At 51.3% G+C, this 57113-nt stretch carries 56 protein-coding genes (2 of these 56 cut by a window edge); 22 read left to right on the top strand and 34 right to left on the bottom strand.

Annotated elements, in window-relative coordinates; translation table 11 throughout:
• The 5 genes from IMY23_RS13980 to rbfA form a co-directional block, all read right to left on the bottom strand.
• Positions 1-210: the 5' portion of an ABC transporter permease gene (locus IMY23_RS13980; protein ID WP_192822681.1), read on the bottom strand. Its footprint begins 1014 nt before the window's first position; the window shows 210 of its 1224 coding nt (coding positions 1-210); its start codon is at positions 208-210; the stop codon falls past the left edge of the window.
• Between the two features lie 247 nt (positions 211-457).
• The gene (locus IMY23_RS13975) at positions 458-982 is read right to left on the bottom strand and encodes a hypothetical protein (protein WP_192822680.1); all 525 of its coding nucleotides are present in this window, start codon (positions 980-982) and stop codon (positions 458-460) included.
• 136 nt (positions 983-1118) lie between these two features.
• Complete coding sequence (locus IMY23_RS13970) at positions 1119-1598, bottom strand: GNAT family N-acetyltransferase (protein ID WP_192822679.1); 480 nt, start codon at positions 1596-1598, stop codon at positions 1119-1121.
• A gap of 102 nt (positions 1599-1700) precedes the next feature.
• Positions 1701-2510, bottom strand: coding sequence for a bifunctional 2-polyprenyl-6-hydroxyphenol methylase/3-demethylubiquinol 3-O-methyltransferase UbiG (locus tag IMY23_RS13965; protein WP_192822678.1), 810 nt, complete (start codon positions 2508-2510; stop codon positions 1701-1703).
• Positions 2511-2535: 25 nt separating this feature from the next.
• Entirely contained in the window at positions 2536-3030 is a 495-nt protein-coding gene (gene rbfA / locus IMY23_RS13960) for a 30S ribosome-binding factor RbfA (RefSeq protein WP_192822677.1), read from the bottom strand.
• An 84-nt stretch (positions 3031-3114) separates the two neighbouring features.
• On the opposite strand from rbfA, the gene IMY23_RS13955 reads away from it, so the two are divergent.
• Entirely contained in the window at positions 3115-4524 is a 1410-nt protein-coding gene (locus IMY23_RS13955; protein ID WP_192822676.1) for a hypothetical protein, read from the top strand.
• 135 nt (positions 4525-4659) lie between these two features.
• On the opposite strand, the gene IMY23_RS13950 is transcribed toward IMY23_RS13955, so the two are convergent.
• From IMY23_RS13950 to IMY23_RS13940, 3 genes are all read right to left on the bottom strand, one after another.
• Positions 4660-5442 (bottom strand): YgcG family protein, encoded by a 783-nt coding sequence (locus IMY23_RS13950; RefSeq protein WP_192822675.1) that lies wholly within the window; start codon positions 5440-5442, stop codon positions 4660-4662.
• Positions 5439-5903 (bottom strand): TPM domain-containing protein, encoded by a 465-nt coding sequence (locus tag IMY23_RS13945; protein ID WP_192822674.1) that lies wholly within the window; start codon positions 5901-5903, stop codon positions 5439-5441. The genes IMY23_RS13950 and IMY23_RS13945 overlap by 4 nt, the downstream gene beginning before the upstream one ends.
• A gap of 165 nt (positions 5904-6068) precedes the next feature.
• Positions 6069-6647, bottom strand: a complete 579-nt coding sequence (locus IMY23_RS13940; protein ID WP_192822673.1) for a LemA family protein — start codon at positions 6645-6647, stop codon at positions 6069-6071.
• 302 nt (positions 6648-6949) lie between these two features.
• Here IMY23_RS13940 and IMY23_RS13935 point away from each other — a divergent pair, with 302 nt between their 5' ends.
• The 6 genes from IMY23_RS13935 (at position 6950) to ygiD (ending at position 12072) form a co-directional block, all read left to right on the top strand.
• Entirely contained in the window at positions 6950-7948 is a 999-nt protein-coding gene (locus IMY23_RS13935) for a sugar phosphate nucleotidyltransferase (RefSeq protein ID WP_192822672.1), read from the top strand.
• Between the two features lie 71 nt (positions 7949-8019).
• On the top strand, positions 8020-8550 hold the full coding sequence (locus IMY23_RS13930; protein WP_192822671.1) for a hypothetical protein: 531 nt from the start codon (positions 8020-8022) through the stop codon (positions 8548-8550).
• A gap of 2 nt (positions 8551-8552) precedes the next feature.
• On the top strand, positions 8553-8735 hold the full coding sequence (locus IMY23_RS13925; protein WP_192822670.1) for a hypothetical protein: 183 nt from the start codon (positions 8553-8555) through the stop codon (positions 8733-8735).
• A gap of 101 nt (positions 8736-8836) precedes the next feature.
• On the top strand, positions 8837-9784 hold the full coding sequence (locus IMY23_RS13920; RefSeq protein ID WP_192822669.1) for a nitronate monooxygenase family protein: 948 nt from the start codon (positions 8837-8839) through the stop codon (positions 9782-9784).
• Between the two features lie 389 nt (positions 9785-10173).
• Positions 10174-10764: a Crp/Fnr family transcriptional regulator gene (locus IMY23_RS13915; protein WP_192822668.1), complete on the top strand. Its 591-nt coding sequence runs from the start codon at positions 10174-10176 to the stop codon at positions 10762-10764.
• Between the two features lie 477 nt (positions 10765-11241).
• Positions 11242-12072 carry a 4,5-DOPA dioxygenase extradiol gene (gene ygiD / locus IMY23_RS13910; protein ID WP_192822667.1) on the top strand — a complete coding sequence of 277 codons (831 nt, stop codon included), beginning with the start codon at positions 11242-11244 and terminating at the stop codon, positions 12070-12072.
• Between the two features lie 117 nt (positions 12073-12189).
• Here the strand turns inward: ygiD and IMY23_RS13905 are convergent, their stop codons facing one another.
• Together IMY23_RS13905 and IMY23_RS13900 are read right to left on the bottom strand one after the other, a co-directional pair.
• On the bottom strand, positions 12190-12798 hold the full coding sequence (locus IMY23_RS13905; RefSeq protein ID WP_192822666.1) for a hypothetical protein: 609 nt from the start codon (positions 12796-12798) through the stop codon (positions 12190-12192).
• Between the two features lie 124 nt (positions 12799-12922).
• Positions 12923-14443 carry a hypothetical protein gene (locus IMY23_RS13900; RefSeq protein ID WP_192822665.1) on the bottom strand — a complete coding sequence of 507 codons (1521 nt, stop codon included), beginning with the start codon at positions 14441-14443 and terminating at the stop codon, positions 12923-12925.
• A 295-nt stretch (positions 14444-14738) separates the two neighbouring features.
• On the opposite strand from IMY23_RS13900, the gene IMY23_RS13895 reads away from it, so the two are divergent.
• A complete protein-coding gene (locus IMY23_RS13895; protein ID WP_192822664.1) occupies positions 14739-15536 on the top strand; it encodes a DoxX family protein in 798 nt (265 codons plus the stop codon).
• A gap of 203 nt (positions 15537-15739) precedes the next feature.
• Here the strand turns inward: IMY23_RS13895 and IMY23_RS13890 are convergent, their stop codons facing one another.
• Complete coding sequence (locus IMY23_RS13890) at positions 15740-17008, bottom strand: exo-beta-N-acetylmuramidase NamZ domain-containing protein (protein WP_192822663.1); 1269 nt, start codon at positions 17006-17008, stop codon at positions 15740-15742.
• Between the two features lie 156 nt (positions 17009-17164).
• On the opposite strand from IMY23_RS13890, the gene IMY23_RS13885 reads away from it, so the two are divergent.
• Positions 17165-18094, top strand: a complete 930-nt coding sequence (locus tag IMY23_RS13885) for a hypothetical protein (RefSeq protein ID WP_192822662.1) — start codon at positions 17165-17167, stop codon at positions 18092-18094.
• 185 nt (positions 18095-18279) lie between these two features.
• Here the strand turns inward: IMY23_RS13885 and htpG are convergent, their stop codons facing one another.
• Entirely contained in the window at positions 18280-20106 is a 1827-nt protein-coding gene (htpG, locus tag IMY23_RS13880; protein ID WP_192822661.1) for a molecular chaperone HtpG, read from the bottom strand.
• Between the two features lie 444 nt (positions 20107-20550).
• Here htpG and IMY23_RS13875 point away from each other — a divergent pair, with 444 nt between their 5' ends.
• The 3 genes from IMY23_RS13875 (at position 20551) to IMY23_RS13865 (ending at position 24025) form a co-directional block, all read left to right on the top strand.
• A complete protein-coding gene (locus tag IMY23_RS13875) occupies positions 20551-20880 on the top strand; it encodes a hypothetical protein (RefSeq protein WP_192822660.1) in 330 nt (109 codons plus the stop codon).
• Between the two features lie 149 nt (positions 20881-21029).
• A complete protein-coding gene (locus IMY23_RS13870) occupies positions 21030-23432 on the top strand; it encodes a TonB-dependent receptor (RefSeq protein ID WP_192822659.1) in 2403 nt (800 codons plus the stop codon).
• A gap of 32 nt (positions 23433-23464) precedes the next feature.
• Positions 23465-24025 (top strand): hypothetical protein, encoded by a 561-nt coding sequence (locus IMY23_RS13865; RefSeq protein WP_192822658.1) that lies wholly within the window; start codon positions 23465-23467, stop codon positions 24023-24025.
• 138 nt (positions 24026-24163) lie between these two features.
• Here IMY23_RS13865 and IMY23_RS13860 read toward each other — a convergent pair whose 3' ends face one another.
• On the bottom strand, positions 24164-25051 hold the full coding sequence (locus tag IMY23_RS13860) for a TraB/GumN family protein (protein ID WP_192822657.1): 888 nt from the start codon (positions 25049-25051) through the stop codon (positions 24164-24166).
• 208 nt (positions 25052-25259) lie between these two features.
• Between IMY23_RS13860 and IMY23_RS13855 the strand changes: the two genes are divergently transcribed.
• The gene (locus tag IMY23_RS13855; protein WP_192822656.1) at positions 25260-26501 is read left to right on the top strand and encodes an MFS transporter; all 1242 of its coding nucleotides are present in this window, start codon (positions 25260-25262) and stop codon (positions 26499-26501) included.
• Between the two features lie 82 nt (positions 26502-26583).
• Here IMY23_RS13855 and IMY23_RS13850 read toward each other — a convergent pair whose 3' ends face one another.
• Entirely contained in the window at positions 26584-27333 is a 750-nt protein-coding gene (locus IMY23_RS13850) for a hypothetical protein (protein WP_192822655.1), read from the bottom strand.
• Between the two features lie 129 nt (positions 27334-27462).
• Here IMY23_RS13850 and IMY23_RS13845 point away from each other — a divergent pair, with 129 nt between their 5' ends.
• On the top strand, positions 27463-27771 hold the full coding sequence (locus tag IMY23_RS13845; protein WP_192822654.1) for a DUF4286 family protein: 309 nt from the start codon (positions 27463-27465) through the stop codon (positions 27769-27771).
• A gap of 213 nt (positions 27772-27984) precedes the next feature.
• Here the strand turns inward: IMY23_RS13845 and IMY23_RS13840 are convergent, their stop codons facing one another.
• Positions 27985-28440: a DUF1569 domain-containing protein gene (locus IMY23_RS13840; RefSeq protein WP_192822653.1), complete on the bottom strand. Its 456-nt coding sequence runs from the start codon at positions 28438-28440 to the stop codon at positions 27985-27987.
• An 82-nt stretch (positions 28441-28522) separates the two neighbouring features.
• Positions 28523-29005, bottom strand: coding sequence for a GNAT family N-acetyltransferase (locus IMY23_RS13835; protein ID WP_192822652.1), 483 nt, complete (start codon positions 29003-29005; stop codon positions 28523-28525).
• Between the two features lie 246 nt (positions 29006-29251).
• Here IMY23_RS13835 and IMY23_RS13830 point away from each other — a divergent pair, with 246 nt between their 5' ends.
• The 3 genes from IMY23_RS13830 to IMY23_RS13820 all read left to right on the top strand — a co-directional run bounded on the left by IMY23_RS13830 (position 29252) and on the right by IMY23_RS13820 (position 34447).
• The gene (locus IMY23_RS13830; protein WP_192822651.1) at positions 29252-30490 is read left to right on the top strand and encodes an outer membrane beta-barrel protein; all 1239 of its coding nucleotides are present in this window, start codon (positions 29252-29254) and stop codon (positions 30488-30490) included.
• A 330-nt stretch (positions 30491-30820) separates the two neighbouring features.
• Positions 30821-32953: a T9SS type A sorting domain-containing protein gene (locus IMY23_RS13825; RefSeq protein WP_192822650.1), complete on the top strand. Its 2133-nt coding sequence runs from the start codon at positions 30821-30823 to the stop codon at positions 32951-32953.
• A 123-nt stretch (positions 32954-33076) separates the two neighbouring features.
• Complete coding sequence (locus tag IMY23_RS13820; RefSeq protein ID WP_192822649.1) at positions 33077-34447, top strand: deoxyguanosinetriphosphate triphosphohydrolase; 1371 nt, start codon at positions 33077-33079, stop codon at positions 34445-34447.
• 87 nt (positions 34448-34534) lie between these two features.
• On the opposite strand, the gene IMY23_RS13815 is transcribed toward IMY23_RS13820, so the two are convergent.
• From IMY23_RS13815 to IMY23_RS13775, 9 genes are all read right to left on the bottom strand, one after another.
• Complete coding sequence (locus IMY23_RS13815) at positions 34535-35128, bottom strand: TlpA disulfide reductase family protein (protein WP_192822648.1); 594 nt, start codon at positions 35126-35128, stop codon at positions 34535-34537.
• 47 nt (positions 35129-35175) lie between these two features.
• Positions 35176-35850: a DUF2939 domain-containing protein gene (locus tag IMY23_RS13810; protein ID WP_192822647.1), complete on the bottom strand. Its 675-nt coding sequence runs from the start codon at positions 35848-35850 to the stop codon at positions 35176-35178.
• 847 nt (positions 35851-36697) lie between these two features.
• Positions 36698-37492 carry a ZIP family metal transporter gene (locus IMY23_RS13805; protein ID WP_192822646.1) on the bottom strand — a complete coding sequence of 265 codons (795 nt, stop codon included), beginning with the start codon at positions 37490-37492 and terminating at the stop codon, positions 36698-36700.
• 8 nt (positions 37493-37500) lie between these two features.
• Positions 37501-38235 (bottom strand): cyclopropane-fatty-acyl-phospholipid synthase family protein, encoded by a 735-nt coding sequence (locus IMY23_RS13800; protein WP_192822645.1) that lies wholly within the window; start codon positions 38233-38235, stop codon positions 37501-37503.
• Positions 38236-38292: 57 nt separating this feature from the next.
• Positions 38293-38568: a heavy metal-binding domain-containing protein gene (locus IMY23_RS13795; RefSeq protein WP_192822644.1), complete on the bottom strand. Its 276-nt coding sequence runs from the start codon at positions 38566-38568 to the stop codon at positions 38293-38295.
• Between the two features lie 82 nt (positions 38569-38650).
• Positions 38651-38944 carry a hypothetical protein gene (locus IMY23_RS13790; RefSeq protein WP_192822643.1) on the bottom strand — a complete coding sequence of 98 codons (294 nt, stop codon included), beginning with the start codon at positions 38942-38944 and terminating at the stop codon, positions 38651-38653.
• A gap of 44 nt (positions 38945-38988) precedes the next feature.
• A complete protein-coding gene (locus IMY23_RS13785) occupies positions 38989-39588 on the bottom strand; it encodes a YcxB family protein (RefSeq protein ID WP_192822642.1) in 600 nt (199 codons plus the stop codon).
• A 149-nt stretch (positions 39589-39737) separates the two neighbouring features.
• Positions 39738-40595 (bottom strand): carboxylating nicotinate-nucleotide diphosphorylase, encoded by an 858-nt coding sequence (gene nadC, locus IMY23_RS13780; RefSeq protein WP_192822641.1) that lies wholly within the window; start codon positions 40593-40595, stop codon positions 39738-39740.
• Between the two features lie 123 nt (positions 40596-40718).
• Complete coding sequence (locus tag IMY23_RS13775) at positions 40719-41120, bottom strand: DUF4783 domain-containing protein (RefSeq protein WP_192822640.1); 402 nt, start codon at positions 41118-41120, stop codon at positions 40719-40721.
• Positions 41121-41262: 142 nt separating this feature from the next.
• On the opposite strand from IMY23_RS13775, the gene gpmI reads away from it, so the two are divergent.
• The 3 genes from gpmI (at position 41263) to IMY23_RS13760 (ending at position 44669) form a co-directional block, all read left to right on the top strand.
• Entirely contained in the window at positions 41263-42807 is a 1545-nt protein-coding gene (gene gpmI / locus IMY23_RS13770) for a 2,3-bisphosphoglycerate-independent phosphoglycerate mutase (protein WP_192822639.1), read from the top strand.
• Positions 42808-43150: 343 nt separating this feature from the next.
• Complete coding sequence (locus IMY23_RS13765) at positions 43151-43750, top strand: hypothetical protein (protein WP_192822638.1); 600 nt, start codon at positions 43151-43153, stop codon at positions 43748-43750.
• 34 nt (positions 43751-43784) lie between these two features.
• Positions 43785-44669, top strand: a complete 885-nt coding sequence (locus IMY23_RS13760) for a hypothetical protein (protein WP_192822637.1) — start codon at positions 43785-43787, stop codon at positions 44667-44669.
• A gap of 90 nt (positions 44670-44759) precedes the next feature.
• Here IMY23_RS13760 and IMY23_RS13755 read toward each other — a convergent pair whose 3' ends face one another.
• From IMY23_RS13755 to IMY23_RS13725, 7 genes are all read right to left on the bottom strand, one after another.
• Positions 44760-45182, bottom strand: a complete 423-nt coding sequence (locus tag IMY23_RS13755; RefSeq protein WP_192822636.1) for a secondary thiamine-phosphate synthase enzyme YjbQ — start codon at positions 45180-45182, stop codon at positions 44760-44762.
• A gap of 9 nt (positions 45183-45191) precedes the next feature.
• Positions 45192-46613, bottom strand: a complete 1422-nt coding sequence (locus IMY23_RS13750; protein WP_192822635.1) for a hypothetical protein — start codon at positions 46611-46613, stop codon at positions 45192-45194.
• Between the two features lie 36 nt (positions 46614-46649).
• Positions 46650-46943, bottom strand: coding sequence for a type II toxin-antitoxin system RelE/ParE family toxin (locus IMY23_RS13745; RefSeq protein ID WP_192822634.1), 294 nt, complete (start codon positions 46941-46943; stop codon positions 46650-46652).
• Positions 46940-47164: a hypothetical protein gene (locus IMY23_RS13740; RefSeq protein ID WP_192822633.1), complete on the bottom strand. Its 225-nt coding sequence runs from the start codon at positions 47162-47164 to the stop codon at positions 46940-46942. The genes IMY23_RS13745 and IMY23_RS13740 overlap by 4 nt, the downstream gene beginning before the upstream one ends.
• 179 nt (positions 47165-47343) lie before the next feature.
• Positions 47344-48417 (bottom strand): peptide chain release factor 1, encoded by a 1074-nt coding sequence (gene prfA, locus IMY23_RS13735; RefSeq protein WP_192822632.1) that lies wholly within the window; start codon positions 48415-48417, stop codon positions 47344-47346.
• Between the two features lie 206 nt (positions 48418-48623).
• Entirely contained in the window at positions 48624-51305 is a 2682-nt protein-coding gene (locus tag IMY23_RS13730; protein ID WP_192822631.1) for an MG2 domain-containing protein, read from the bottom strand.
• A gap of 196 nt (positions 51306-51501) precedes the next feature.
• Positions 51502-52485, bottom strand: a complete 984-nt coding sequence (locus IMY23_RS13725) for a dipeptidase (RefSeq protein ID WP_192822630.1) — start codon at positions 52483-52485, stop codon at positions 51502-51504.
• Positions 52486-52772: 287 nt separating this feature from the next.
• Here IMY23_RS13725 and IMY23_RS13720 point away from each other — a divergent pair, with 287 nt between their 5' ends.
• Both IMY23_RS13720 and IMY23_RS13715 read left to right on the top strand, forming a co-directional pair.
• On the top strand, positions 52773-53960 hold the full coding sequence (locus tag IMY23_RS13720) for a class I SAM-dependent rRNA methyltransferase (RefSeq protein ID WP_192822629.1): 1188 nt from the start codon (positions 52773-52775) through the stop codon (positions 53958-53960).
• 43 nt (positions 53961-54003) lie between these two features.
• On the top strand, positions 54004-54399 hold the full coding sequence (locus IMY23_RS13715; protein WP_192822628.1) for a hypothetical protein: 396 nt from the start codon (positions 54004-54006) through the stop codon (positions 54397-54399).
• A gap of 507 nt (positions 54400-54906) precedes the next feature.
• On the opposite strand, the gene IMY23_RS13710 is transcribed toward IMY23_RS13715, so the two are convergent.
• Both IMY23_RS13710 and IMY23_RS13705 read right to left on the bottom strand, forming a co-directional pair.
• On the bottom strand, positions 54907-56328 hold the full coding sequence (locus tag IMY23_RS13710) for an rRNA methyltransferase (RefSeq protein WP_192822627.1): 1422 nt from the start codon (positions 56326-56328) through the stop codon (positions 54907-54909).
• A 517-nt stretch (positions 56329-56845) separates the two neighbouring features.
• A protein-coding gene (locus tag IMY23_RS13705; RefSeq protein WP_192822626.1) for a hypothetical protein crosses the window boundary here: on the bottom strand, positions 56846-57113 show its 3' end. It continues 806 nt past the right edge of the window; only the last 268 of its 1074 coding nucleotides appear in the window; its start codon lies beyond the right edge, outside the window — the gene reads right to left on this strand; the stop codon is at positions 56846-56848.

Genomic DNA, 57113 nt, shown 5'->3' with positions numbered 1-57113 from the left:
CTGTAGCGCGGTGATTTTTATTTCGGGGTCAAACTTGCCGTAGAGGGACTTGATCAAATCTTCCAGCCCGTTGAACACCGACAGCACCACAATGAGCGCCATGGTACCCACGCCCACGCCAATCATGGCAATGATGGAGATGATGTTGATGATGTTGCGCTTCTTCTTGGAGAAGAAGTACCGCCGGGCGATCAGAAGGGCAACGTTCATCTTTGGGGTTTGGTGGGGTTGGTTGTGAGGTTAACGGCAAGCCGTTTAAAAGTGTTTTTACTACTTCTGAGGTGCGATTTGGCTTTTTAAAGTTACTGGCCGTGGATTAACTATAGCCTTGTTTTTCGCATTCTTGGCTTTAATTTTATTCATCTCCTTCCTGAAATCGGTCAATTCTTGCTCTGTCCAAGGTTCAGATTTAATGATGAAATCTATATTCTTCGGTTCCCTTATAAGTCCCATAAGCTTAGTCTCTAAAGTATTGGTTCACCAGTTTTGTGGCGGCAGTTGTTTCAAGGAACATTCTTTGCCCTCTGAAATGTGTTGCCCCCAAGGTACGCTGGTAATGTTCTATTAACGCTGTTTTTGAATCAAAAGCTACAAATCCTTGGTAACTTCGTTCAAAGGCCACTTTGCAGGCATACGCTACCAAGTTGCCCGGCACGCCCAGATAAACCTTATTTTGGCCCTTGTTAAAATTAGAGCTTTCAATAAGGTGCATGAAAATGTGGTCTTGCTTGTCTTCAATGCTTAGCAGCCCTTGTATAATGGCTGGGTTATTGGCAGAAGTCAGTTTATAAACCTCTTTTGTGGAATCTTTCAATTCTTTCTTCCAATCAAACAGCCACTCTGCTTTCTTAATACTCCTGTTGTCTTTCGCTGAAAGCCGCGTTATTTCTGTGTCAAAAACCTCTCCAGTTACTGCATTCTCAATAGAATTAGTCAGTTTGTCAACATCAAATTCAAGACCCGTTACTTTTACCTTACCCACGCGTTGTACAATAAATTCACTTAGTGCATTAAAAAGAGCCAGGCTTCTCTGGTTATGAAGTAGAACAATTCTGTGCCCTCTACTCCCGTTTTCGGGCTCATTTCCAGAATTGAGCCCGAAAACGGAAATTCTTGCCCTAGGCTTCCACGTTTTCCGGCAGCTTGTTCAGCTTCTTTTTCATGCAGACGCTGTTGTCAATGTTCTGGTACTGGCCGTAGTTGGGAATAATGTGGAAACCGCTTTTGGTGTAGAGCCTGATGGCTTCGGGTTGGGCTTTGCCGGTCTCCAGCACCAGTTCTTTGTAGCCCAGTTCAGCGGCCCAGCGTTCCAGTTCAATCAATAGTTTATGGGCCACGCCGCGGTTTCTAAATTCGGGCAAGACAAACATGCGCTTCACTTCCACCACGCTGTCGTCAGTAAATTCTTTAATGGCGCCGCAGCCCACCGGTTGGCCTTTCACGTAGGCCAGCACCACGTGCCTAATGGCGTGGAGTTTGTTGAACTGCGCGTAGAACGAGTGGTCGTCGCCGTCGCGCACGTGCAGGTCAGCGTCCAGGAGCATCACCAGTTCTGTGAAATCTGGGTGCGTGGCGTTGGTTCTGAGGAATTCTGTCATGTGGTAACAGTTTCGGTTAAACTAGGCACTTCCAAGGGTTTCCGTTTTTGGCTTCATTTCTGAAAACGAGCCCTAAAACGGAAATGCTATTTTCTTGCCTGTTTATTTCCAGGCTTTCACAATAAGGCCGGTGCCGGTGGCGTGCTTGCCGTGGGTGTCTAAGTAATTCAGCAAGAGGCAGAACGGATACACCAACAAATAATAAAACGGCAGCACCAGAAAGAACAGCTTTGAAAAACCCAACATCAGAATAGGGTATTTCATGCTCAGGCGCCACGAGATTTTGCCCGGTGCGCCGTACGAATAATGGGCTTCGGTACGACTGAAACCGGCGCTGCGCAATTTCTCCTGAATCTCCTGGATGTTGTAGCCATCGCGCACGTGTTCTTCAATGAACGAGCTTTCATCATCGCCGTGCACGTCTGAGCCGCCCTGGTCTGAGGGTGTGGAAATCAGCAGCATGCCGCCTTTCTTCATGGACGCATGGAAGTTCTTGAACACCTCCACGTCTTCCAGAATGTGCTCCATCACGTCAACGCTCAACACCAGATCAAAAGCCTCCGGGTCTTGGAACGTGACCAGATCCTCTACCCTGAACAGCACGTTGCGGCGCTTGATCTGCTGGAAAAAGTTATTGCAGTCTGCCACCTGCTCGTCTTTTACGTCTACGGCCAGCACGCGCCAGTTCTCGCTCATGCCAGAGAGATAATAACTGTATTGCCCGAAGCCGGAACCGGCGTCCAGAATCTGCACGGGCTGCTGGCGCTTGCCTTTCGCCCAGGCGCGCAATTCTTTGTGAATGTGCCAGGTGCGCAGCAGCAGCAAGTCCAGCAGGTTGTAGAATACTTTGCGCAGGAAAGGCGTTTGGTTGAACGCTTCGCCCAGGACGCGTTTAATGGGATCGTACTGCATTGGGTGGGTTTAGTAGCGGGTTGGCTTAGCGCTTGTCGTCTTCAGATTCTTCGTCTTCCTGGTCATCCACATCGTCGTCATCTTCTTCCAGGCCTTCCTCGTCATAAAGGTCATCTTCCTCTTCGTCGTCTGGGTTAGTGAACGGGTTGGTAGGGTCTTCTTTTGACTCAGACGGAATGTGGAGCTCGTTGATGATTTTGTCCATTTTGGCGGCGTACTCGGCGGTGTCATCCAGATAAAAAATCAGCTCTGGGATCACGCGCACCTGGTTTCTGATGCGCTTGGCCATCTCGTGCCGGATGGTCTTACTGTTTACTTTGATTTCATTGAGCAAATCGCGGCCGTTGGGGTTGAGCAGCAGGCTCAAATGCACTTTGGCCACGCCCAAATCTGGCGACACGCGCACGCCGCTCACTGATATATACGCCCCCGGAAACAGGTGCGAGCACTCACGCTGGAAGATTTCAGCGAGCTCTTTCTGGATCAGGCGGGCAAATTTTTGTTGGCGTTTACTTTCCATGGTTCCGCAAATATCGTATTAATTTCACATTTTTACCCCACAAACCGCCGCTCTCTTTCTGGAGTGGCTCAGCCGCGTCTACCCTTGATACGATTCTTTAGAAGTTTGTTCCCGTCTAGGTGGGTGGTGTTGGTGCTGCTTTTTCTCCTGATTAGGCTCCCACTGGTGCTGGTGGGCATGCCCGCCACTTTGTCTGAACTCCACCACATGCTCCTGGGCGAACGCCTGGCGGCCGGCTTCATGCATTACCAGGACGTTTATGACACCACCGCCCCGCTGAGCGCCGCCGTCTACTGGCTCCTGGATCTGGTGGCGGGCCGTTCTTATCTGGTGCATAGATTATTGGCCACGTTGCTGATAGGCTACCAAGCGTTTCTGCTCAACTACATCTTCAACCGCAACCAGGTACATCCGCAGAAATCTTACGTGCCGGCGCTGTTCTACATGTTGTTCGGGAGTATATTCTTTGAACTGGATGTACTTTCGCCGCTCTTACTGGGGCATACGTTTGTACTGCTGGCCGTTTCCAGCCTTACCTCTATTTCCAAAGATGCCGCCAACGCGGGCCGTCTATTTAAGGCCGGGTTCATGTTAGGGCTGGCCGCGCTCTGTTATTTGCCGCTGGTGTGGTTTCTGGTGCTGGGCTTTTTTGCGATTATCTACTTTGCGTCGGGCGCGTTCAGGAGCACGTTGTTGATGCTCACCGGCTTTGCGTTCCCCTTCAGTGTGGTGTTCACGTTCTTTCTGTACCAAGACGCGCTGGGGCCGTTTCTGGAGTTGGGCCTGGCCTGGAGCTGGCAGTTCAAGTTCACATTTGTGCTGCCCTTCTGGCAAGTGGTAAAAGTGGCGGCCGTGCCGATGCTGGTGCTGGTGCTGTCTTTCCTGAGTTTGCCCTTGGTGAATTTAGGCGCCAATTACCAAGCCCGTTTCCTGCAGTTCATGCTCATCTGGCTCATTGTGGTGGCGCTAGTGTTGGTCAGCGGGCACGACGGTTCGGCCAAAGGCCTGATCATGGTGTTGCCCTTGCTGGCGTATTTTGGCGTGTTCCTGTTCACCTGGAGCGGCAAGAAATTCTGGATTGCTGATATTCTGTTTCTGGTGATTGTGGCCAGCGTGGTGGCCATGCGCTACAACCCGCTGGGCCTGGTGTACTTGCCGCTGGGCATTGACCCAGAACTGGTACAAGTGCGCGAAGCCCCGCGTTACCGCAACATCCAAAACGAAGAAATCTTAGTCCTGGGCCCCGACTTAAATTACTACCAGCACAACCGCCTCGGCTCCCCATATTTGCGCTGGGATTTAGCGAAACCTTTTTTTGGACGACGAAATCATTATGACGCGCTGTTTACCATTTTCACTGATTTGCGCCACCGTCCGCCTGCTTATATCATTGACCAGAAAGGCTTGATGCCTGAGCTTCAGTACAAATTGCCAGCGGTTTTTGGGCGGTATGAACGGCAGGAGAACGGTCCGTTTTATAAGCGGACACGGTAAAAAATAGGGAGAAGAGTGTCTGGGTCAGAGCAGATGTACCTTAAACCAAAAAGCGTTTTCGGGCTCATTTCTGGAAATGAAGCCGAAAACGCTTTTTCAATTCAACCTTCCGCAGAGCGGAAACAAGGCAAAATCTTACCAACTAGACCCGGCGCCGCCGCCACCGAAGCTTCCGCCGCCAAAGCCGCCGAAACCACCGCCTCCTCCTCCAAAGTCGCCGCCGCCGCCCCCAAACATGCCGCGGCCGCCAGAGAAATCCCCGAAGATAACGGGTGGGAAGAACGGTCCGCCCAGGGTACGGCTACGACGGCCGCCTTTGCCGCCACCGCCTCTTCGGCTGATAATGAAGACCAGAATCATGACGCCAATGATGATCCAGAGAATGGGAATGCCACCTTCGCCCTCACTGCGTTGGGCTTTGGGGTCGGCTTTGTATTCGCCAGAGGCTACGTCAATGATAAAACTAGTGCCTTTGTCAAGGCCAGTATAATAATCGCCTTTCTGGTATTCGGGTTTGATGGTGTACTCCGTGATGCGCTTGGCAATGCCGTCTGGCACCGCGCCTTCCAAGCCGTAGCCTACCGCAATAAAGACTTTTCTCTCCTTTACGGCGGTCAAAATCAAGATGCCGTTGTTCTTGCCTTTCTCCCCCACGCCCCACGCCTCGGCCAGTTTCACCGCGTAGTCTGAGATGTCATAGCCGCCAATGGAGGTGATATTGACCACGGCAATCTGGGTAGAGGTGCTGTCATTGTAGTTGACCAGTTTCTGCTCCAGCGCCTGCTCCTGCTCGGGGCTCAGAATGTTGGCCAGGTCATTGACCAGCCGCGGCGGACTGGGCCTGGGCGGAAAATCCTGCGCCTGCAAAGACAGCGCAAAAAGCAACAGCGAACATAAAAGCCAAAAGTGTTTTCTCATGTCTGCTGGTCTTTGTTCAGATTGGAGCCGAAGGAAATATCATTAGGCAACTCATTGATGTCTTTGTGGTCGCCGGCGTACGGGAAATACGCCTTGAGCTGGTCGCCGGCCATGGTAATGCCTTTTTTCAGGCCGTCGGCGTAATGGCCCAGCTTGAAATCTGCAATAACCACCTGGTTGATCTCCTCCCAGAAATTCTTGGGCACCACGGCGTTGATTCCGCCATCGCCCAGCACGGCAAACTTGTGGCTTTTGAGCGCCACGTAGAACAGCACGCCGTTCCTTAGTTTGGTCTGGTGCATATGCAGATACGCGAAGACTTGCGTGGCGCGGTCCAGCACTTCGCCGTCACAGGTGTCTTCTATGTGCACCCGTATCTCGCCGGAGGTGTTGCGCTCGGCTTCCTCAATGGCCTTGGTGATGACGGCCTCGTCGGCCTCAGTGATGATATCGCGTGCCATTCTTGGGTTAATTAAGAATTAGGAATGGGGAATTAAGAATTGGCAGAAAATGCGTTTTCGGGCTCATTTCTGAAAACGAGCCCGAAAACGGAAATCTAGCCTTGAGGTAAATAGGCGCAAACTTTCACAAGTCTTGCTACCTGATACCTGCTACTTGATACTAACCTAAAACTGAACGGTAGGCGCCTTGTTGGCACCGGCTTCGGCTTCAAAGTAGCCTTTCTTCTCAAAGTCAAACATGCCAGCAAAGAGGTTGCGCGGGAAAGCCCTGATGTAGCCGTTGTAGTCTTGCACCGCGGTGTTGAACTTCTGGCGCTCCACGGTAATCCGGTTCTCGGTACCAGAAAGTTCGGCCTGCAGTTCCAGGAAGTTTTGGTTGGATTTAAGGTCTGGATAGGCTTCTACGGTGGCCATTAACCTTGACAGTGAACCGCTCAGCTGGCTTTGCGCGGCCTGGAACTTCTGCATGTTCTCGGGGGTCAAATCATCGGCGCTGAGGTTAATGCTGGTGGCTTTGGCGCGGGCTTCCATCACGGCGGTAAGGGTCTCTCTTTCGTTGGCGGCGGCGCCTTTCACGGTGTTCACCAGGTTGGGCACCAGGTCGGCGCGGCGTTGGTACACGTTCTGCACCTGCGCCCATTGGCTGGACACGGCTTCGTCTTTGGCCACCATGTCATTGTAACCGCAGGAACTCTGTGAGGCCAGAATCACCAGACCGAAGAAGTAAAGCAAGAATTTTTTCATAGCGTGGGTTGGTTTAAGGAATTGCGTTGTCATTTTTGGTTTGTGAGTGAAAGCACCTTCTATACGTACTATCCGCAGAAAATATGCGTTTTGGGGCTCATTTCTAGAAACGAGGCCAAAAACGCACGTGGGCAGCGCCGCTGTCTGTGCTTTCTAAAGGTAGCAAGGTTGCGCAGATATATTCAAAAATGCTAATAGAATATTTTGTCTTGTGGGCCCGGTGCCCGGTTAAGTGCACGCTGGAGTGCAGGTAAAATCAGCAAGATTGCGTAGCTTGGGTTGGCAAAGCTCCTTTGAGATTTATGAAAGCAATTATACCGGTGGCGGGCATGGGCGCCCGCCTGAGACCGCACACGCACACCCAACCCAAAGCCTTGGTGCCCATTGCGGGCAAAGCCATTCTGGGCCACATCATTGAAAACCTGCAGGCCGCGGGCATTACGCAGTTTGTGCTGGTGGTGGGTTACCTGGGCGAAAAAATCATGCATTACGTGCAGCGCAAATACCCAGACCTACAGGTGGAATTTGTGGTGCAGCAACCCCGCGAAGGCCTGGGCCACGCGCTCTGGGCCGCCCGCGACACGTTTCAGCACGAAGAAAGCGTCTTGATTCAGCTAGGCGACACCATTGTGGACGTGGACATGCAGAAAGTGCTCACCGGTGACCAAACCCTGCTGGCCGTCAAGCCCGTGAAAACGCCCAGCCTCTTCGGCATAGCTGAAATGGATAACCAGGGTTTTATCACGAAGGTGGTGGAAAAACCTAAAATCCCGAAGAGCAATTTCGCGCTGGTAGGCCTTTACAAGATTGCCAACCCCGCCAAACTGGTGCATTCGCTGGAGCACATCATCACCAATGACATAAGAACCCAGAACGAGTACCACCTCACCGATGCGCTCATGCACATGCTTCAGGAAGGCGAGAAAATGGTGTCGCTCACTGTGGACCACTGGTTTGACTGCGGCCGCAAAGACACGCTCCTGCAGGCCAACGCCACGCTCCTCAACCGCCCCGAGTTCAAACGCGCCCAGTACCCCGAGTTCCCCAACACCATCATCATTCCGCCGGTGAGCTTTGGCAAAGGCGTACAGATTTCCAACTCCATAGTGGGCCCCAACGTGGCCATTGGCGAGAGCGCCATTCTCAACTACACCATTGTCCGCAACTCCATCATTGGCGGCTACGCCGAACTGGGCTACGCCGTGCTGGAAGACTCACTGGTTGGTTCAGATTCTTCTTTGAAAGGACTTAGTCAGCGCTTGAATATTGGCGATAGCACGGAGATTGATTTTAGTAATTGAGGGGAAATCAAAGAAGATAAAATAGGCTTTGCAGATTAGTCACCTGCTTAGAATCTCCGTAAATTAGAGATGTGGGAAAGAGAAAAGAAACCGGCCTTGATTTTACCATAGACAAGCTGACCAACAGCATTGAGAATGTAGTCACTGGTGACAGTTTTGCTACTGATATTTCGGTTCTCACAACGTCAGATTTAAAAACCGTAAGCAAGAAGAATAGCTGGATTTTCAATTGGCGAAACGAATTCAAGGAACCCGCCCGGGATGTTTACAAGTTAACGATAGTAAATAATCCTACTATTATTCAAGGGCTTATTTGCCTTGAAGTAAAGGCAGATCATGTGTACATGCACTTAGTGGAGAGTGCTCCGTTCAACAAAGGCGCCTCTAAAATGTATGCTGGTGTTCCCGGGAACTTGGTAGCATTTGCGTGCAAACTTTCCTTTCAGCGAGGGCATGATGGCAACGTTTCTTTTATTTCTAAAACCCAGTTGATAGAGCATTATGAAAAGACGCTTGGTGCTTTTCATTTTGGCGGCCGTTTGATGATTATAGAAACCACAGCTGCCCTTAAACTTATTAATAAGTACTTTCAAAATTCATAGATATGAAAGCGAAGAAACAGGAATTAGATGTAGATTTTATTGGCGGTCAAACTCCATTGACTACCGAGGAAGAAAAAGCACTTAGCGATTTTTTTAAAAGCAAAAAACTTTCAACTAAGAAAGCTAGAAACACTAAAAAAGTATCAGGAGTAAAACAATCTATTCGGCCAACTTCTGGTCTCTGAAAAATGCCTTTCTAATAACGCTTTTCTGCCCTTTTTGGTGCTCTCACCCAAAAGGGCAGCTGTTATCTTGCTACCTGATACGCGATACTTGACACCAACCAATGACCAACAGAATCACACAACTTTTCAACATCCAATACCCCATCATACAAGCCGGCATGATTTGGTGCAGCGGCTGGAAACTGGCGTCGGCGGTGAGCAACGCGGGCGGACTGGGCCTGATTGGCGCGGGCTCCATGTACCCAGACACGCTGCGCGAACACATCCAGAAGTGCAAAAAAGCCACTGACAAACCCTTCGGTGTGAACGTGCCCTTGCTGTACCCCAACCTGGAAGAGCATTTCAAGATTATCATGGAAGAGAAAGTACCTGTGGTCGTCACCTCGGCAGGCAACCCGAAGACCTGGACGAAGCTACTCCAAGACAACGGTGCCAAAGTCATCCATGTGGTGAGCAACGTCAAGTTCGCGCGCAAATGCGAGGAAGCCGGGGTAGACGCCATCGTGGCGGAAGGGTTTGAAGCCGGTGGCCACAATGGCCGCGAAGAAACCACCACCTTCTGCTTAATTCCCATGGTGCGCCAAGCCGTAAACCTACCCTTAATTGCGGCGGGCGGAATTGCGAACGGAGCCGGTATCTTCGGGGCGTTGGCCTTGGGGGCCGAGGGCGTGCAAGTAGGCAGTAGGTTTGTGGCCAGTCTGGAAAGCAGCGCGCACCAAGCCTTCAAAGACCTTGTAGTCTCTGCCCAGGAAGGCGACACCGAACTTTCCCTAAAACAACTCACGCCCGTGCGCCTGCTCAAAAACAAATTCTACCAAGACGTGAAAGCCGCTGAACTGCGCGGAGCGTCTACCTTAGAATTAGCAGAACTCCTCGGCTCCCGGCGCTCCAAACGCGGCATGTATGAAGGTGACCTGGAAGAAGGTGAACTGGAAATTGGCCAGATTGCCGCCCTGGTGAAAGACATCAAACCCGCCGGGGAGATTGTGCAGGAGATGTGGCAGGAGTTCCTAGACGCTAAGCAGAAGTTCTGTGGAGAGTGGCAATAAAATCTGTTTTAGGCTTCATTTCAGAAACAAAGCCCAAAAACGGAAACCGAATCCCTAAAACCTTCGCCAAGATCGGATTCCCCCTTTGAAGGGGGCAGGGGGATGTTTACACCTGCTGATGGTACATTCCTGATTTGTAGGGGCGTATTGCATACGCCCTATGCGGTGGCCCTGGCAAACCTTTTCCTACAATGAAATGGCCGAATGCATTTATCTGGCATGTGTAGGGCGTATGCAATACGCCCCTACAATATCAACAACCTTAGACCACCTGATGTAAACACCCCTCTTATCTCCCCTCAAGGGGAGAATTTGCGACTTGCTTGCGTTCATGAACAACTCAATAGTTATTAATACTTTATTACCAACAACTTAACACTCACACCACCTTGCCACCCACCGCCATCATCACTGCCCTTGCCCAACATGCCGCACTTTCCCCAGAAGAGGAAGCGGCGTTTCTGGCTATTTGTGAGACCAAAGAGGCGAAGAAGAAAGAATTTCTGCTGCGTACCGGCGAGTTAAACCATGCTTTATATTTTGTGAACAGCGGCTGCCTTCGGTCTTTTATTGTAGACCAAAGTGGCAAGGAAGTAAACTTGGAATTTGCCGTGGAAAGTTACTGGATTAGTGATGTGGCGTTCAACAAACCGGCGCTGCTATCTATTCAAGCACTTGAATCCACGCAGTTTGTGCAGATTAACATTCAGGCCTTTGAAGCGCTCACGCAGGAATTCCCAGTATTCAATCTGTTCTTTAGAAAATTGCTGCAGAACGGGTACTTCGCGTTCAAGAAACGAATGCTGAGTGGCATGACCCAGACCGCCGCCCAAAATTACAGAGACTTCCTTCTTAAATTCCCCAGTTTGAGCCAGCGCATTCCGCAGTACCACATCGCCTCTTACTTGGGCATCACGCCAGAGTTTTTCAGCACTATCAAGTCTGATGGTCTGGATTTGTACCAGCAATCCATTTCGTAGCTTTAATTCTCCTCGAAGTAAAATTTATCTGCATTGGCACGCATTCCGTCCCCCCTTTGAATGGGGTAGGGGGATGATTTACTTTTGCTGATTTCCCATTCCCAACTCTATGGCGCGGAAGTTACTTCCGTGCCTTTTAGAAATGCAAGGCACGGAAGTAACTTCCGCGCCATATATCTTTTAACAGAAACTCTTCCTTCTGCCGCAAGTCTAGCGCTAGCCTAAATGTGGAAGGTCAGCTACTAGCAGAAGTCATCATTCCACCCCCCTTCAAAGGGGACGAAATGCGTGCAAATCCATTTCTTAAACTACCTTATTCTTTTCCGGCGGCGGGTGCCCGACCTTTGTATGGTGAATGGGAAGTTGCGCCAATCCTGTTTTAAAATGGACCGCACCTCCGTTCACGCTTCACTTAGTTTTTTGACTACCGTGGAAAGAAGGAAATTTATAAAACTGGCCGCTGGAGGGGCTATGGCTATGACTACGTTATCAGCATTCAAGAAATTTACAGATACTTTATCACCGCAAGACTATACCATGCCGATTCTGTTTGTGGGCCACGGCTCACCCATGAACGGTATTGAAGACAATGAATTCAGCCAGCATTGGAGCAGAATGGCGCAGGAAATACCAGTGCCCACCGCGGTTTTGGTGATTTCGGCGCACTGGTTCACGAAGGGTACTAAAATCACGGCCATGGATTTCCCGCAGACCATCCATGACTTCGGCGGCTTCCCGAAGGCCTTGTTTGACGTGCAGTACCCGGCGCCCGGAGATGCGGCATTGGCGAAAGAAACAGCGGCCTTGATTAAATCTACGGAAGTGGAACTAGACCATGACTGGGGCCTGGACCACGGCACCTGGACCATCGTTCGGCATATGTTTCCAGAGGCGAATGTGCCAGTCTTGCAGTTGAGCATTGATTATACCAAACGTCCGCAGTACCACTATGACCTAGCCCAAGAACTGCAGGCGCTGCGCAAGAAAGGCGTCTTGATTATGGGCAGCGGCAACATGGTGCACAACCTGCGCATGATGGACTGGAACCTGATTAACGGCGGCGGCTTTGACTGGACCCACACTATCAATGAAAAATTCAAGGACCTTATTCTAAACCGTGACCACCAGCCGTTGATCAATTACCAGACGCTGGGCCGTGAGGCGCAACTGGCCATCCCGACGGTAGAGCATTACCTACCGCTTTTATACACGCTAGGCTTGCAAGGCAAAGACGAACAGACGTCGTTTTTCAATGACAAGATGGTGGGCGGCTCCTTGACCATGACCTCCGTGAAGATTGGAGTGTAAATAAAAATTCCGTTTTGGGGCTCATTTCTGGAAATGAGCCCCAAAACAGAATTTCTGGTTTGACTACCAAATTACTCCTAATTTATCAAGTACTCCTGCAAAAGAGGTAGTTCCTCCTTAGAACGAAGTAAGAACGGTTAAACCAAACTCCCGGAGCTGGTGGGTAGGCGCAGGAATGGCTTCTTGCCGTGTTAGTTGTTGGTAGTCTTGGGTGTTTAGGGCGCCATACAGCCGTAACCAAACATTTTCTATTACTTTTACTTCTACCCCGGCCAAGCCGAAATGGGTTGAAAAATGGGAGTGCGAATACTTGTACCCCAGCAGCAAAGAAAAATCTACCGGCGTAGCGTAGTTCCGGTAGTAGGCAAATTGCGGAAAATCATACACCAAAACAGATTCTGAGTCTCCCTCAGGCTGCGGAACACCTTGCAGGCCAACCCCAACGCCAGTTTTAACTCCTACGCTCCAAGTGTCTGCGCGGTAAACCGGAACGGATAGCTCACCGCGGACTAAGGCGGTCACTACTTTGCTTGGTTTTTCCTCCACCTCATATTCCCCATCTTCGTTCTCATAGTAATTCTGCATTCTGAACGGCATAAACGCCACCGTACTGCCTATCCCAAACCGCACTTTGTCAACCTGCCAATTGTTTTTTTTCTTCTGCGCCAGGGCATTTCCCGTCACAGACATTACCAGCAAGGCTGCTAGCCAAACCATCTTTTTCATTTCTTCTGATTTAAAGGAGACCAATCCTCTGTAGAAAAGCGGTCTAGGTAGCGCCACCTGCACCCGGTTTCTCCGGCATGCGGCCAGGCCAGGCGCGGGTGGCGCCACCAGCAAAGACAGCAGATTATTGCAACGCTACTTTCTCAAGGGTGTACCCTTTGCCAAAAGCCACCTGGTTGCTTCTGAACAAGACTACTTTATTAGAATCTAACCAGCACGCAAAATTGGTGTAGGTGATAAAACTGCCTTCTTTAATGCGCTTGGGGCTGCTGATCTCACCAGTGGCTTTGTTCACAGACCTGGCATACAAGGAAATGTCTTTCTGTTCGCCTTTAGGCGATTCTGACGTGATAATATGAAGGGCTTGGGAGTTGTGGTTCACCATGGCCTTGAGCATGTCAGCGCCGCCCAGGTCTCTGAGCAGCATAGTACGACCTATAAGGCTGTTCCATTTGTTCTCGCCGTTCTCAAAGGAAGTGATGAGAATGTCTTCTGCATATTGCAAAGGAGTATACTTGGTAGTGGTCTTCATTTGGCCACTGACGCCTGCCACTGGTGTGGTAGAGGTTGAAACAGAAGTTTTATGCTTGATTCCCTCAGAAACCAGGTAGATGTTAGCGCCATCTATAATGATTTCCTGCACTGCCATAAACGTAATGTTTTTGGGCCGGTCAAACTTTTTACTGAAGGTCTTGCCACCGTTCAGCACATCTTTGTCATGTACCTTGCCATAAACCTGGGCCACATACTCAGTGTTAAACTCCTTGGTTTTGTAGAGCTTGGTGGTCTTGGCCGAAAAATCGGCGTCAAACAAATGGATGGCCATGAGTTCGCTTTTGTTGAAGACTTTCTCCGCGGCAATAAGGGCTCGGTCACCTACCAGTTTAAGGGTGTAATGGTCTATTGCCTCGCGGTTCTGCAGGCTGTGCTTTACCGCCAGGCGGGCCACTTCTTTGCCTTTGGTGTCTAGCTTGATAAATTTAGCGGTGGTCTTGGCATCAGAGAGCACGGCCACCACGCCCCCGTCATTGCCAATGGCCGAGGCCTCTATCTTTTCTTTGGCTCCTAATTTTATCTCTTTTTTGAACAGCGTCTCCAGCTGGAGGTCATACACCGTTAGCACCGGGCCTTCGCCTTTTCTGCCTTCTTTTTCAAGGGTGTAGAAATACTGCCCGTTTTCAGAAAACTGCGCTTCATGCGAGGCCTCCAGGGTGGGCGAAATCCTTGGTATGTCCAACTCCACTGTTTTCTGCTTGAGCTGTTTGCCCTGCGCGTCATACACAGACGCTATAAAGCCATGCCCTTTTTTGCTGTAAGGATTGGTTTTGCCGTAGCTTTCCACCACAAAGATCTTTTCAGCGGTAGGGCTGTATTTAAACAGGGGGCTGGCATCTTCGCCGTAAGTGAGCGGTATGTTGAATTTTTCTGTAAGGTTGGCATCATAGGCCACAATAGCCGATTTCTTCTTGTCAATTTCCTTGAACATAAGAAACAGGTTGTCATTGACCTTGTCTGACATGCGGGCACTTACCCGCGGAATGCCATTTTTTTTGTAATTGGTCTTTACTTCTAATTCTGACCGCTGGGCAAGGCCCAATTGTCCCATGCCCAGGAAGGCGAGCAAAAATGCGTAACGTTTTTTCATGTAATAAAGGGTTGTGTTTGAGGTGGCGGCCACCTGCTTAACCTGAAACAAATGGAGTCTTCAATTTATAGAAAAAGTGCAAGCAATCAAGCCTTATTAAATAAAGCAAGGACTTTATATAGTTTAAATCTGTTTTTAAACGAATGTAACAGCCTTCCCCGTTTTAGGGCTCATTTCTGGAAATGAGCCCTAAAACGGAAAATCCGCGGCAGGAAAATTTGGGGCTTGGTCTAGATGATGCGGTGGTTGGTCTAAAAGAGTTGAAACGGCGCAATCCTCTGCTTTTCTTTGAGATATGAAAACGCCACGTACTCCCTCGTTTCTCCCCACTGAACACCAACTGCTACAGAACAAAGATTTTCTGGTGTTGCTCATCAGGTTGTTTCTGGGGTATATCTTTTTTTCGGCGGGCGTCTGCAAGCTTACGGGCGGGAATTTTGGTCAGTTGATTGGTCCGCCTTGGTTGATTGAAGCCCTGGCCAAGCACCAGTTGGGCTTCTTTGCGCAGGTGGTGGCCGGCAGCCAGGTGGTGTGCGGCTTGCTGCTGTTCACGCAGCGGTTAAGTACGCTGGGCGCGGTCATGCTGGTGCCCATGAACCTCTCCATTCTGGCCGTGACCATCTCGCAGAACTGGACCGGCACGCCGTATGTGAACGCGGTTTTTCTGCTGCTCAACCTGCTGTTGCTGGCCTATGAACACCAGAAGTTCACGTTTCTGTTTTCCACCGCGCCGCCCCAACCCGTTTCTGCCCCGCGGTTAGACCCGCTAAAGACCGGTGTGCTGCCGTGGCTGGTGCTGGTTGCTGGGCTGTTGACCATGGCGGTTGCGCCGTTCCATCTGTTGGCTACGCAGGTCTTGGGCATGCTCACCTTTACGCTCACGGCGGCGCTGTTGCTGAACTCTAAGGTGCTGCGCGGGCTGGAAAAAGTAATGATATCCTTGGCCGTGGTGAATATGGTGCTGGTGACCTTGGGCATGAAATCTGACGTCGCCCCAAAAATGGTGGTGGCAGTCAGTGGAGTTTTGCTGTTGTTGCTTCTGGCTAATTTTTGGCTGCAAACCCGCAGAAACAAAGCGATGGTGCTTGGTTAGAATTTCCGTTTTGAGCTTCGTTTTCAGAAATGAGCCCCAAAACGGAAAATTATTTTACTGGTAGCAAGCGTGGGTAAGCCTCAGAAACTTCTGGTTGAAACTTCACTTCGTAAAACCACTTACACAGAACAGAGCCCGAAAATGCGTTTCCGGGCTCTGTTCTGTAAATGGACGCCAAACCAGGCGCTGTCGTTTCAGTTAACTCACGGGTAGAGCAAGTACTTCTTCCGCATTTCTTTGTAGGCGGCCAGGCCGGGTTGCCAGGTTTCCCTGATTTTCTCTTCAGACCAGCCTTCGGCCAGGTATTTCCGTAAATCGGCGGTGCCGTAGAGGCGCTCAATCACGCCCATCTGGCGGCTGTAAGAAGAGTCAAAGAACTTCTCTTTCTGCGGATAGGCGTTGTAGAGTTCAATCATCCAGCCCAGGTTAATCTGGCGTTTCTGGCGAAGCTGCTCCACATCATAATTCCTCAAATCCAAGCCATAGCAGACCTCGTTCATGTGCAGTGGCGTCTCGCTCATGCCTTTGATGCCCACGGGCGTGTAGCTGAATTCGTACTTGCCTTTGAGCGCGGGCGCGCCCAAGATAGTGAATGGCGTATAGGTGCCGCGGCCGTGGTTCAAAATAGTGCCTTCAAACAGACAGGTGCTGGGGTAAAGCATGATGCTCTGCGCCGTGTTCAGGTTAGGCGACGGATTGACCGGTAGCACGTACGGCATGTCATGGTGGTAATTGGCAATCTTGATGATCTTGAGGTTCTTCAGTTTCAAGCCTTTCTCCATCCAGCCTTCGCCGTTCACCATTTGGGCGAACTCGCCTACTGTAACGCCGTGCGCAATAGGAATAGGAAACTGCCCGATGCCGGAGTAATACTGTTTGTCCAGAATGGGTCCGTCAATCATGTAGCCGTGCGGGTTGGGGCGGTCCAGCACCATGAATTCCACGTTGTGCTCCGCGGCGGCTTCCATCACATCGCGCAGCGTGTTAATGTTGGTATAGAAGCGCACGCCCACGTCTTGAATGTCATAGATCAGCACGTCTACGTTGGCCAGGTCTTCTTTGCTGGGCTTCCGTTTCTTGCCGTACAAAGAGATGATAGGAATGCCGGTTTTCTCGTCTACTTCATCGCCTACGTGTGTGCCGTTGCTCGCATTGCCTCTGAACCCGTGCTCCGGCCCAAACACTTTCACTATCTGCACACCCAACGTCTGCAAGCTGTCAACGCTTGATTTCTGCCCGATGATGGAGGTTTGATTCACCACCAAGGCCACGCGCTTGCCTTTGAGGTAGGGCACGTACTTTTCGGTTTGGTCAGCGCCGGTGATTAGGCCTGGTTTTGTTTTATTTGACGAAGCAGGTTTGCTAGCAGAGGTACCGCTGATATTGGTGGACGTTTCCTTGGAGCACGAAGAGCACCCCAGCGATAAGGTGAGCGCCCCGAGGTACAGGTATGATAAGAGGGATTTGGTCATTGTGACAAGTTTTGGATGGGAGTAGATTGGATGCTAATGTAGCAAAGAATGAAGTGGGTGCGAAGTGTTTTTAAAAAATATTAGAAAGAGAATTTTTGTAAATACCGCTGGTAAATGGTTACTTCCATTGCCTGTAAGGTTCACCTTTTATAAACTGTGATGAAGCAAATCTTCTTTTATGCCATTGCTGCGTTTTTCCTTGCATTTTCATGTAAACAGAAAAATGCGCCAGAAGCACATGAAAAAACTGCACCCAAACAAGTAGTTGCGAGAGAAGCAGTAACTGAAAACACATTATTAAAAGAGTATCGTCAGTTCTTAGCACAGCTAGATAGCGGAAAAGTAGAGAATATGTCGGCGGCTGCAGAAAAGTATAAAACGCTTTTCAAAGGGCAGTCAAACTCATTAGCTGATTCTGGATATGTCTTGTTTGAAAAGTTTTATCTCAGAACCAGCAATACAATTAATGATGTACATTATAAAGATACTACAGATTATACGCCGTTAGTAGTGTTGCCTTATGCAGGAGCACCGCCAGTAAAGCTTTCAAAAAAGTTAAATACTTATAGACAAGCAATGGAGGCTAATGGATTTCAAGTCGCCATGACTGAGGGTTTCACTTACCTGTTACAAGAACGAGATTTTATAGCCAAGCATTTTTATCCATTTGTAAGCCCAACGTTAAAGCAGTTTCTGGTTCAGCTTAACAAGGAAAACAAAGAAGGCTTCCAGGAAGATGCAGGTTTAACTATTGGCCCTACGCAATTGGTTGATAGAGTGATTTGGTGGGAAAACTTTGTTCAAAAGCACCCTGATTTTATTCTCCTGAAACATGCAGAAGCTGAAAGGAAGGCATATTTATCTACTTTGTTGACCGGTATGGATAATTCTCCCATTCTTAGTTTCGATGACAATAAACTTGATCCTTATTATGCCGAAGCGTATCAATATTTGAACAAGAAAGCACCAACTTCCAAGACGAATGAAGTACTTAAACCTTATTATGAAGCACTTCAGAAAGGAGATACAGCTAAAGCATATACTTTATTAACGCGCTACAAATTAGACAAGGTTATTGGCTACTAACCCTTTTGTCATCTTGGAAAGATCTCGGTGGCAAGCTAAAAAAGCGTTGAATAATGGCCTTGTCGTTCGCCCCCAAGATCCTTTCAGGATGACAAGAAGGAGAAGAAATCCCCACAAAAAAACAGAGCCCGGAAACGTACGTTTTCGGGCTCTGTTTTTAAAATGAAGGCTAAACTAGCGGCAGACTATTCTTTGTCAATCAACTCCACACTGCGCTTCACGAAGGCCGTTAAGGCAGCACCTGACAGCATATTCTGCGACAGCAGCGCGAGGTCATAAGCTTGTTTGGCGATTTTCTCGCCGCGGTCATCTTTGGCTTTCAAGATGCGGTGGTTGATGGGGTGGTTGGCGTTGATGGTCACGTTGTACATGTCGGGCATGTTGCCCATCATCATCATTCCTCCGCCACCGGTGCGGCTCATGTCTTTCATGCGGCGCATGAACTCAGGCAAAGTGATAATTACCGGTTGGTCGTCTACGCTCAAGGCCTCTACGCCTACCGTCATGTTCTTATCAGCAATGGCCGCTTCAAAAAGTTCTTTCAGACGAGTGGTTTCGTCTTCAGACAGCACGCTCTCTGGCTTGGCATCGGTCTGAATCAGTTTGTCAATGGTATCAGCATCTACACGCTTCAGGGTGGTTTTCTCCAGCTTCTGCTCTAGTTGGCCAATGAAGTGTGGGTCAATCATGGTGTCCAGTTTCACCACGTCATAGTTGCGGTTGTTGGCGGTCTCAATGAAGGCGTGTTGCTTCTCTGGGTCAGTAGTGTACAAGATCACCAAGTTGCCGTCTTTGTCGGTTTGGTTGGCTTGCACCAGGGCGCGGTATTCCTCTAAAGTAGAATAGGCGCCGGCGGTGTTTTGCAAGAGCGTAAAGTCTTTGGCTTTCTCGTAGAACTTGTCATCTGAGAGCATGCCGTACTTCACGAATACCGCAATGTCGTTCCACTTTTCTTCGTAGGCGGTGCGGTCTTTCTTGTAAATCTCGTTCAGTTTATCAGCCACCTTACGGGTAATGTAGGTATTGATTTTCTTCACGTTGGCATCGGCCTGCAAGAACGAGCGGCTCACGTTCAACGGAATGTCCGGCGAGTCAATTACACCGTGCAGCAGCATCAGGAACTCCGGCACCACGTCTTTCACCTCGTCAGTAATGAACACCTGGCGGCTGTAGAGTTGGATTTTGTTTTTCTGGAAGTCGAAGTCGTTCTTCACCTTCGGGAAGTACAGAATACCGGTCAGGTTGAATGGATAATCTACGTTTAGATGAATCCAGAACAACGGGTCCTCAGAGAATGGGTACAGTTCTTTGTAGAAGTTCTTGTAGTCCTCGTCGGTTAAATCAGAAGGAGATTTTGTCCAGATAGGGTTGGGGTTGTTCAGGATTTCGCCGTTGAACTCCACCGGAATTGGCAAGAATTTGCAATATTTATTCAGGATGGTTTGCAGACGCGCCTCTTCCAGGAACTCCTCAGAATCTTCGGCAATGTTCAAGATCACATCGGTTCCGCGCTCAGTGCGGGTACCGTTGGTGATAGTGAACTCGGTAGAACCGTCGCAAATCCAATGTGCAGGTTCAGCGCCGTCTGCGTGTGACAAGGTGTCAATCTCCACGGTGCTGGCCACCATAAACGCCGAGTAAAACCCAAGACCAAACTGACCGATAATCTGGCTCTTGTCTGCGTTAGAGTCTTTATAGCGCTCCACAAATTCAGTGGCACCCGAGAAGGCAATCTGATTGATGTATTTCTTGATTTCCTCGGCGGTCATCCCTATCCCGTTGTCAGAGATGATGATCTGCTTCTTCTCTTTGTCAACTTTTACCGTGACTTTCAGCTCACCCAAATCGCCTTTCAACTCACCAATGCTGGAGAGGCTTTTGGCTTTTTGCGTGGCGTCAACGGCATTGGAAACCAGTTCGCGCAGGAAAATCTCATGGTCTGAGTACAAGAACTTCTTGATGATGGGGAAAATGTTCTCGGTGTGAATCGAAATCGTGCCTTTTTCTTCCATTTCTACTTTTATATCGATGTTTGTGAATTACGTTATTTTCTTCTCTCACTTTCGGCTGCGCCGATGTTCTGTTTTTGCCTTCGTTTCTGGAAATGAGCCCGAAAACGGCCTCTTCCTCGTCCCCCTTTGAAGGCCCGGGATGATTTACATTAACTGATTTTCGCATTTCCGAAAATCATTCCCATTCGTTTCATTGCAATTGTTTATAGTTCTTCCACCGGCTTTGTCATCCCCCTACCCCCTTCAAAGGGGGACGAAATGCGTGTAGGTTACATCAGCAAAGAAAAAACAATTAACAAAGAACAATCAACAATTCTCTGGTTGGCAAAAGCTGTTCCAGTGTACAAAAAATGACAGGTTGTCAGCCGAAGTGCGGGAAAGCAGACAGGGAAGTAGTCACAACGGCAAACAATTCGTATATTTGTTTGTCTTTGCAATGTGTTTGTGAGAAACTTCACCAGATATAGCGCCCTGTTTTTGCTGCTGCTGTTCGCGCGGGTCATGACCCCCAACGAACTGCTGCTGCAACTGCACGCGCACGAACACACGGTAGAAATTCCCCATGATGAGTCCAAGACCCACATCGGCAAAAAGCACACCCATTGCCACACAGACAACCTTTTCCATGCGCCTTTCCAACCGAGCGAGGCCGTAGTTCTTCCTTCACCTGTACTTCACAAATCTCTGTTGGGTGCGCAAGCGCCTCAGCCGGGGTATGCTATTTCGTTTGCCAATCAATTCCTGCGGGGGCCGCCCGCGCACCTGCTTTCCTAAATAACTTTCTTCGGGAGATTGCCTTGGTGTGACCGCGCTTTCGGCGTTTTTGGCCTCGTTTTCAGAAATGAGCCCCAAAACAGCTGCCGTTCCCGATGTTTTCCGGAGAACCCGTTCTCCTGTCTTTCCATTCTATTTTCCTTACCAAGTTGCGCAAACTCGTTTACCTTCGTCTGCTGTGGCTACTGGGCGGTTGCTGTTTTTCTGGGTTGGCCGTGGGCCAAATCTTACCCATAGCCGCGCCCACAGATGCCCCCTTTGACAAAGACTGCGGCATCACGCTCTCCGGTTCCGTGACCGACCATGAAGACCGAAGTCCCTTGATTGGCGCCACCGTCCTTTTGGAAGGCACCCAGCGCACCAGCGTGACCGATGCCAACGGCCATTACCATTTCCATGACCTCTGCCCCGGCAACTACAAATTGGTAGTGTCTTATTTGGGCTACACCACTGAAAAGCTGGACAAAAGCCTTCGGGCCCCGGAGGTAGTGAATTTCAGATTGCACCCAGATGTGTTGCTCTTGCACTCCGTGGAAATACGCGGGGCCAAGCAGAAAGAGCAAATCACGCAGGCCAGTAGTAAATTGTCTGGCAAAGAACTGGCGCAAACCCAGGGCCAATCCTTGGCGCAGGCGCTGGAACGCATGACCGGCTTGAGCAGTATCCAGACCGGGCCTAGCATTGCCAAACCAGTTATTCACGGGCTGCACAGCAACCGCGTACTGGTTATGAACAACGGCGTTCGCCACGAGGCCCAGCAGTGGGGTTCTGAGCACGCACCTGAGATTGATCCGTTTGTAGCCTCTGAACTGACCGTGATCAAAGGTGCGGCTGGCGTACGCTACGGCGCCGATGCCATTGGCGGTGTGATTCTGGTGGAGCCAAGGCCCTTGCGTGATTCTGCCGGCACCAGCGCGGTGCTGAACCTGGTGGGTGTGAGCCATAACCGGCAAGGCGTTGTGTCTGGCATGGTGGAAAGCAACCCGGCCACGCTGCCCAGTTTGAGCTGGCGACTGCAAGGCACGCTCAAGAAAGCCGGCAACAGCAAAACCCCGGATTACTACTTAGCCAACACTGGTTACCAGGAACAGAACTTCTCGGCGGCCGTGGGTTGGACGAAGGAAAAATTTGGTGTGGAAGCGTTCTTCAGCAGGTTTGACACCAAGCTGGGCGTGTTCTCAGGGTCGCACGTGGGCAATCTCACCGACATCCGGAACGCCATTAAACGCGAACGCCCAGAGCCTGAGGCAGATTTTACGTACGCCATCGCGCCGCCCTACCAGAACGTGACCCATGATTTGCTCAAACTGAGAACATTTTACAGAACCGAAAACCTGGGCCGCGTGAGTCTGATGTATTCCCGGCAGTTTAACCAGCGCGAAGAATATGACACGCACGGCGGCGGCACTACACCGGGTCTACGGTTTGAGATTGAGACGCATAACTCAGAGCTTGTCTGGGAACACAAACCGGTGGGGAATTGGTCGGGCAGTTTAGGTGCTACTTATATGTACCAATTCAATCGGTTTGAAGGTCGGTTCTTTGTGCCGTTCTACCAGAGCCACACCGGCGGACTGTTCTGGATTGAGCACTGGGAAAAAGGCAACTGGCACGTAGAAGGCGGCCTGCGCTATGATTACCGCCATCTGCAGGCCAAGTTGTTCCGGAAAGACACGCCTCAGAAAACGGGCAACGCTGCCCTGGACAATGAACTGCTCACGCCCACGCATACCTTTCAGAATTTGTCAGGTACGCTGGGGGCTACGTATCATGTGAACCCGCATTTGGATTTGAGCTTGAACGCGGCCTCGGCGTGGCGGTCGCCAACCACCAGTGAACTGTACAGCAACGGCATTCACCACGGCACGGGCACCTATGAATATGGAAATGCAGATTTGAACGTAGAACGGGCCTATAATTTCATGGCAACGCTCACCTACCGGCAGAACCAACGCCTGAACGGCGAAGTGAGCGTGTACCGCAACTACATCCAGAACTACATTTACCAGCAACCAGACACGGTGCCCACGCTCACTATTCGCGGCGCGTTTCTCACGGCGCGCCAGAACCAAGCCAACGCCACCTTTACCGGGGTTGACGCCACGGTGACTTACCAGTTAACGGAACATCTGTTGGCGGCAGGCAAGGCATCGTTGGTTCGGGCTTTTAATCGCTCCGCGGATGAATACTTGATTTGGATTCCCACGGACCGCTATGAAGCCAGCCTCAGGTATTCAGTAGAAGCCTTTGCCACGCAGCAGAGGTTTAAAGAAAATTACCTGCAACTGAGCGGACAGGCGGTGAGCAAGCAACGGAACGTACCGGATAATTATCTGGCGCGTGACTACGCGCTGCCACCGGCGGGGTATTTCCTGCTGAACCTTGAGGCCGGCACCACGCTGCAATTTGGTAAGCAATCCATTGAAATCGGGCTCATAGGCCGAAATCTCTTAGATACAGCGTACCGAGATTACCTGAACCGTTTCCGGTATTACGCCGATGAAATTGGCAGGTCCATTACTCTGCGGGTGAGCATCCCGCTTAACTTTTAACCTTTTTTTCATCCCCATAAAAAGAAAACACCATGAAATTATTCTTGAAACCATCCCTCGCTATTTTGTTAGCTGCCACTGTGTTTATGTCTACCTCTTGCAGTGATGACGAAGACCCAACCCCAGAAAACGAAGAGGAACTGATCACCACTGTTCGGCTGCACTTCATGCCCCAGGGCGGCGGCAGCATGATTATGGCCACCTACAAAGACCTGGACGGCGACGGCGGACAAGCGCCTACTATTATTGGCGCTACATTGGCAGCCAATAAAGTCTATAATCTGGAAGTGGAACTGCTGGACGAGTCTAAATCACCGGCGGCCAACATTACCGCAGAAGTAGAGGAAGAAGGCGACGAGCACCAACTTTTCTTCGTGCCATCTGCCGGCCTGAACCTGACCGTGGTAGCCACTGACAAAGACAGCAAGAACCTACCTATTGGCATTACTTCTAGTGTTACTACTACAACAGGCCCTTCTCCCGCTGGCAGTACATTACGTGTAGTCCTGAAACACCAACCCGGTACCAAGAACGGTAGCATTAACACCGGCGATACAGATGTGGAAGTTAGCTTCCCAATCACTATTCAGTAACCGTGAAGTCTCTTGAAACAGAAAAGCCCCTGGCGTTGCCAGGGGCTTTTCTGTTTTCGGGCCCATTTCTGAAAACGAAGCCAAAAACGGGATTTGAATTAGTTAGGATATTCGCTTAGAAAAGACTTGCCTTAGATTCTACTTCAGAACTGGTTCTACTTTGTAGCCTTGGGCTCTGAGCAGTTGAATCAGGCCGTTCTCGCCGGGCAGGTGGGCGGCGCCTACGCCAATGAACGAAGGGCTTTTTTTCATCATGGCCACCAGCGGCGTCAGCCATTTCTCATTGCGCTCGTCTAAGAGCAGATTCTGTGATTCGTCTGAGTTCTGGGCAGTGATCAAGGCGTACAGGCCTTCCAGGTCTTCCTGCTGGTACAGGGCAAGCATGTTTTTCATCAGTTTGCGCTGCTTGTCAAACTGTTTCACGCTGTTCAATAATTGCGAGGTCTGGATCTCCAGGGTAGACTGGTCAAACAAGGCCAGCTGCTCCTGCGGGGTTTCCAGTGTGTAGATAGACTTGTGCCATTTCTTGGCCAGGTTGAGCAACGCCAGGTCATACGACTCTGGGCTATAACCCAATAATTTAGGATAAAGAAGCAACTGACCTAAGAAACCTGGTTTTATGAACCTGAACTGCATCATGCTGCGCTCCAGAGAATCTTGCACAAAACGGCTGAGGTAATTGTAATCCTGGGCGGTCATGAGCGTTTCAAGGGGTTTGGCCATGCGCATGGCCTTGTTGAGGCCGCGGGTCAGCTCTGGGCTGTCCAGATCCACCTCCAGCACCACCGTTTCGGATTTTATCATCTTTTGCTTTACCTTCACAGGCAAGGCAAACTGGTCTTTGGGCACCAGGTGAAACGTACCGTAGAGATAAGAGGTCTTGATTCCCTTGCCGCTCACTTTCCAGAGCACTGATTTCTGTTCTGTATTGGGCGCGCCGCCTGCCGAAGCCTCAGGAGCCAGCATGGTTCCTGAAACCAGGATCAGAAGGAGAATCCAGAAAAAAGCGCCCTTATACGTTATCATAATCTCTAGGGTTTCAAGAACATTACAAAAATATAAGTTTTTTTTCGGGCCGCCATAGAATGCTTCTTTTTCCAGTGTCTTTTTTTGAAATATAGTAAAATAATATAAATATCTGTTAACAAAGTTCTTATACTGTTTTCGCTATATTTATTAGATACCAGCGTTTTATTGGCATAGTACAAAACGTAAATTCATAAGACAGACTTGCATGGCATCCTCATCACTAACCGGTAGCTCCACCAAGATTCTGAACACGGCCGTTATTGTAGCGGCTTTGGGTTACTTTGTAGACATTTATGACCTGGTGCTCTTTAGTATTGTGCGCATTGCCAGCCTAAAAGAGTTGGGCATCACAGACCCCGCCCGACTTCTGGAAGACGGGGTCAGGCTTATAAATATGCAAATGCTGGGAATGCTGCTGGGCGGTATTTTCTGGGGCGTTTTAGGCGATAAAAAAGGGCGCATCTCGGTGCTGTTTGGCTCCATTTTTTTGTATTCTGCCGCTAACATTGCCAACGGCTTTGTCACAGATATTGAGATGTACGCCTGGCTGCGGTTTATTGCGGGCGTGGGCCTGGCCGGGGAACTGGGCGCGGGCATCACGCTGGTCTCTGAGGTGTTACCCAAGGAAAAACGCGGCTACGGCACCACCATTGTGGCGTCGGTGGGCATCTCGGGGGCTATTCTGGCCGGTGTCATTGGCGAGTACTTCCATTGGCGGACGGCTTATTTTGTAGGCGGCGGCTTGGGGCTGCTGTTGCTGCTCCTGCGCATTGGCGTGTATGAATCTGGCATGTTCGCGCGCACGCAGCACGCGCAGGTGACCCGCGGCAACTTCCTGAGTCTTTTCACCAACGGTCCGCGGTTTCTCAAATACCTCAAATGTATCTTGATTGGCGTGCCCATCTGGTTTGTGGTGGGCGTGTTGATTACGTTTTCGCCGGAGTTTGCGCAGGCATTGGGCGTGCCCGTTGCCATCTCAGTGGCCAAGGCCATTGGGTTCTCCTACTTCGGCCTGAGCCTGGGCGACGTGGCCAGTGGTTTGCTGAGCCAGAAACTGAAAAGCCGGAAGCGCGCGGTGCTCGTCTCGCTGTTTCTGCTGGGCTGCGTGATTGCGCTCTATCTGCTGGCCCATGGTGCTTCTGCCACGTATTTTTATGCGTTGTGCGTGGCCCTGGGCTTTTGCAGCGGGTACTGGGCGGTGTTTGTGACCATTGCCGCCGAGCAGTTTGGTACCAACATACGCGCCACGGTTACCACCACGGTACCCAATTTTGTGCGGGGCGCGGTGATTCCGTTAACGCTTTCGTTTAGTGCGTTCAAGGGCGAGTTTGGGCTGCTGCCCACGGCGGGCGTGCTGGGTGCGGTGGCCTTGGCTATTGCACTGGTGGCCATCTTAACGCTGCCCGAGAGCTTTGGGAAGGAGTTGGACTACCTGGAGGAAGCGTAAGCAGTTTCCGTTTTCGGGCTCATTTTGGGAAATGAGGCCGAAAACGGGATTTCCTCCTTTTAAGATTCGCCTGGGTGTCCTGTTATTTTCTTTCCCAACTAAAATTGAAGTCCTGCATAACCAAGGTATCACCAACCGCAAGCTGGGCGTAATCTGGGTTTTCCTTTTGGTGGTTAGAAATGCCAGAAACCTTATACAAACTATAAGGAAGCGGTGGAGTTGAATAATGATTAGGGAAGAAAATTTCTTTGTGTTGCTTCAGCACATAGTTCATTCTAGGAAAAAGGAGCTGAGCCGGCGTGGTCTGCACCCCTATTCTTTCCACAACCTTTACGGCATAACCAGGAAATGGGAACGTGGGCGTTTCAAAGTATGCATACCAATATTTACGGAAGGCCTTCGCTAAAACATATAAATATCTATCCTGGAATTCTTGCCCTCCACGGCCAATGCCTAGCACGGTATCTTGCCCAATGAACTCCAACAAAGGGCCATTGGCCTTAAGTGTATAGTTAATCCACCTGTTTTGGGAGGAATACTTCACATGAGCCGCAGAAGTAGACGTTATTTTAAGAGAATCGGAACTGCTGTTACCGTTAGTTTGCCGCCTGTAACCATTCAAATATAAATATCCATCTCCATGCTGCTGCACAAACGCATGGACTACCTGCCGGTTTGTCACCTCTCCCTGTTTGGTGAACATTCTTATCTGACCGGTACTTTCCACCGCAACGCTGGTATAGATTGATGGGTATGGCACCGGGAAATCTTCTTTTTCATCTTCACAGGAAAAAAGAAAAAGCGTAGCCAGAACAAGGAGTAATCTTTTCATTCAAATAAATTGAGGAGCAGTAAAGATAGAGAATTTGGTTTCTAGTGAAAGCATTGAGCTTGTAGATGAACCTACCGGCCCATTTTCCTGCGAAAGCAGTTATTGAAAGATAAACCGTATTTTTGACACATGATTCTTTTCAACGAAACCGTGAGCATAGAAAACGCCGTGGCCGCCGATTGGCTGCAGTGGATGCAGGTAACCCATATACCAGAGGTGATGGCCACCACCTATTTCACCAAATTCCAGCTGGCCAAAGTGATGGAAGACGAAGACACCGGCGGCACCACCTACGCCGTGCAGTACTACGCCCGCCATATGCAAGACTTGCTGGAGTACCACCAAAACCACGACCAGGAAATGCAAGGCAAGATGCAGGCCCGCTACGCCGGTCAATACGCCGCCTTCAGAACCGTGCTGGAAGTGATTGGGGACTAGTTGTTGGTTAGAAGTTTTTAGTGACCGGCAGTGGCGGTTATTTCCGTTTTTGCCCTCATTTCCCAAACCAAGCCCGAAAACGCCAGTCCGTTTTCGGGCTTGGTTTTATGGGGTTGGCGGCTTGAATTGAAAGAAGCTTAGGTCATTTATTGCTTCAAAAAAGTAGCTGCAAGAAAGTCAGCGCGAGGAAAGCCTCAACTCTCACAGGTTTTCTCAGACGCCGAACTGCCGTAAATGGTGGTCTGTGTGTTTGTAAACCAATACACCAATCTCTTCCTTGGTCATTTTGCCGAAGAAGTCATGGATGAAGCGGGGGTTGCTGTACTGCTGGTAGGCTTTCAGCAAGGCGACCCAGCTGGCTTTTTCGGGTTCCAGGTTAGTGGCCGTTGTATTTGTTACTTTGAATTGGGCCGAGGTGGGAATGTTTTTATCAAACGGCTGCTCATCTTTAATCATCTTCCGGAGGGCTATCTTCCCGAACACTTTCCCCAAAAAGGCCTGTTTGTAGGTGTGGGTTCCCTGGCCCAGAATCCAGCAGTTCCAGTAGGTGTTGTGCTGGAGCATCTGGGACACGTTCATCTTGCCCCAAACAGGTTGGTGGCTGGGGCTGAGTAGCTGAATGCGCGCTATGAGTTCTGCCCGTACCGCTTCGTCAAAAATTGTCTTCATTGCTTTCAATTGGTCTCAGGTAGAACCCGATGCTGGTGCGCAAATCTGTTTTGAGCAAAAGGTAAGCAGAACCATAGAAAAATTAAAGCGCCAGCTGCGCCAGTTCCTGCTCAGAGAAGTTGCAATTGATCCACTCGCCGTCCAGGTTGGCGCCAATGCTGCGGTAGAAATTGATGGCGGGCTCGTTCCAGTCCAGCACCTGCCATTTCATGCGCTTGTAGTGACCGGCTCTGGCGGCGGCCACCACTTCTCTGAACAGCAGCCGGCCAATGCCTTGGCGGCGCAACCGCTCGGTGACCACAATGTCTTCCAGGAACAGCATTTTGCCTTTCCAGGTGGAGTAGGCCGTGTAGTACAGGGCAATGCCCACAATGCCATCTTGGGCAGATTCTGCCACGTGGAATTCAAAGATGGGCCGTTCCCCGAAGCCGTCTTGCTGCATGTCTTCTACGGTGTTGGTGACTTCATTGGGCGCTTTCTCATAGATGGCCAGTTCCACAATAAGGGCGTGCACCTGCGGCAAATCTGCGGAAGTTCCTTTTCTGACGATGATGGCGTTGTTCATGGCTTCGGGTTGGTGGTGCGCAAAGATACACAGAAGGCCGGGCTTTCCGTTTTCGGGCTCATTTCCAGAAACGGGGCCGAAAACAGGAAATTCGTACTTAAAAACCAAATGGGCACTTTCTAAAAGATGGCTGAGGCCGCTGAAATCTGGCAGAAAAATTCCTTTCTATCTCTATATTTGGAGGATCTATCCTAGATTTTACTTCTATCACATCAACCCAATTCTGTTATTACATTCTTTCCTCCTATGCAAAAATTTGTACTGAGCGCTGTTCTGGTCTGTTTCAGCTTTCTGACCATGGCCCAGAAAAATGCCCGCCCCGGCTACATCATCACCTTAGAGCAAGACACGCTGCGGGGCCAGGTGCTGGACTTCACAGACGCGCGCAACAGCCTGGCCGTCTCTTTTCAGGCAACCAACACCGCCAACTTTAAAGAATATAAAGCCGAGGAACTGAAAGGCTTTGGAGTGACCGGGCAAAAAAAATACCTGGCCCAGAAGGTGGTGCACGTGGCCCAGCTGCCCGAAGGCAAGGTAGACTCTACCTACCAGGTGGTGTTTCTGCAGGAATTGGTGAAAGGGCCCGTCTCTCTGTATTACCTTAAAACCGCTTCGGCGCATGACCGCTTTTTTCTCATGCGCCAGGAAGGCCAGTTCACCGAGATTGAAAAACGCCGCCTGAAGATAAAGCAAGGCAACGCCCTCTACAGCAAGACTTACAACCTCTACCAAGACAGCCTTAAGACTCTCTTCGCGGGGTGCCCAGACCTGGCGGCCAAAGCCAACAAAGTGCAGTACACGGTCAAAAACATGTCTAAGGCATTTATAGCCTACAACGCCTGTGCGCACCCCTCCAACCAGACTTTTGTCTCTGAGATTGTGAGTAAAAAAACAGTGGTGGTGCCTTCTGTGACGGTAGGCTATGGCAAAAGCACCGTAAATGTCTCAGAAGAAGGCGAGCAATTTTTTACCGACCCCAAGGGCACCAATAGCTTCAGCGGAGGCGTGGCGGTCAACATCTTCAATGCCAACGTGAGCAAGAAATTCTCGCTACAGATAGGGGCAGACTATAGTAAAAAAGGCGCGAATGCCCTGTATAGCTACAGAAACAGTGGTGTAGAAAATACGGCAGGCAATTCCATCAGGCTGGAGTGCCTTGATTTCTCTGTTTTGCTGAAGTTCAATACCAAAATAGGGCCTATTAGGCCATTTATTGGCGCTGGCCCCATGGTAGGCTACATCATTAACAATGGCAAAACCTTTAAGCAAGGCAACATTTACCTTGACCCGTTTGACAGCAAGACCGAATACGGCCTGGCCGCCGAGACAGGTTTTCTGCTGCCGGTGCTTTCTAACAGTGGCCTGCAGTTTTCCTTACGCTATGAGGGGGCGCGGGTCAGCTATAATTTTACAAACCGCGGTGAATATTACAGCCATTTTGTGAGACTGGGCGTGGGCTTCTGGTTTTCAACATCGGGGAATTAAGGAGCAGAGAAGATATAGCGGTTTTGCAATAGATGCGGGCCGAGCTCGTTCTTAAGCCAGTAGTTCCTGTTTAGTTGTTTGAAGGTACTTGTCTGAAAAGGCAGGTACCTTTTTTTGTAGCTGGCGCGGCTGGCGTTTTCGGGCTCATTTCTGGAAACGGAGCCGAAAACGCACGCTTGCCCTCCATCTCTAGCCCCAATTCTTTGCTACATCTACGCAGCGCCGTTTCCCGTAGATACGGCAATTGGAAACCTGCCTGCCAAGTAGTACCTTCCCTGTCAAGAGTAGTGGCCATACAACTGTCTTTTTGAAGCTTCAAGTTTCTTGCATATGACCCTTCGGTGTACTTATCCGGGCCTGCCCGCCACCCGTGTTTCTTTCTGTCTGCTGCTGGCGCTGTGCCTGCTGTGGGCCAACGGCGCGGCCCTGGCCCAGGAAACCTGCTCGCTGCTGCCCCTGTCTTTAGAAGACCGCGCCCAGGCCGCCACCGCCATTGTGGAAGGAAAAGTAACCAGCCAGCGTTCTTTCTGGGACAGCCGCCATGAAAACATCTACACTGCCAGCCAGGTCACCGTCTACAAAGTCTTTAAAGGCGCCAACGTGCCGCAGAATGTGGAAATCATCACGGAAGGCGGACAAGTGGACCTGGACCTGCACGTGTATTCGGCCACGCTCATGCTCAAAGACCAACAGCACGGCGTCTTTTTTCTGCAACCCCATAGAAAGAACCAGAGAAGTTACGCGGTGTTTGCCAGTTTGCAGGGGTTTATTGAGTACCGCTTGCCCCAAGGCTCGGCCCGTGACCCGTTCACTGCCTACCCCACTATCACCGGCCATGTGTACCCCGCCCTACAGCGTTTGACCGGCGCCACGTACAGAACCCTCAGAACCAACCCAGACATAGAAGCACTTTCCAAACCCAAAACCCAGAACGCAGCACTGCGGCGCGCCATTCCGGCTATCATCAACTTTACGCCGCTGAGTTTGCGGGCCGGCACCGGCGATGTGCTCACTATCAACGGCACCAATTTCGGACTGACGCGCGGCAACGGCTTTGTGGAGTTCCCCAACGCAGATGACGGCGGCAAAACGTTCATTAAACCGCTACCCACTGACTATGTCTCCTGGACTGACAACCAGATTAAAGTAAAAGTACCCACCAGCGGCATTGAGGGCGGCACGGCCGGCACAGGGGCGTTCCGGGTGGTGAACAATGATCCCAACACGGCCACGGCCCCTTTGCCGCTCACCATTGTGTTTGCGGTGTCTAACGTGGGCTACAAAGATGACAAACGCGGCCTGGTGGAGCAGAGCTACCAACCCCGCCTGATTGACCAGAACGGCATGGGCGGTTATACCTTTCAGTTCGGGACATCATTTGTGGCCAACCAGCCCGCGCTGTACGCCTTTAAACGCTCCATGAATGAGTGGTCCTGCAACACCTACATTAACTGGGACGCCGACTCAAAGCGCAGGGTGAACACCACCGCAGATGATGGCGTCAACTCGGTGCGGTTCGCCAACACGGGGGAGTTGCCCGGCAATGTGCTGGGGCGCTGCATCAGTAGGTACAAAGGCTGCATTTCAGGCACGGTGCTCACATTCTGGGTAGATGAGATAGATCTGGAATTCGCGCAGCGCGCAGACTGGCAGTACGGCCCGGCCAGGGCCACCAGCCAGCAGTTTGACTTTGAGTCAGTGGTGTTGCATGAATTAGGCCATGGGCACCAACTCAGCCATTTAATTTTGCCGCGCGCTGTCATGCACTACGCCGTGGCCAGGGCGCAAGATTCGCGCACGCTCAACGCAGAGAATGACATTGCCGGCGGAAACTACGTCATGAACCTCAGCACGGGCTCAGACTTCTGTGATGTAGAGGCCATGGAACGCAAACCCACCAACCAATGCGCCATTCTGGTAGAGTCATTGAACCTGACGGGCACGTTCCAACCCACCACCAACACCGTGCTCCTCACCTGGACCACGCCCTCTGAGAACAACCTCACAGACTTTGTGGTGGAACGAAGCAAAGACGGAAAAAACTACACAGAGATTGGCACCGTTCCGGCCACCGGCACCTCCGCCACCCCGCGGTCTTACCAGTTTGTGGACCCAGAACCGCTGCTTTTTGCCTATTACCGCCTGCAGTTGCGCATGGCAGACGGCACCCTGGTGTTCTCAGAAGTGGCAGAAGTGGCGGGGCCTGGCTTTGAAGTCTTGCTGGCCCCCAACCCCGGCGGCAACAGAACCGCGTTTTTCTACAACAGCCCGGTCTCAGATGAGCTTCAGATGGAAATCTATGACTTGTCTGGCAAGCGGTACGCACGTTTCACGCTATTGGTGGAGCCGCAGGTGAGCCGCTATGAACTCAACCTGCCCGGTTTGGCCGGCAAAGGGTTGTACCTGATTAGGTACCAGGGCAAAAACGGCGAAGGCGTGCTCAAGTATTTCAAAGCCGAGTAGAAACCCACCCGTTTTCGGGCTCATTTCTGGAAACGGAGCCAAAAACGGAAACCCAGTTACCCGCGGCAAACCCCTTGCATGAGAACCGGCGTGGCCGTAGCTTCGGGGTTTACAGACGTTTTTATGCCGAAGATGAAATGGGAGCGCCTCCTTTCCAAAAAGCGCTTTGACGCCCAAACCCAGGTACACGCCACTGATGAATCTGTGCGCGGTGAGTTCCAGCGCGACTATGACCGCCTGGTTTTCTCCACCCCGTTCCGGCGGCTGCAGAACAAAACCCAGGTCATGCCCATGCCCGAGAGCGACTTTGTACACAACCGCTTAACGCATAGCCTTGAAACTTCCTGCGTGGGCCGGTCTCTGGGCCGAAGAGTGGGCAAAACCTTACTGGAACGTCACCCAAAGATTGTACAGGCGCACCCCGGCATTCAGGAAGCAGATTTTGGAGATGTGGTGGCCGCCGCCTGCCTGGCGCATGACATTGGCAACCCGCCGTTCGGGCATTCTGGCGAAGACGCTATTTCCTCTTTCTTCCGAAGCAAAGACGCCCAGCCGTTCGTGGAAAATTTGACTTCGTCACAGATTTTAGATTTACAGAATTTTGAGGGCAACGCTGCCGGGTTCCGGATTCTCACGCACACGTATCCCGGCCAAAGCACCGGCACCTGTGGCATGCGCCTCACCTACAGCACGCTGGCCACGTTCACCAAATACCCAAGGCCGTCTGACCAGGTCATCAAAGGCACCCGCCGCGCCTCTGAGAAAAAGTACGGGTTCTTTCAGCCCGAAGAAGCACATTTCACCAAGATTGCCGACGAACTTGGTCTTTTGCCTTGCCAGGGCCAGCGCGCCTATCACCGTCACCCGCTGGCGTTTCTGGTAGAAGCCGCCGATGATATCTGTTACCGCATCATTGACTTTGAAGACGGCTGCCGCCTGGGCTTGATCCCGTTTGAGGAAGCGCGCGAACTGCTCAGGCCGCTGCTGAACGAGAAGCCCGGCAAAACCCACAGCACCACGTTCCATGACTGGCGCGAGCAACTGGGCGTCTGGCGCGCCGTGATCATCAATAACCTTATCTATGAATGCGCTGAGATTTTCCTGGAGCACGAGGCTGCTATTCTGGCCGGGGAATTTGACCAGTCGTTGATCAACCTGGTGCAGAACAAAGCCGCGCTGGACCAAATCAAGAAAGTGTCCATTGACCGCATCTACCGCAACCGGCCCGTGCTGGAGATTGAAGCCGCGGGCTTTGAGGTGCTGGGCGGCCTGTTAGACACGTTCCTCACGGCCGCTTTCAACGAAAAGGAAAGCCGCCACCGCAAATACCTGGACCTGGTCCCCGACCAATTCCTGGGCCCCAACCGCCACCTTTCAGAAGATAACTACGAAAGAATCCTGAACATCACAGACTTCATCTCCGGCCTTACAGACAGCTCCGCCATCAGCCTTTTCCGGAAAATCAAAGGAATTGAACTGCCTAAAATGTATTGATTGGGTAGAGGTTGAATAATAGACTTGGAGAAAAAACCTAATTCCCGTTTTCGGCTTCGTTTTCAGAAATGGGCCCGAAAACAGGAATTATTCCTTGGCCGCAAGAGCTTCAGACTTCACCAGTTCAATCTTCTTGCTCAGGCTTTTGGTCACGTTGAGCGCATCGCCGCCGCCGTAGCCTTCCAGTTTGAACCGTATGTTGCCGTTGCCGTCCAGGATGAATTTGGTGGGAATGCCCGATACCTGGAACGCCTCAATCACTTTGTTTTGCGTGTCCATCAAGACGTTGAACGTGTATTTGTTCTTGGCCAGAAATGCCGAAATTTTCTTCTTCTTGTCATCGCCGTGCTCCCAGGAATTCACAAACAGGAACACCACGCTGGGGTCATTCTTGTATTTGTTGGCCGCGTGCTGCATGCCCGGCAAAGACTCCAAACACGGCCCGCACCAGGTAGCCCAAAAATCCAGCACCACCGTTTTGCCTTTCAACGAAGCAAGTGTCACAATCCTGCCGTTGAGGTCCACCGCCGTGAAATAAGGTGCTTTCTCCAGAATCATCTGCCGCCGCAGGTACTCCGTCTCGGGATTTGCGGCAGGCTTCCTGGCGTTTTTCCCGGAAGGAGCTTGCCCCGTCAAACCGAAGCACAAGAAGAAGAGAGTCAGCAGGAAAGACACGTTCATACAAAAGAATTTACAGATAAAAGACGAACGAAAAACGCCACCGTTCCTTACATTCTGAGTTGCAGTTTGGGGAAATTCTGGTGCTTCTGCCACAGTTCAATCAAGCCCAATTGCTTCAGAACCTCGCCAGCGTTAGGCAAACCTATTACTTGCCAGTAGCCGCCGCGGTCACGCATCTGCACATCTACCACCACGGGTTTGGACTGCGCCGGAATGCTAAGTTCCAGGCCCACCACCGCCAGCGTGTCTTGCTTGTTCACATAGGAAATGCCTTCCAGCTTGCTTTGGGCCAACTGACTTTCTTCTAGTAGTTTCTGCAGCGGCAACACCGCCTGTATCTGTTCCCATTCTTGGGCGCTCATGCCGCTGGGCGGTGTCTGACCGGCGTTGCTTTTGGCTACGTAGTGTTCTATCTGTTCGCGCAGGGCGCTGAGCATTTTCTCTTTCTGTGACGCCATGGCCATGCCCAGAAAGATAGCCGCCATGGCCCGTTCCTGCTCGGGGAGGTCGGCCATGCCCGCCTGCAGGGTCTGGTCCAGCAGATTCGCCGAAGTCCGTTCCACGTCAATATATTTCTCCAGCGCGGCCATGTCTTGGTTGTCTACGGCCCGCTTGATTTGGTACAAGGAATATTCAGGCCCCTGCCCATAGCGTTTGCACAGCCAATAACCGCCCGCGCCCAAGAGCACCAGCACCACCAGCCAAATCACTTTCTTGTTCATAGACATCTGTTTCTATAGAAAGATACGGGCTTTTCTGGAGAATTTCTGCGGGTGCGCCCAAGTTGTCCTCCAGAATTTCCAACCCGATTTCCTGTTTTCGGGCTCATTTCTGAAAACGAGGCCAAAAACGGAATTGGCGCAGACACTCGTAGGAGCTTCGCACACTACGAGGTCCTTTGAGCAAGCGTTTGTCGGGACCTCAACCGTTGAGACAAGGCGGTGCCTGGTCTCTACAACCGGCACACGCATTGCCCAGTTTCGTCCCCATTTCCAATCCAGAGCCTAAAAACGCAAATGGCGCAGACCTCACAGGTTTCCAAAACCTGTGAGGTCTTTTGAGCAGGTGGCACTGCTGATGCCCAAAACGCAGACTGCCTTTCAAACTGTACCATTTCCAGGCTTTCCATCGAGCGCCTAAGCAGGTTCCGTCGCCGGCAGGCGGGTGCCGAAGGCACTAGGAAGCTGGTACAGCGTGAGAGGGGAAGGCGGGGCCTCGCGGCCGTGAGCGCTCGGAGCCATAATATGGAAAGAGCCGTCTTGTGAGGCAAGGGATGCAACGGGATTTTGGAAGGAAAGCAAATAGCGTGCACAAAAGCTGCTAGAACCGCAGTTCAAGTTGTTGGTGAGAACACCAACAACGGCGCAGGGAATTGCTTGAATTAGCAAGAAAGAATCTTCATTAGAACCTTCGGCAGGCTCAGAATGACGTTCAATTTCTATCTACGAGAGCTTCGCTTCGTTCGCTCCTTTCGGCTCCCGCCTCAGGAATGCTCAGGATGACCATTAAAAGTAAGATTCTGTTTTCAGGTTCAATTCTGGAAATGAAGCCAAAAACGGAAACCTACTTTTACAGCATACCCGCCCCAATAGCCACGGACGCACCCAGAATAGTGGCAATCAGCTTGCCGCGGTTAAACCGGTGCTCTGGGCTGGTTTCAAAAAGAATGGTGGTGGAGATGTGCAGAAAATTACCCACCAGCAACCCGCTCAGAATGGTATAGGCTTCACTAGAGAGTAACCGCTCCAAGGCCACGTAATTACTGAACAACAGACCCGCCGGAGCAGCCGCCGCAAACAGCAACAGATAGAAAAAGGCCTTCTTAAAGCTGTGCAACCGCGCCACCAACACAGACATTAAGGCAATAGCCGCCGGAATGTGGTGCAGCGCAATGCCCGCCAGAATGTGGTAGAAATTGTCGCCGACGTGGGTGTGCGCGTGCAGGTGTTCATGGGCCTGCTGGGCCGCCATTCGGCTGGGGATTAACACACTTCCCTCTAACAGAGAATGGATGATCAACGACACCAGCAACAGCACGGGCACCGCGTGCGAATGGGACTGCTTGTGGGCGTGCCCTTGGTGGTTGCCATGCGCATGAATGTGGCCGTGCTCCACGCCGTGCGAGAAAACCTCCAGCACTAGTTGCAGGAAAAAACCGGCCAGAATGTAGAACCCCACGCGGTGCGGGTCTTGCGTGCTGAGCAGCACGTCTGGCAGAATATGCAGAATGGTGAGCGAGAAAAGATAGGCACCGCTGAACGCCAAAAGCAATTTCAGCCAAAGTTGGTTGTTCTGCGGCAGGAATTTCACCAGCCAACCAGACAACAACACCGTGAAGAAAAGAAGGGAAACCGCTAAAAACATACAGGTGATTATTTTTTCAGCACGAAAATCATGCGTTCACTCTTTTCTGGGTCAAAAGGGCCCAGGGCATAATCCCCGAACACGTTTCTGACCCGCAGCTTCGCCATCAGGAAATACTCCATAAATTCATCATACTGCAGGGCGCGTACCCGTTCCACAAAGGCATAGTCCTGCCCCTGGTCCTGGAATTTGATGGTCTTGAGGATGAACCCGAGCTCCACCCGCCGGGTGATATGGAAATCTATGCCGCCCTCGGTCTTAGTTTCACGGGCCACCAGCCGGTCAATCACCCGCCGCGAGTTCATGAAGTCAATGACCAACTCGCCGCCGGGCCGGAGCGAGGCCGCCGTGGACTGCAAGGCCACCACGTTCTCACAGTCTGCCGCAAAATACCCGAAGCTGGTGAACAAGTTCAGAATCAGGTCAAACCCGCCGGGCCTAAACACGTTGCGCATGTCATGCTCAAAGAAATGCAACCGCTCGTTCTCAAACTGCTTGGCAAAGGCAATACTTTTGGCGGAAAGGTCAATGCCGGTCACGTCAAAGCCTTTCTGGTTGAGGTAAATGGCATGGCGGCCCTTTCCGCAGGCCAGATCCATCAGCTTGTAGGTGGGCTTGGGCTGGAGGTAGGTCACCAAGGCATCCATGAACCGCTGGGCCTCCTGGGCGTCACGGTTCTTGTACAGAATGTGGTAATACGGTGAGTCAAACCAAGTGCTAAACCAATCTGGGGGCTGTGCCATGCGTTCCGCAGGAAAAATGGCCGCACGTACAAACCCGCGCGAACCTATACAGGAAAACTAGTTTTGCAGCGTGCTGTCTGGCGCCACGTAATCTGGGTTTTTCACCAGGTCCATGCCGCACACCGGGCACTTGCCGGGGTTCATGCTGGCACTGTTGGCGCACTCCATGGGGCAGACATACGCCATTTGCTTGGTGCTGGTAGCCGTGGAATCTGCGGTAGCCTCAGCTGTGGCCGGTTGGCCTTCTTGCTGAACAGTTTTGGTGTCTTGGGCACAGGAACCCAGCGCCAACGCCATCATCACCGACAGAGAGATAGAAAGGATTTTTTTCATAGCTTTTTAGAATAGACACAAATCCCGTTTTGGGGCTCATTTTCAGAAACGAGCCCCAAAACGGGATTGGCCGGTAAGAAGACTAGTTGTGGTTTTCTACGGCTTCTTTCTGGTTGGTCTGCTGGGCAGGCGCTACTTCTTTAGAAGTGCCAGGCGCTGTTTTCTTCTCGTGCTCGTCATGGTTGATATACACATTGTCACGGGTTACTTCATCAGAACGACCGTTGTCAATGTTAGATGTGTTGTTGCGCTCTCCCGGAGGCACAGAGTCCATGGACACTTTGGTTTCTGGTCTAAGGTCAGAAGGCTCGCTGCTGCAAGAAGCCAACGCCAATGCACCAGTCACAGCAAAAACAGATAGGGTCTTTTTTATCATTTCTCAGGATGTTTAAGTCAAAAACGGGTTTCTAGGTTAGACGCTTAGGCGGCAATAAAGTTTTTACGGCGCAACAGGGATTCCATCAACTTGATGTCATTGGGGCTGTTGAAAATTCTGAACGGCAGCTGCAGGAAAATAGGCACGTTGAACGTCTTGGCCAGCCAGCCTTTGAAACCGGTGGGCAATTGGTCTGCGCTGGGGCCTTTCAGGTAAAAGAAGTACGAATCCTTGCTCTGGGTCACGCGCTCAATCATGTCCCACTGCAGGGCCATGCCTTCGCGGTCATTGCGTTTCATCAAAATCTGGCGTTGGTCAATCTCAAACATCACGCGCTCAAACAGCACGCTGCTCTGCTCCATCTGGGTAACGCCCATCACCTGCGCAGACCGCACCAAGGCGTACAAGATAGTCACTACCACCGCACCGGCAATCCACCACCAGGAGAAGTCAAACACCACCGGCAATGACAAGACCACCAACGGAATCAAAGCCCGCCACCATTCTTTCTTCCACACTTGCAGCAGAGCCAACTTCGCGTACGCGTTCTTGTCTAACTGATTCTTCTTGGTCTTGATGGCCAACGGATTTGATGCCTGTTGCTGCTGTACCCGTTGTCCTCCTCGTTGGTTTGGTTGCATCATAACGCTTGTGGTATCACGTAGCAAGTATCAGGTATCATGTACATGATGTTCACTTGCCAACTTGCTGCTTCCTACGCTTCTACCTTTATTAATTTAATTATTCTAAGTACTCGTTAAAAATCTTGCTACTTGATACGCACTACTTGATACTAATAAGCTTTTAGGCTCAAATCTAAACTGCGGTTAGAATGCGTTAAAGCGCCTACGGAGATGAAGTTCACACCCGTCTCGGCTACTTCTCTGATGGTTTGCTCGGTAATGCCGCCGCTGGCTTCGGTTTCAAACTTATTGTCAATCAATTGCACGGCTTCGCGGAGCAGTTCTATGTTAAAGTTGTCCAGCATGATGCGGTCAATGCCGCCAATGGCCAGCACTTGCCGTACTTCGTCTAAGTTTCTGGTTTCTACTTCAATCTTGAGTGGTTTGCCCAAGTTTTTCAGATACGCGTGCGTGGCGTCAATGGCTTGTTTAATGCCGCCGGCGTAGTCCACGTGGTTGTCTTTGAGCATAATCATGTCATACAGCCCGAACCGGTGGTTGGTGCCGCCGCCAATCAAAACCGCCCATTTCTCCATTAACCGGAAGTTGGGCGTGGTTTTGCGGGTGTCCAGTAGTTTAGCGCCGGTGCCTTCAATCAGCTGCGCGATGCTCTTGGTGTAGGTGGCAATGCCGCTCATGCGCTGCATGCAGTTCAAGACCAGCCGCTCAGCCGTTAAGATGGACTGCGCCTTTCCGTGCACCGTGAATGCCACATCGCCGTGCCTGATTTCAGCGCCGTCTTGCAACAGCACTTCCATACGCAGCGTGGGGTCTACTTCATGAAAGATTTTCCAGGCCAGTTCAACCCCTGCCAGAATGCCCTGGTCTTTCACCAGGAGCTTGGCTTGGTTGGTGGCAGTTGCGGGAATGGCTGCCAAACTTGAATGGTCGCCGTCGGCAACGTCTTCCTGCAGGGCCTGCCGGATAAACGCTTTGATTGCTTCTGGGGTAAGGTACGGAGCTTTCACGGTGCAAAAATAAAAAAAGGCACCGAACAATCGGTGCCTTTTCAAACTATAGCTGTAAACAGCAGGTATATTTTTACTTTATCTAAGAATCTTACGGCTTGCGTCTGATATCTTATGTCTCAATTACTTGAATTCAATGGTGTCAATGCGGTAGGCGTCGCCGTATTTCTTAATCTTCACCACCACGCTGTAGCGGCCGCCTTTGTGGTTGTATTTACCGATGGCGTAGCGTTGTCCGTTCTCTGAGCCGCCTTCATGGTCAAAGCTGAAACCGGCGGACGGGTTCTTGCTGAAGAAGTTGCGTAAGACCATTTCGGCCTGGCTTTGGCTGTAGCTGGCATTGTCGCCGTCAATACTAACCTCTACGCGGCTGTTGAAATAGCGGGCCAGGTCTTTGGAAGATCCAGACTTGAGCGCCGACTGTATGCCGCCCATCACATCAGATTGTGCAGCTACCGCACCGGCTCCCATCCACATGCCCAACAGCACCACCGTCATCGCTACCAATCTCTTTATGTTTTTCATCGCTTTCTATAAATCAAGTTCTACTCAAGTAAGCCAAAACTATGCCAAAGACGTAGGGTATTAGCCGCTTAAATATACGGGAAATCTGTAGATTCAAAGGGCTTTCCATGCTTTTTACAGGCAGGCTTGTATCTTTACGCCCATGAGCAAGAAGGTACTTCTAATGATTTTAGACGGATGGGGCCTGGGCACCGACCCGTCTGTTTCTGCCATTGAGCACGCCCAGACGCCGTTCATAGATTCTCTGTTCCAGCGGTTCCCGCACGCACGGCTGGAGGCGTCTGGCGAGGCCGTGGGCCTGCCCGAAGGCCAGATGGGCAACTCTGAGGTGGGCCACATGAACCTGGGCGCCGGCCGCGTGGTGTACCAGGACCTGGTGCGAATCAATGTTGCCATAAGAGAGAAAACCCTGGGCCTCACGTCGGCGCTGGTAGATGCGTTCCAGTTCGCCCGGGAAAACGGCAAGCCGGTGCACTTCATGGGTTTGGTCTCTGACGGCGGCGTACACTCTCACATTGAACATTTAAAAGCGCTTTGCTCTTTGGCCCATGAACAAGGCTTGGAGAACGTGTTTGTGCATGCCTTCACAGACGGCCGCGACACAGACCCCAAAGGCGGCCTGGACTACCTCACAGATTTACAGAACCACTTAGATACTTCTACCGGAAAAATCGCCTCCATCATTGGCCGCTACTACGCCATGGACCGCGACAACCGCTGGGAACGCGTGAAACTGGCCTATGACTTGCTGGTGAAAGGCCAAGGCCGAAATTCTATAAACTGGCGCGAAGCTCTGCAGGAGTCCTATGACGAAGGCGTGACCGATGAATTCATTCAGCCCATTGTCTGCCTGAACCAAGACGGCGCGCCGCTAGCCCATATCAAGGAAGGTGATGTGGTCATCTGTTTCAATTACCGCACAGACCGCGGCCGCGAAATCACCCAAGCCCTCACCCAACGCGAATTCCCGGAGCACGACATGTTCCCGCTGAGCCTGCGCTACTACACGCTCACCAATTATGATGACACGTTTGTGGGCGTGCAACCTATTTTTGATAAAGATAACCTGGCCAATACGCTGGGCGAAGTCCTGGAAAGCTTCGGCAAGACCCAAATCAGAATAGCCGAAACCGAGAAATACCCGCACGTGACCTTCTTCTTTTCGGGGGGGCGTGAAAATCCGTTTGAGGGCGAGAAACGCATTATGTGTGCTTCGCCGAAGGTGGCTACCTATGACTTGCAGCCTGAGATGAGCGCCTTTGAGATCAGAGACGCCATTGTGCCGGAGATTACTGCCGAAAGCGCTGATTTCATCTGCCTGAACTTCGCGAATCCCGACATGGTGGGACACACCGGCGTGTTTGAGGCCGCCATCAAAGCCGTGGAAACCGTGGACCAATGCGCCCAGGCCGTGGTGACCGCGGCCCTGGAGCACGGCTACGCCAGCATTGTGATCGCAGACCACGGCAACGCAGACGTGATGCGCAACCCAGACGGCACGCCCAACACCGCCCACACCACCAACCTGGTGCCCATCATTCTGGCAGACGCCACCTACAAAGGCGAAATCATGGATGGCAAACTGGGAGACATTGCGCCTACGGTATTGGCATTACTCGGCTTGCAGGCCCCGGCAGACATGACTGGTACGTCTTTGCTGATTCCCACGGAAGGACAACTGGTTTAATTTCTGTTTTCGGGCTCGTTTTCAGAAATGAGCCCGAAAACAGGAATTTGGCCCAAGCGTTACGAGGCGCTTGAGCGAACGGCATGGCGTCATGTAGCGCCGTAGCACTGACACGACGAGGTTCTACGCAGCAAGCCTGGTTCAATTTAATAATCGCCTACATTTGCAACAGGCATCGCTTTGAAGTAAGGTCTTCTTCCAAAGAAACTTCCTCGTTGCATAGAGACATGTCCTGTCAGTGTCACGACGCTTCTTTTCTGACATGCGTTTTGGGGCTCGTTTCTGGAAATGGAGCCAAAAACGCAGACTGCCGCTTTTTCTTCACCTTGAATTACAACTTTGCATGACCAACTTGAAAAAGCTTTTCTTCTTTGCCTGTGTCGCCGCTATAATTGGTGTGCAAAGCTGCAATGACGCACCCAACCCTGCCGGTCTCAGCCCGCAGAACACGCAGGCGTTTGACGTGAACGCGTTCCTGGCGCAGGAAGCAGAAGCGCTGAACCAAGCCAAGGCGCCTGTCTCCAAGACCGTCACGCAAGCTGACCAAAAAGCGGAGACCAAAACCATTTCTGGGTTAGACTGGGCGCAGGAACTGGCTCCTTTTTCAGACACAGACATCAACAAACCGGCTTTGATGGGCCTTTTCAACGAAGAAAAAAGCACCAACGCCGCCGGGCAAACGCAGCATAGATTCACGGCCAAACCAGACGCTTCCACCAACGTGCAGGAAGTAATCTACACCTTCAACAGCCAGAACCAACTGGTGCAGGTAGACGCCACCATTGTGCAGGAGAACATGCTGTTTGAAACCAAGAAAGTTATGCAGCTGGTGGCCCAGCCAGAGAAAACGCCGCGTCTGCAACGCTACCGTCTGCAGGAAACCCAAAAGCTGCTCTTTATGTCTGAAGATGCCTACGGCGTGGAAGGCATCGTGCAACTGTAAATTTCCTCCCGCCGATCTCTATTTTGTCTTCTGCATGAAAAAAGCACTCTTCGTTTTACTGTTTTTATGGGTAGGGCATAGCGCCATTGCACAGGATTTGGTGCTTACCCAGGCCGGCGATTCCATTAACTGCAAAATTAAGAAGGTGCTCCCCGCCAGTATTTCGTTTGCGCAGGTGCAGGACGGTAAACTGCAGCAGCGCACCCTGCCCAGAGACCAAGTCAAGCTGTTCCAGTACAATTACTATCCGTCAGATTATGACGTCATTAACACAAGCAGCGTAACCAAAAAGCCTAATGTTTCTCAGCAAGAACTACCTAGGTGGCGGTTTGGGATTGGCGGAGGCTTGGGCTATCGTACTGCCTCTACGGGAGATGTTCCCCCAATTATTGAAGAATACTTGAATGGTTTAAAGTTGGGAACCACGTTCAATGCCACTGGTACCTATTTTCTGCGTCCATTCTTAGGCTTCGGGTTCACCCATTCTTCTTTTTTTGCGGCTAGTCAAATAAAAGACCAACCAGTAACCACTAGTAATGGCAATACCTTTGTTTTAAATGTTAGTGAAGACACCTACATGCATTTCACTGGACCCACTGTTACAACTCGCTTTGCAAACGCAAGCAGTATGAACTCTTTCCAAGGCTCCTTTGGAGTTGGGCATATGGGCTACCGAAACTATCTTAAAAATGGCGGTGAAATTACTCTTGAGGGCAAGACCCTGGGGTTCACTTTGGAACTAGCCTATGACTTGCCTATCTCTGACCATTGGGCAGTGGGTTTCCAACTGTCATCAGTCATAGGCTCTTTCACTGAAGTAGAAGTCACCACACCTACCCGCAAATACAAAGATTACCTGGAAGAAAAAGAAGATTTGAATAGGATTGACCTTACCATAGGGCTCAGGTTCACCAAGTAGAATTCCTTTGCCGCCGGTCGGGAAGTCAGTTCTTCCGTTTTCGGGCTCATTTCCAGAAACGGAGCCGAAAACGGGAATTCCTGCTTGAGATTACTGGCCTTGAAGTGTGATCAGCAGCGTACGCTTGCCCCCATGGTCGCGGTGTTCGCAGAGGTAGAGGCCCTGCCAGGTGCCCAAGTTAAACCGGCCTTTGGTGATGGGCAGGGTGACAGATGCGCCTAGCAAAGATGCCTTGATGTGGGCGGGCATGTCATCGGGGCCTTCCAGGGTGTGGCGGTAATAAGGCGCGTTCTCGGGCACGGCGCGGTTGAAATGCTGCTCAAAGTCATGCCGCACGGTGGGATCAGCGTTCTCGTTCACGCTCAGGCTGGCCGAGGTGTGCTGAATGAAAATATGCGCCACGCCTATCTTTATCTCTTCCAGTTCCGGCAACTGTGCTTCCACCAAATCTGTGATTAAGTGAAAACCCCGTTTCACGGCGGGTAACCTGATGGACTTCTGAAACCACTTCATAGGCTGCGCTTAATCAATCACTTCCAAGGCCCCGGCATCTGGCGTGGCGGCATCACGCGCCTTCCATTCATAATCCACCAAGATGCCGCTCACAGGAATGCCCATTTTATTGGCCGGCGAAAGCTTCATGATCTGGAAGTCAAACTTAGGCGCATCACGGAACATGGGGTCTTGGTTGATCTTGTTGCCGTTGTTGTTGAAGACTGTCTGATACTGCTTTGTCTTAAGCAGAGCATGGTTGATGTCAATGGTAGAACCAAGTCTAGACGGTTCAAATAGCAGCTCGTCTTCTTGTCTTCCCCAGACAATACTGTTCGCCATGGTGAGTTGATAAGGCTTTATTCTGCGGGGAGTTGGCTCGCCTTCAAACTGCAAGGTTTCCAAGAACATAACAGAAGGCTTGGTTCTAATGAAGGAGTCACTATAATTGGCCAGAGTGCTGTACAGAATAGTATACCGCCCACCGCCCACCCCGGCAAAGGCATGTTCACCGCAGTTGGCAATCAGGCTGTTCACCATAGTCACGTCTCCGCCCATGCTGAAAACGCCGGCCTGAATCATATTCTTCAGAAAGACATGTTCCAGCGTGACTTCTCCTAAATCATTGTCCTGGGCCCGCACCAAAACGCCGATTACCGCATTTTTGATCTCGGCGAACCGAATGACGTTGCCCCGGCTTTTCTCCCCAAACTCCAGCCCAATCCATTGGCCCGGCGCCTGGCGGTAGCGTTCTTCCTGGCGTATCTGTTGGAACCGCACCTGTTTTTCCTTTTCGCCCTGTACCATGAGTTTTCCCAGCACTTTGAGTTTGGCCCCGTTCTGCAAATAGATTTGCGCCCCGGCGGCAATGGTGAGCGTGCAGCCTTCTGGCACCGTCACAGAATCATAGATCACGTGCGCTTTGCCGGCAGTCCAGGTTTGGGTGCAGAGGACTTCACCGGCGCGGTGGTAAATGGCGTTCTGGCCGTAGGCAATGAGGTTGATGTCCTGCACGTTGCCGTTGGTGGTGAACACAATGGAATCCTTGATCAGAAACGGCGCGTCTGTGTTGTCTGGGTTGATAGTGGCTTTCACCAGCACCAGCACAGAATCTCCTCCGCGTACTTCCACGTTTTGCAGCTGCGGCCCCGGCTGTCCGTTCACAAACACCTGAAACGCTGAACTGCCCAGCCCCGCCACTTTTATCTGGGAAATGCGCACCGCGTTCTGGCTGGGGTTGTAGACTTTCACGCGCTTGGTGACCGTGCCCACCTCGGTGAACACCGTATCAAATTTCACGGTGTCCAGTTCAAACCTTAACAGTGCGCCCGCGTCTGGCGTGAATTCCTCGTCTTTGGGTGTACAAGAAACCACTGACCACGCCGCCAGACACGCCACGGCCAGGCTTTTGAGCCAGAAGCGCCAGAAAGGTTGAGGATGGGTGTGGGGCATGAGAGCGAGGTTTGAAGTAAACGATGAAAAGGCCTGTTATCTTATGTTTTGCGGATTTTGGCGGCTGTCAAAGAGATATACAATGTAGATAGCCTGTTCTTTCACTTCGTAGAATATGGTGGTCTGCTTAGTGAGAACGGCTTTCCGGAGACGAGGCGCAAAGGTAGAGGCCGGGAAAACGTTTGGGAATCTGCTGATGATGTTAATCTGCTCAGAAAGCTTTCGCTTGAAATTGAGAACTTCCCTTTCCATCCAAGTGGAGGAGATATACTGGATGATGCTTTCCACGTTTGCAAGGGCTTCCTCGGTCCAAAAAACCTGGTAATTCATAAGCCAAACCGAGCTTTAACTTCGTCATGCGGGGTCACGCGGCCGGCCTCCACGTCTTTCAATCCGCGTTCTAGGCTCTGTTTTTGCGCTGGCGTTAATTCTTGCCACCAGTCAGCCTCTGACTTAGAGTCTTTCACCACTTTCAGATATTCAATGGTGTCAGCATCTTCTAGTTGCGCCAGCCATTCAATCAATTCCAGTTTTATAGCTTCAAGTCCCATGGTCGTTTATGTAAGGCAGCCTTTTATGTACGCTAAATTTAAGAAGATTATTCTCCTTCCCGTCAAAAATCCACAACGCCCAATTTCCGTTTTTGGCCTCATTTCCAGAAACGAGGCCGAAAACGGGCATTAAAAAAGCGCAACCCAAACAGGCTGCGCTTTTCGTTGTTATGTTGAAATTACGCGGAGGCGCCTTCTTTCAGGCGTTCGGCGTTCTCGGCTATTCTGAGTTGCTCCACAAATTCGTCAATACCGCCGTCCATCACGGTGGGTAAATTATAGACGGTTAGACCAATGCGGTGATCGCTCACGCGACCTTGCGGGTAGTTGTAGGTTCTGATCTTATCTGAACGGTCGCCGCCGCCTACCATGCTTTTGCGCTGCGCGCCTTCAATCTCGTTTTTCTTGGCCAATTCCTGCTCGTAGATACGGGAACGCAACACGGCCAGGGCTTTGTCAAAGTTCTTCATTTGCGATTTCTGGTCCTGGCACTGCGCTACCAAGCCTGTAGGTATGTGGGTCAAGCGAACCGCCGAATACGTGGTGTTCACACTCTGACCGCCCGGGCCAGAGGAACAGAACAAATCCTTTCTAATGTCATTCATGTTCAGGTCAATGTCCAGTTCCTCTACTTCTGGGAGTACCACCACTGACGCTACCGACGTATGGATACGGCCCTGGGTCTCGGTGGCGGGAACGCGCTGTACGCGGTGTACGCCTGACTCAAACTTGAGCTTGCCGTACACGTCTTCGCCCTTAATGCCCACAATCACTTCTTTGTAGCCGCCGGCGGTGCCTTCCATCACGTCAATGACCTCCATTTTCCAGCCCTGCTTCTCCGCAAAACGACTGTACATGCGGTACAAATCACCGGCAAAGAGAGAGGCTTCATCACCGCCCGCGCCGGCGCGAATCTCCATGATAATGTCTTTGCTGTCATCTGGGTCAGTGGGGATCAACATCTCTTTGATGCGTTCCTCCATCTCGTTGCGCTGCGGCAGGAGTTCGTCCAGTTCTTCTTTGGCCATCTCCCGGAAGTCTTCGTCTTTCTCCGTGGAAATAACTTCTTTGGTGTGCTCTATGTTGCTGAGCAATAGTTTATAGCGCTCGTACTCCACCACGATCTTCTCCAGGTCCTTGAACTCTTTGTTCAGGGATTTATATCTTTTGAGGTCGCTGGCCACGTCTGGCTGGATGAGTTGCTCGTTCACCTCTTCAAACCGCTGCTTGATCGCTTCCAGTTTATCTAACATCTTCTGCTTTACTTAATTCAGGCCGCAAAGATACGCAATTTCTGTCTGATTTGCGCGTGCGGCCCCGGGTGATAATTCTTCCGCTTTCTAAGGACAACCCCACAACAACCGCCGCCCCAAGACAAGTTCAGGCACGCGCGTTTTCAGGCGAATTCTGGATTCCGTTTTTGACTTCGTTTTCAGAAATGAGGCCAAAAACGGGAATTTTACTGCACTTGCTGGCGGGCGGTGCCCAGGCCCAGCTGCCCGGTGGCAGTCATGCCCTGCAGCAATACGTGGTAATTTGTACGGGCATCGGCTGTATAAAAAGAGAATTCAGCTTTGCCTTCTACGTCTGTCTGCACGCTGGGGCTCCAGAAAATGGTGGTTCTCAGGTCTGCGATTTCCTCTTTCTGGGGTTGTTCATAGTTGGGGCTGTAAAACTCACGGGCCACGTGCATGCGCGGACCTTTGTAGACGGCCACGCCTTTAAATTTTGTATCCGAAGCAAAACCCTTGCCCCCGGGTTTCAAGGTTACGGCCACTATGCCATTGGTGCCTTTGGGGCCGTACACCAGCGCCGCCGACTCAGGGTGTAAAATTTCTATTTTCTCAATGGCCGGCACAGGAATTTGTTGCAGTGTGAAAGGGTCTACTTGCATGCCATTGATCAAAAGGGTGGGCGTGAGCAAATTGCCGCCAAAGCTTAGTTGCAGCTGGGCGCTTCCCCATTCATCATACGTTAACCGTATGCGCTGCCGGCCAGAGACCGCTGAGAAAAAGTTGAGGTCCTGGTTGAGCACGGTAGGGTCAACGGTGGCATCTGAATACGTGTGGATGCCGCTTCGGCGCTGGTCTTTCTCTTTCTGGCCCTTGATGAGCACCGAATTAAGCAAGATACTTTTGCCTGTGAGTTGGTCTAGCCTGAACTGTTCCTGGTTAGTCTTCAGAAATTTCTGTACTTGTTGCGTTCTGAGCGCATCTGGCAAGAGAACGGGCGCCTGCAAGGTCACAGGGGCCAGGGGCAGGCCTTTGTCTAAATCTACCAGCAAGCCGCTGCCGCCTTTTTTGGTGCGCGCCTGCACAATCACCTGGGTGCTGTCTGAGAGCTTGGCGACCGGCACCGCAAACCTACCCTGCGCGTCTGCTGAATCTATCCGGAAAAAGTTCTCAGGACCCACCCCAAACACAGACAACTGCGCGAAGGGCTCGGGCTTTTTGTTAAACCTCAGCGCGGTGCCAGTAATGGCCATGCCTCTCTCCACAGGCGCACTCAGCACCGGAAACTTGTCTTGCCACAGGTCTCGCCAGACAAACCGCCGCCAGCCCTGCGTGAGCATGAGGTTATCCAGCGCCAAAGTTACTTCTGGCGTTGGCGCCGAAAAATAATAACCCGGCTGTTCAATGTTTCCGCGCAAGTCTGAGGTCAGCAATAAATGGGTCAAAATAGACGCCGAATGTTGCTCTTGCTCCACTTTCTGGGCATCTGTGACCGCTACTGAGAAATTCCCCGCCACCGGGTTGCCCTGGGCGTCACGGGTCTGCACCTGCATGGTCACCTTCTGGCGGGGTTTGTAGCTGGCTTTGTCTGGGGTAAGCGAAAGTTGCAGGTGCTGCTGGCGGTTGATAAAAACCAGGCGTTCGGCCAGGGGTTCCCCGGTGTTTGAGAAAGCCGTGAGTTGCGCCACGCCCGTAGGGAAATTACTTTTGGGCACATCTACCAGTACCAGATCTTTGGCGTTGGCCACGTGGCCCGTGAAATACACCCTCCCCGCGTTCTGCCCAATGATGGTCACAGCCTTCGGCCTAGTGCTGCCGTCTCGGAAGCCCACCAGATACAGTTTCACTTTCATCGCCTCTTCTTTGCTGTTGTCTACGGCCATGACCACGCCGCGGTCCTGCACCGCCGGCAAAGGGTAAGACACCTCTGCGCCCGTCGCATTTTTCACCCTGGCCTGGTACTGCCTGCCTTTCTTGGGCACAAACCCCAAACGGCCTATGCCCAACCTGGTGGTGGTGAAGTCTGTTACTTTTGCGCCCGTTTGGTCATAAATTTCGCCTTGCACATTCTTGCCCAAGCCGTAGAAATCTACCGCCTTTACGCCCAGAACACTCCACATATCGGCTACCATCTGTCCGCCCTCAGGTAGGAAAGCCAGGTCCAGTTTGTCTTGGTTAATGGGCACCGGAATGGTGAGTTGGGCAGCGACTTTCCCTTTCTGCGGCACCGTGACCAAGATTTGCGTTTTGGGGCTCATTTCTGAAAACGAAGCCAAAAACGGAATTACCACCTGCCCGTTCTGGTCAGTAGTGGTCTTGCGGCGACTGGTCGTTTTACGGCCGGTTTTGATTACGTAAGTAAGGAGAGTCTGGGGCAGCGGGGCCTCTTGCAGCGTTTTGAGCGACAGCTGGGCCAGCACAGAATCTCCTTTGGGTTGCTTTTTAAACTCGAACTCAGAGGCCACGGCCACGTCTTGCACGCGCGGGTTCCAGATCTGGATATCTTGGTGGAAGAAGTAGTTTTCGTCAAAGTTCTGCATCCAGCTGGTGTAGGCGCGCAGGCGGTACTGGCCCTCCGGAATAGTGTCTTCCAGCGCGAAATCGCCGTGGCCCAGGCCGTTTTGCACATCAACCACCAAGCGGCGGTACACAGAATCCTGCGGATTGAGCAATTCCACGTAGAGCACGTTGCTCACTTGGCTGGGCGTGTTGTCGGGGCCGTTGACCAGGTACGCCTTGAACCAAATATCATCGCCGGCGGCGTAATAGGGTTTGTCCAGGTGCAGGTACACTTTTTCCTGCGGAAAATTCTTCTCCCAGAAACTGAGCTTGGCCAGAATTTTCTCCAGCACCGGGTTTCCCTGCCGCACGTTGGGCATGAACGCTACCAGAAAAACAGCAGTAAACACAAGGGCACACAGAACGCGGAACTTGGCGGGGAAGTGCATCAAAGAAATACAGGAGAAACGTTTCTTAAATCTAAGCAAAAACCGCTGTTTCTTAACGTGTATACGAACGTATTTTCTCCTTTGTAAAGAATTTCTAAAACCGAAGTTCCTGTTTTCGGGCTCATTTCTGGAAACGAAGCCGAAAACAGAATTGGCTCTACATTTTTGGCCACAGCTTCTGCAGAAACCTGACTGCGTTGCCATGACTCAACTGCTGCAAATCTTCAACAGACACCTGCCTTTCCAGGCTGCGCAGAATTTCCTGGTATTTGGCGGCGTTGCGGTGCTCCGCGTGGAAGTAAGAATCGCCCACCACGCCAGACTCCTGAAAGAAATCTGCCCCAAAGGCCAACGCGTGGGGCGCGTGCTCCAGCCCGTACAGAATATGTTCCAGCAAGACCTCGGGCTGATTTGGGTGGACAAACTTCTTCAGGAAATTGATGCCAATCAGGCCTTCGCGGCGCACAATTTCTTGTACCAGTTCATTGGGCAGATTGCGCGGGTCATCATAAATCTCTCTGAAATTAGAATGGCTGGCGATGACCGGAATATTCAGGTTCTCACGGTCAATCAAGGTGAGCATGTCAAACGCCGCGGCGTCTGAGGTATGCGACAAATCCAGGGCAATGTGCTTGCCGCTGAGAGAACGCAGCAATTCTTCGCCGTCGGGTTTCAGGCCGATGCCCGGCGTGAAATTGCCGCCGCTGAACCGGTTTTCATCGGCGTGCGTGAAGCTGATGTAGAGCAATGGTCCGGCCAACTTGCTGATTTCGTCCAGCCGCTCAAACGCTTTGGCCAGCGGTTCGTCTTCTTCGCACAAACCCGAGGCGTTTTCAATGGCTGCCACCATGTAGAGTTGGTCCTGCTGCAGAAAGCCAGTTTCGGGCTCCAGTTTGGAAATGGGGACAAAACCAGCCTGGGGTAAAACACTTTTGAAAAGATTTGCTTGCTTGAGCGTGAAAGCCGCGCTGCCGGGCTCGGTGGGCGTGAAGAAAGCCATGGTCTGCAGCCGCACGTTCCCCGCCTGCAAATGCGGAATGGCGCAGCCAATGCGGTCCACGTCCAGCGGAGTGGAGTTGGCAATCCAGGCCAGGTAGCCGGTAAGGTCGCAGTGCAAATCTATGATTGGAAAGCTCTTCAATGTGCTAAGGATTTAATGTGCTGATTTTGTGCAATGTGCTAATTTTTCAATGTGCTGATGTGCTATTTTCAAATGTGAGAATGACGGAAATGAATTAATTTTCACATGTCATCCTGAAAGGACCTTGTGGGCAAGTTATAAAAGCGCTTTTGTCCTTCAGAAAGCCAATATGCGCTTCTTTCTACGGTTAACCACCAAACTAGAAACCATCTCGTACCACAAAGCCATATTTTTTGCCGAATTTTGCAGAAACATTTCATTTCGGCGCAGCCGAAGGCTTCTTTCCTATGACTTCACTTCCGGCCATCATCCTGCACAACGGCAAAGACCATTCGCTCAGACGCTTCCACCCGTGGGTTTTCTCGGGCGCCATCAAGAAAATTGACGAAGGCGTGCAGGAGGGCGACATTGTGGCCGTGTACACCAACCGCCACGAGTTCCTGGGCATTGGCCATTACCAGCCGGGCTCCATTGCCGTGCGCATTTTCTCTTTTGCAGACGTGGAAATTGACTACGCCTTCTGGAAAAGCCGCGTGCAGCGCGCCGTGGATTACCGCCGCGAGCAAGGCTTCCTGGATACGCCAGATACGGATGTGTACCGACTGGTTTTTGCGGAAGGCGACAGTCTGCCCGGCCTCATCATTGACGTGTATGGAAACACGGCGGTCTTGCAGGCGCACAACGTGGGCATGTTCCACGTGCGACAGCAGATTGCGCAAGCTTTGATAGAAGTGTACAACGGAAAACTCACCGCCATCTATGACAAGAGCGCCGAAACCCTGCCCGGCAAAGGCACCGAAAAAGGCGGCAACGGTTACCTGATTGGCGACACGCCCGTGCCGCACGTAGTCACTGAGAACGGCAACAAGTTTCTGGTAGACTGGGTCACCGGCCAGAAAACCGGCTTCTTCATTGACCAGCGCGAAAACCGCGACTTGCTGGCGCGTTATTCCAAAGGCAAGACGGTGCTCAACACCTTCTGCTACACCGGCGGCTTCTCTATCTACGCCTTGAACGCCGGGGCCGAGGCCGTACATTCTGTGGATGTCTCCAAAAAAGCCATCGACCTCACAGATAAAAACGCAGACCTTAACAACGGCCAGGACCGCCACGAATCCTTCGCCCAAGACACCTTTGATTTCCTGAAAGGCCGCGAGAACTTCTATGATTTGATTGTGCTAGACCCGCCCGCCTTCGCGAAGAGTCAGAAAGTACGCCACAACGCCTTAATGGGCTACAAACGCCTGAACGCCGATGCCATTGAGAAAATCAAGCCGGGCGGCATCATCTTCACCTTCTCCTGCTCCGGCGTGGTAGACAAAGACCTGTTCCAGAGCACCGTGATGGCCGCCGCCATTGAGGCCGGCCGCAACGTGAAAGTCATGCACCACCTCTCCCAACCCGCTGACCACCCCGTAAGCATCTTCCACCCGGAAGGTGAGTATTTGAAAGGGTTGGTGTTGTATGTGGAATAGAGATTTAGGCATTAGCTATTAAAACTTTATCTTTTAGGAGCAGATGAAAATACTTTGTCAAACAGAAAGACTTAAGATTGAACATGAATTTGATACAGCTTTTTTGATTGATAAAGTAACAGGCCTAGTACTTTTAGAAGACGATTTCTATGGAGACCCAACTTGCGGAATCATACATCCAAGTAATCAATGGGCAGTTATTGCAGGCGAACATCTTGTAGTCTGGACTGAAAAGGAAACCAAGCAGATTCATGACGATGATTTAAAATGGATACATTCTATCAGGATTCTTGATTCTGATTCAGTTGGATTACTAGTTGACCCTTTGAGTGAAAAGCCCGCGATTTGGAAGTTGAACGTTCGAAGTTTTGAATACAATAAACTAAGAGACTTTACTGATTATCAAGGCCAGGAGTACCAAGAGAATGTAAACTGGTAATAATATAGCCGTAATTTGTATTGCTTTAGCAGATTTTAATTGTCGTGATAGATTCTACTTCAACTGGATACAAAGTGAGAAATTACCAAATTCTGAAAGCAACAGAGAAGTAATCAAATCAAATTTCAGAGGCGCTTATCAAGCGCAGATTCTCCCCTTGAGGGGAGCGCAGAGGGGTTTTTACATCTGCTGAACAACACGTAATCAATGTAGGGGCGTATCGCATACGCCCTCACACATTTCAGCTAATTATTTTTTTCGGCATTCCGCGTTTTTGCCTTGGTGTAAATGGAAATGCCGGTGCCACCGTTAAGGGCGTATGCGATACGCCCCTACCTTATCAAGAATGTTTATGCACGTGTGTAAACATCCCCCTTCGCCCCCTTCAAAGGGGGAATCAGCGTTTGGCGAAAACTTTCTTACTTTGAACTAATTGCCTGTTTTCAGCCTCATTTCTCAAAACGAGCCCGAAAACGGGAATCCAAAAGTCTTGCTGCCTGATACCTGCTACTTGATACTACCTCCAAGCACAAACTGTCTCTCTAAATTCTCCGCTTTCAGCGCATCATCTAAGCTCATTCTGATGCGCCATTCTTTGGGGTAGTGGTTGTTCACGCGGTTCTGGAGTTTCTTGCCCCAGCCTAGCGGTACGCCGTTGAACTGCACCAAAACCCAGCCGTTGGCGGCATCTTCCAAGGCCACATCTTCACGGTGCAGGAATTTAAGGGCGGTGGGTAAGTCTACATCAGCGCGGGGGAAGGCGTCTTGCGCCAAATGCTGCGAAAGCGCCAGGGCGGGCAAAGGTTTGGCGTTGCCTTTTAGGGCCTCGGCGAGTTCAATGCCGCCGTAAACCACGCGCAGGTTCTCGTAGAGTTGCTCCAGTTCCAGCATCCAGGCGGTGGGCAGGGCTCTGAGTGTGTCTTGGTGCTTGACTAGTTCCCAGTCAGCAGGAGATTTCAACCAGTTTTGTACAGAGGCTTTCTCTTGTTTAGAGGCGGCTACCAGATAGGGTCGCTTGCTTTTCTTGAACTTGCCAGCTTCGTCGCCACCGGTTTTCCGGACCACGGCCAGGAAAAAACCTTCGCCCTGGGTTTTATGCGGGTAGAAACGGTAGCCACGCATGCCTTGTTCCTGGGTTTCGGTGATGTGCCAGTCGGGTTGTAATTCCAAGGCAATGGTTTCTACGTCTTGCTGTTGGGCGAGCCAGGCCAGGTTGTCTTCGTTCTCTTCGGCGTTGTAGGTGCAGGTACTGTAAATCAAGACACCGCCGGGTTTGAGGCAGTCCCAGACATCCATTAAAATGCGGCGCTGGCGCTCTGAGCAGAGTTTCACGTTGGCCTCAGACCATTCGTTCATGGCGTCTGGGTCTTTCCGGAACATGCCTTCGCCCGAACACGGCGCGTCAACTACCAACACGTCAAAGAAACCCGTGAGCTTCGCGAAGTGGCTGGGGTCATTGTTGGTGACTAGGACGTTGCCACTGCCCCATTTCTGAATGTTCTCGGCCAGAATTCCCGCGCGGGCTCTGATCACTTCATTGCTCACCAACAGGCTTTCCTCAGAAATCAGCGAAGCCAAATGGGTCGATTTTCCGCCGGGCGCACCGCACAAATCCAGCACCGCCAACGGCTCTTCCAGGTTCACGCTCTGCTTAAGTGCCTGCTCCAGAAACATGGAACTGGCTTCCTGCACGTAATACGCGCCGCCATGAAACTGCGGGTCTAAGGTAAAGCTGGGCCGAATGGGCAAGTAAAAACCGGTCTCGGTCCAGGGCACGGGTTGCAAGCCGGTGGGCAAGCCCATTTTAGCCATGTTCACCCGCACGCTGGTGGGCGAGGTTTGGGACAGCGCCTCTGTAAAAGCGGTATACTCTTCGCCCAGCTGGGCCTGCATGCGGTTCTGGAACGAAGGAGGAAGTGGTAAAGCCATAAGAGTGTAAAGCGCAAACTTTGTGAGCCGCCGCGGTAAAGATAGCAATTCCGTTTTCGGGCTCAGTTCTGGAAATGAAGCCGAAAACGGAAGAAAGAACTTTTGAATTCCAATCAAAAACTGTCATCCTGAAAGGACCCTGTGGGCAAGTTAGAAAAGCTTTAAATATCTGTCATTACAGCTTGCCACCAAGATCCTTCCAGGATGACAAAAGAAAATAGGAACAAAGATACATTGGCAAATTAGTCATGCTGTGTCAGATTTATCAATCCGTAAATTGGCTGTCGGGGATTTATCAATCTCCGTGCAAATCGTTCAGCAAAAGAAGGGGATTAGGAAATCCCCGACAGAGTGGTTCTGGATTTGAAATCCCGAACAGCTGTCAGTCCTTACAGTTTGCCACCAAGATCTTTTCAGGATGACAAAAGAGAAGGAAAGAGAGATATCAAAAGAGAAAAAGATAACTTCAGCCTTCCCGTTTTTGGCTTCATTTCCAGAAACGAGGCCGAAAACGCAGTTAATCAACGGGCAGAATAGGCTCCTTGCGAGTAGTGATTTTGGCGGGCTTGCGCACGGTTTTGTTCTGATAAGTAGGCTGCTCCACAAAGGCCACTATTTTCAAGGTCAGATCCAGACCGGTAATAGTGCTCGGGTTCTCGAAGCCCAGGTACAGATAGCCGTCCTCGGTTTTGGGGGTTTGGGTGGTCAGGATTTTGCCGTAATCGCTGAGCACGTCTTTGCCCTTTAACACGGCGTAGGGTTTCCAACCGTCTTGTTCGGCTTTG

Source organism: Rufibacter sp. LB8, assembly GCF_014876185.1.
Lineage (GTDB): Bacteria > Bacteroidota > Bacteroidia > Cytophagales > Hymenobacteraceae > Nibribacter.
Note: the sequence above shows the minus strand (reverse complement) of the source record. Positions and strands in the feature narration are given on the sequence as shown.

What these genes read in the sequence shown, in the direction of transcription:
- IMY23_RS13920 (WP_192822669.1), top strand. Translation starts at nt 8,837, where the DNA reads ATGACCAACAGAATCACACAACTTTTCAACATCCAATACCCCATCATA.
- IMY23_RS13765 (WP_192822638.1), top strand. Translation starts at nt 43,151, where the DNA reads ATGACCAACTTGAAAAAGCTTTTCTTCTTTGCCTGTGTCGCCGCTATA.
- IMY23_RS13740 (WP_192822633.1), bottom strand. Translation starts at nt 47,164, where the DNA reads ATGGGACTTGAAGCTATAAAACTGGAATTGATTGAATGGCTGGCGCAA.
- IMY23_RS13710 (WP_192822627.1), bottom strand. Translation starts at nt 56,328, where the DNA reads ATGGCTTTACCACTTCCTCCTTCGTTCCAGAACCGCATGCAGGCCCAG.
- IMY23_RS13810 (WP_192822647.1), bottom strand. Translation starts at nt 35,850, where the DNA reads ATGAACAAGAAAGTGATTTGGCTGGTGGTGCTGGTGCTCTTGGGCGCG.
- prfA (WP_192822632.1), bottom strand. Translation starts at nt 48,417, where the DNA reads ATGTTAGATAAACTGGAAGCGATCAAGCAGCGGTTTGAAGAGGTGAAC.
- IMY23_RS13950 (WP_192822675.1), bottom strand. Translation starts at nt 5,442, where the DNA reads ATGAGAAAACACTTTTGGCTTTTATGTTCGCTGTTGCTTTTTGCGCTG.
- IMY23_RS13720 (WP_192822629.1), top strand. Translation starts at nt 52,773, where the DNA reads ATGACTTCACTTCCGGCCATCATCCTGCACAACGGCAAAGACCATTCG.
- IMY23_RS13900 (WP_192822665.1), bottom strand. Translation starts at nt 14,443, where the DNA reads ATGAAAAAACGTTACGCATTTTTGCTCGCCTTCCTGGGCATGGGACAA.
- IMY23_RS13795 (WP_192822644.1), bottom strand. Translation starts at nt 38,568, where the DNA reads ATGAAAAAAATCCTTTCTATCTCTCTGTCGGTGATGATGGCGTTGGCG.
- IMY23_RS13785 (WP_192822642.1), bottom strand. Translation starts at nt 39,588, where the DNA reads ATGATGCAACCAAACCAACGAGGAGGACAACGGGTACAGCAGCAACAG.
- IMY23_RS13825 (WP_192822650.1), top strand. Translation starts at nt 30,821, where the DNA reads ATGACCCTTCGGTGTACTTATCCGGGCCTGCCCGCCACCCGTGTTTCT.
- IMY23_RS13805 (WP_192822646.1), bottom strand. Translation starts at nt 37,492, where the DNA reads ATGTTTTTAGCGGTTTCCCTTCTTTTCTTCACGGTGTTGTTGTCTGGT.
- IMY23_RS13845 (WP_192822654.1), top strand. Translation starts at nt 27,463, where the DNA reads ATGATTCTTTTCAACGAAACCGTGAGCATAGAAAACGCCGTGGCCGCC.
- IMY23_RS13855 (WP_192822656.1), top strand. Translation starts at nt 25,260, where the DNA reads ATGGCATCCTCATCACTAACCGGTAGCTCCACCAAGATTCTGAACACG.
- IMY23_RS13935 (WP_192822672.1), top strand. Translation starts at nt 6,950, where the DNA reads ATGAAAGCAATTATACCGGTGGCGGGCATGGGCGCCCGCCTGAGACCG.
- IMY23_RS13970 (WP_192822679.1), bottom strand. Translation starts at nt 1,598, where the DNA reads ATGACAGAATTCCTCAGAACCAACGCCACGCACCCAGATTTCACAGAA.
- gpmI (WP_192822639.1), top strand. Translation starts at nt 41,263, where the DNA reads ATGAGCAAGAAGGTACTTCTAATGATTTTAGACGGATGGGGCCTGGGC.
- IMY23_RS13760 (WP_192822637.1), top strand. Translation starts at nt 43,785, where the DNA reads ATGAAAAAAGCACTCTTCGTTTTACTGTTTTTATGGGTAGGGCATAGC.
- IMY23_RS13755 (WP_192822636.1), bottom strand. Translation starts at nt 45,182, where the DNA reads ATGAAGTGGTTTCAGAAGTCCATCAGGTTACCCGCCGTGAAACGGGGT.
- htpG (WP_192822661.1), bottom strand. Translation starts at nt 20,106, where the DNA reads ATGGAAGAAAAAGGCACGATTTCGATTCACACCGAGAACATTTTCCCC.
- IMY23_RS13895 (WP_192822664.1), top strand. Translation starts at nt 14,739, where the DNA reads ATGAAAACGCCACGTACTCCCTCGTTTCTCCCCACTGAACACCAACTG.
- IMY23_RS13790 (WP_192822643.1), bottom strand. Translation starts at nt 38,944, where the DNA reads ATGATAAAAAAGACCCTATCTGTTTTTGCTGTGACTGGTGCATTGGCG.
- IMY23_RS13905 (WP_192822666.1), bottom strand. Translation starts at nt 12,798, where the DNA reads ATGAAAAAGATGGTTTGGCTAGCAGCCTTGCTGGTAATGTCTGTGACG.
- IMY23_RS13800 (WP_192822645.1), bottom strand. Translation starts at nt 38,235, where the DNA reads ATGGCACAGCCCCCAGATTGGTTTAGCACTTGGTTTGACTCACCGTAT.
- IMY23_RS13945 (WP_192822674.1), bottom strand. Translation starts at nt 5,903, where the DNA reads ATGGCACGCGATATCATCACTGAGGCCGACGAGGCCGTCATCACCAAG.
- rbfA (WP_192822677.1), bottom strand. Translation starts at nt 3,030, where the DNA reads ATGGAAAGTAAACGCCAACAAAAATTTGCCCGCCTGATCCAGAAAGAG.
- IMY23_RS13715 (WP_192822628.1), top strand. Translation starts at nt 54,004, where the DNA reads ATGAAAATACTTTGTCAAACAGAAAGACTTAAGATTGAACATGAATTT.
- IMY23_RS13965 (WP_192822678.1), bottom strand. Translation starts at nt 2,510, where the DNA reads ATGCAGTACGATCCCATTAAACGCGTCCTGGGCGAAGCGTTCAACCAA.
- IMY23_RS13820 (WP_192822649.1), top strand. Translation starts at nt 33,077, where the DNA reads ATGCCGAAGATGAAATGGGAGCGCCTCCTTTCCAAAAAGCGCTTTGAC.
- ygiD (WP_192822667.1), top strand. Translation starts at nt 11,242, where the DNA reads ATGACTACGTTATCAGCATTCAAGAAATTTACAGATACTTTATCACCG.
- IMY23_RS13925 (WP_192822670.1), top strand. Translation starts at nt 8,553, where the DNA reads ATGAAAGCGAAGAAACAGGAATTAGATGTAGATTTTATTGGCGGTCAA.
- IMY23_RS13745 (WP_192822634.1), bottom strand. Translation starts at nt 46,943, where the DNA reads ATGAATTACCAGGTTTTTTGGACCGAGGAAGCCCTTGCAAACGTGGAA.
- IMY23_RS13815 (WP_192822648.1), bottom strand. Translation starts at nt 35,128, where the DNA reads ATGAACGTGTCTTTCCTGCTGACTCTCTTCTTCTTGTGCTTCGGTTTG.
- IMY23_RS13830 (WP_192822651.1), top strand. Translation starts at nt 29,252, where the DNA reads ATGCAAAAATTTGTACTGAGCGCTGTTCTGGTCTGTTTCAGCTTTCTG.
- IMY23_RS13750 (WP_192822635.1), bottom strand. Translation starts at nt 46,613, where the DNA reads ATGCCCCACACCCATCCTCAACCTTTCTGGCGCTTCTGGCTCAAAAGC.
- IMY23_RS13865 (WP_192822658.1), top strand. Translation starts at nt 23,465, where the DNA reads ATGAAATTATTCTTGAAACCATCCCTCGCTATTTTGTTAGCTGCCACT.
- IMY23_RS13850 (WP_192822655.1), bottom strand. Translation starts at nt 27,333, where the DNA reads ATGAAAAGATTACTCCTTGTTCTGGCTACGCTTTTTCTTTTTTCCTGT.
- IMY23_RS13940 (WP_192822673.1), bottom strand. Translation starts at nt 6,647, where the DNA reads ATGAAAAAATTCTTGCTTTACTTCTTCGGTCTGGTGATTCTGGCCTCA.
- IMY23_RS13775 (WP_192822640.1), bottom strand. Translation starts at nt 41,120, where the DNA reads ATGAAAAACATAAAGAGATTGGTAGCGATGACGGTGGTGCTGTTGGGC.
- IMY23_RS13840 (WP_192822653.1), bottom strand. Translation starts at nt 28,440, where the DNA reads ATGAAGACAATTTTTGACGAAGCGGTACGGGCAGAACTCATAGCGCGC.
- IMY23_RS13860 (WP_192822657.1), bottom strand. Translation starts at nt 25,051, where the DNA reads ATGATAACGTATAAGGGCGCTTTTTTCTGGATTCTCCTTCTGATCCTG.
- IMY23_RS13890 (WP_192822663.1), bottom strand. Translation starts at nt 17,008, where the DNA reads ATGACCAAATCCCTCTTATCATACCTGTACCTCGGGGCGCTCACCTTA.
- IMY23_RS13835 (WP_192822652.1), bottom strand. Translation starts at nt 29,005, where the DNA reads ATGAACAACGCCATCATCGTCAGAAAAGGAACTTCCGCAGATTTGCCG.